The sequence below is a fragment of the Nonomuraea sp. H19 genome, from assembly GCF_052068215.1.
In the GTDB taxonomy this organism is placed as follows: domain Bacteria; phylum Actinomycetota; class Actinomycetes; order Streptosporangiales; family Streptosporangiaceae; genus Nonomuraea.
Genome location: NZ_JBQHCV010000002.1, coordinates 56601 through 114271 on the forward strand (window position 1 = coordinate 56601; position 57671 = coordinate 114271).

Annotated in this window: 49 protein-coding genes (2 of these 49 cut by a window edge); 31 read left to right on the forward strand and 18 right to left on the reverse strand. The window is 70.2% G+C overall.

Annotation, left to right across the window (positions count from 1 at the left end):
* Both ACTMTI_RS03825 and ACTMTI_RS03830 read right to left on the reverse strand, forming a co-directional pair.
* On the reverse strand, positions 1-421 hold the 5' portion of the coding sequence (locus ACTMTI_RS03825; protein ID WP_441118201.1) for a molybdopterin-dependent oxidoreductase. Its footprint begins 284 nt before the window's first position; only the first 421 of its 705 coding nucleotides appear in the window; it begins with the start codon at positions 419-421; its stop codon lies off the left edge, out of view.
* A complete protein-coding gene (locus ACTMTI_RS03830; RefSeq protein ID WP_441118202.1) occupies positions 414-3023 on the reverse strand; it encodes a BTAD domain-containing putative transcriptional regulator in 2610 nt (869 codons plus the stop codon). The genes ACTMTI_RS03825 and ACTMTI_RS03830 overlap by 8 nt, the downstream gene beginning before the upstream one ends.
* Positions 3024-3367: 344 nt before the next feature.
* Here ACTMTI_RS03830 and ACTMTI_RS03835 point away from each other — a divergent pair, with 344 nt between their 5' ends.
* On the forward strand, positions 3368-4120 hold the full coding sequence (locus ACTMTI_RS03835) for an AfsR/SARP family transcriptional regulator (protein ID WP_441118203.1): 753 nt from the start codon (positions 3368-3370) through the stop codon (positions 4118-4120).
* A gap of 84 nt (positions 4121-4204) precedes the next feature.
* Here the strand turns inward: ACTMTI_RS03835 and ACTMTI_RS03840 are convergent, their stop codons facing one another.
* A complete protein-coding gene (locus ACTMTI_RS03840) occupies positions 4205-6973 on the reverse strand; it encodes an ATP-binding protein (RefSeq protein ID WP_441118204.1) in 2769 nt (922 codons plus the stop codon).
* Positions 6974-7168: 195 nt separating this feature from the next.
* Here ACTMTI_RS03840 and ACTMTI_RS03845 point away from each other — a divergent pair, with 195 nt between their 5' ends.
* The 3 genes from ACTMTI_RS03845 (at position 7169) to ACTMTI_RS03855 (ending at position 8723) form a co-directional block, all read left to right on the forward strand.
* The gene (locus ACTMTI_RS03845) at positions 7169-7588 is read left to right on the forward strand and encodes a hemerythrin domain-containing protein (RefSeq protein ID WP_441118205.1); all 420 of its coding nucleotides are present in this window, start codon (positions 7169-7171) and stop codon (positions 7586-7588) included.
* Positions 7585-8007: a hypothetical protein gene (locus ACTMTI_RS03850; protein ID WP_441118206.1), complete on the forward strand. Its 423-nt coding sequence runs from the start codon at positions 7585-7587 to the stop codon at positions 8005-8007. Before ACTMTI_RS03845 ends, ACTMTI_RS03850 begins: the two co-directional genes overlap by 4 nt.
* Before the next feature lie 110 nt (positions 8008-8117).
* Positions 8118-8723: a TetR/AcrR family transcriptional regulator gene (locus ACTMTI_RS03855; protein WP_441118207.1), complete on the forward strand. Its 606-nt coding sequence runs from the start codon at positions 8118-8120 to the stop codon at positions 8721-8723.
* A 213-nt stretch (positions 8724-8936) separates the two neighbouring features.
* Here ACTMTI_RS03855 and ACTMTI_RS03860 read toward each other — a convergent pair whose 3' ends face one another.
* A complete protein-coding gene (locus ACTMTI_RS03860; protein WP_441118208.1) occupies positions 8937-9365 on the reverse strand; it encodes an organic hydroperoxide resistance protein in 429 nt (142 codons plus the stop codon).
* 214 nt (positions 9366-9579) lie between these two features.
* Between ACTMTI_RS03860 and ACTMTI_RS03865 the strand changes: the two genes are divergently transcribed.
* The gene (locus ACTMTI_RS03865) at positions 9580-10689 is read left to right on the forward strand and encodes an aldo/keto reductase (protein ID WP_441118209.1); all 1110 of its coding nucleotides are present in this window, start codon (positions 9580-9582) and stop codon (positions 10687-10689) included.
* Positions 10690-10866: 177 nt separating this feature from the next.
* Complete coding sequence (locus ACTMTI_RS03870; RefSeq protein WP_441118210.1) at positions 10867-11712, forward strand: hypothetical protein; 846 nt, start codon at positions 10867-10869, stop codon at positions 11710-11712.
* A 125-nt stretch (positions 11713-11837) separates the two neighbouring features.
* Here ACTMTI_RS03870 and ACTMTI_RS03875 read toward each other — a convergent pair whose 3' ends face one another.
* Positions 11838-12389: a TetR/AcrR family transcriptional regulator gene (locus ACTMTI_RS03875; RefSeq protein WP_441118211.1), complete on the reverse strand. Its 552-nt coding sequence runs from the start codon at positions 12387-12389 to the stop codon at positions 11838-11840.
* Between the two features lie 164 nt (positions 12390-12553).
* Between ACTMTI_RS03875 and ACTMTI_RS03880 the strand changes: the two genes are divergently transcribed.
* Entirely contained in the window at positions 12554-15310 is a 2757-nt protein-coding gene (locus ACTMTI_RS03880) for an AAA family ATPase (RefSeq protein ID WP_441118212.1), read from the forward strand.
* Between the two features lie 7 nt (positions 15311-15317).
* Here the strand turns inward: ACTMTI_RS03880 and ACTMTI_RS03885 are convergent, their stop codons facing one another.
* The gene (locus ACTMTI_RS03885) at positions 15318-16091 is read right to left on the reverse strand and encodes an alpha/beta hydrolase (RefSeq protein WP_441118213.1); all 774 of its coding nucleotides are present in this window, start codon (positions 16089-16091) and stop codon (positions 15318-15320) included.
* Between the two features lie 270 nt (positions 16092-16361).
* Between ACTMTI_RS03885 and ACTMTI_RS03890 the strand changes: the two genes are divergently transcribed.
* A complete protein-coding gene (locus ACTMTI_RS03890; protein WP_441118214.1) occupies positions 16362-17420 on the forward strand; it encodes an alpha/beta fold hydrolase in 1059 nt (352 codons plus the stop codon).
* Between the two features lie 92 nt (positions 17421-17512).
* Here the strand turns inward: ACTMTI_RS03890 and ACTMTI_RS03895 are convergent, their stop codons facing one another.
* Both ACTMTI_RS03895 and ACTMTI_RS03900 read right to left on the reverse strand, forming a co-directional pair.
* Positions 17513-18082, reverse strand: coding sequence for a hypothetical protein (locus ACTMTI_RS03895; protein ID WP_441118215.1), 570 nt, complete (start codon positions 18080-18082; stop codon positions 17513-17515).
* Between the two features lie 31 nt (positions 18083-18113).
* Positions 18114-19739: a DUF6351 family protein gene (locus ACTMTI_RS03900; protein WP_441118216.1), complete on the reverse strand. Its 1626-nt coding sequence runs from the start codon at positions 19737-19739 to the stop codon at positions 18114-18116.
* Positions 19740-20180: 441 nt separating this feature from the next.
* Between ACTMTI_RS03900 and ACTMTI_RS03905 the strand changes: the two genes are divergently transcribed.
* The 4 genes from ACTMTI_RS03905 to ACTMTI_RS03920 all read left to right on the forward strand — a co-directional run bounded on the left by ACTMTI_RS03905 (position 20181) and on the right by ACTMTI_RS03920 (position 23911).
* Positions 20181-21005: an alpha/beta fold hydrolase gene (locus ACTMTI_RS03905; protein ID WP_441118217.1), complete on the forward strand. Its 825-nt coding sequence runs from the start codon at positions 20181-20183 to the stop codon at positions 21003-21005.
* Positions 21006-21034: 29 nt separating this feature from the next.
* Entirely contained in the window at positions 21035-21481 is a 447-nt protein-coding gene (locus ACTMTI_RS03910) for a VOC family protein (protein WP_441118218.1), read from the forward strand.
* 41 nt (positions 21482-21522) lie between these two features.
* Positions 21523-22974 carry a dihydrolipoyl dehydrogenase family protein gene (locus ACTMTI_RS03915; protein ID WP_441118219.1) on the forward strand — a complete coding sequence of 484 codons (1452 nt, stop codon included), beginning with the start codon at positions 21523-21525 and terminating at the stop codon, positions 22972-22974.
* A 94-nt stretch (positions 22975-23068) separates the two neighbouring features.
* Positions 23069-23911: an oxidoreductase gene (locus tag ACTMTI_RS03920; RefSeq protein WP_441118220.1), complete on the forward strand. Its 843-nt coding sequence runs from the start codon at positions 23069-23071 to the stop codon at positions 23909-23911.
* Between the two features lie 308 nt (positions 23912-24219).
* Here ACTMTI_RS03920 and ACTMTI_RS03925 read toward each other — a convergent pair whose 3' ends face one another.
* Positions 24220-24570 carry a DoxX family protein gene (locus tag ACTMTI_RS03925; RefSeq protein ID WP_441118221.1) on the reverse strand — a complete coding sequence of 117 codons (351 nt, stop codon included), beginning with the start codon at positions 24568-24570 and terminating at the stop codon, positions 24220-24222.
* Positions 24571-24586: 16 nt separating this feature from the next.
* The gene (locus tag ACTMTI_RS03930; protein WP_441118222.1) at positions 24587-24892 is read right to left on the reverse strand and encodes a hypothetical protein; all 306 of its coding nucleotides are present in this window, start codon (positions 24890-24892) and stop codon (positions 24587-24589) included.
* Positions 24893-25286: 394 nt separating this feature from the next.
* Between ACTMTI_RS03930 and ACTMTI_RS03935 the strand changes: the two genes are divergently transcribed.
* The 4 genes from ACTMTI_RS03935 to ACTMTI_RS03950 are packed head-to-tail and all read left to right on the forward strand — an operon-like array spanning position 25287 to position 29928.
* Positions 25287-25799, forward strand: a complete 513-nt coding sequence (locus ACTMTI_RS03935; protein ID WP_441118223.1) for a 2Fe-2S iron-sulfur cluster-binding protein — start codon at positions 25287-25289, stop codon at positions 25797-25799.
* Positions 25796-26773: an FAD binding domain-containing protein gene (locus ACTMTI_RS03940; RefSeq protein ID WP_441118224.1), complete on the forward strand. Its 978-nt coding sequence runs from the start codon at positions 25796-25798 to the stop codon at positions 26771-26773. Before ACTMTI_RS03935 ends, ACTMTI_RS03940 begins: the two co-directional genes overlap by 4 nt.
* A complete protein-coding gene (locus tag ACTMTI_RS03945) occupies positions 26770-29067 on the forward strand; it encodes a xanthine dehydrogenase family protein molybdopterin-binding subunit (RefSeq protein ID WP_441118225.1) in 2298 nt (765 codons plus the stop codon). The genes ACTMTI_RS03940 and ACTMTI_RS03945 overlap by 4 nt, the downstream gene beginning before the upstream one ends.
* Positions 29068-29094: 27 nt before the next feature.
* Positions 29095-29928, forward strand: coding sequence for an alpha/beta fold hydrolase (locus ACTMTI_RS03950; RefSeq protein ID WP_441118226.1), 834 nt, complete (start codon positions 29095-29097; stop codon positions 29926-29928).
* Between the two features lie 112 nt (positions 29929-30040).
* On the opposite strand, the gene ACTMTI_RS03955 is transcribed toward ACTMTI_RS03950, so the two are convergent.
* The 3 genes from ACTMTI_RS03955 to ACTMTI_RS03965 all read right to left on the reverse strand — a co-directional run bounded on the left by ACTMTI_RS03955 (position 30041) and on the right by ACTMTI_RS03965 (position 33283).
* Positions 30041-32134 carry an MFS transporter gene (locus ACTMTI_RS03955; RefSeq protein WP_441118227.1) on the reverse strand — a complete coding sequence of 698 codons (2094 nt, stop codon included), beginning with the start codon at positions 32132-32134 and terminating at the stop codon, positions 30041-30043.
* 215 nt (positions 32135-32349) lie between these two features.
* Entirely contained in the window at positions 32350-32865 is a 516-nt protein-coding gene (locus tag ACTMTI_RS03960) for a hypothetical protein (protein ID WP_441118228.1), read from the reverse strand.
* Complete coding sequence (locus ACTMTI_RS03965; RefSeq protein WP_441118229.1) at positions 32855-33283, reverse strand: MarR family winged helix-turn-helix transcriptional regulator; 429 nt, start codon at positions 33281-33283, stop codon at positions 32855-32857. Before ACTMTI_RS03965 ends, ACTMTI_RS03960 begins: the two co-directional genes overlap by 11 nt.
* Before the next feature lie 201 nt (positions 33284-33484).
* On the opposite strand from ACTMTI_RS03965, the gene ACTMTI_RS03970 reads away from it, so the two are divergent.
* The 3 genes from ACTMTI_RS03970 to ACTMTI_RS03980 all read left to right on the forward strand — a co-directional run bounded on the left by ACTMTI_RS03970 (position 33485) and on the right by ACTMTI_RS03980 (position 35339).
* On the forward strand, positions 33485-33793 hold the full coding sequence (locus ACTMTI_RS03970) for a VOC family protein (RefSeq protein WP_441118230.1): 309 nt from the start codon (positions 33485-33487) through the stop codon (positions 33791-33793).
* A gap of 139 nt (positions 33794-33932) precedes the next feature.
* A complete protein-coding gene (locus tag ACTMTI_RS03975; RefSeq protein ID WP_441118231.1) occupies positions 33933-34217 on the forward strand; it encodes a hypothetical protein in 285 nt (94 codons plus the stop codon).
* Between the two features lie 387 nt (positions 34218-34604).
* Positions 34605-35339: a class I SAM-dependent methyltransferase gene (locus ACTMTI_RS03980; RefSeq protein ID WP_441118232.1), complete on the forward strand. Its 735-nt coding sequence runs from the start codon at positions 34605-34607 to the stop codon at positions 35337-35339.
* Between the two features lie 218 nt (positions 35340-35557).
* On the opposite strand, the gene ACTMTI_RS03985 is transcribed toward ACTMTI_RS03980, so the two are convergent.
* Positions 35558-39256: a S8 family peptidase gene (locus ACTMTI_RS03985; protein WP_441118233.1), complete on the reverse strand. Its 3699-nt coding sequence runs from the start codon at positions 39254-39256 to the stop codon at positions 35558-35560.
* 332 nt (positions 39257-39588) lie between these two features.
* Here ACTMTI_RS03985 and ACTMTI_RS03990 point away from each other — a divergent pair, with 332 nt between their 5' ends.
* Positions 39589-41571: an amino acid transporter gene (locus ACTMTI_RS03990; protein WP_441118234.1), complete on the forward strand. Its 1983-nt coding sequence runs from the start codon at positions 39589-39591 to the stop codon at positions 41569-41571.
* 12 nt (positions 41572-41583) lie between these two features.
* Here ACTMTI_RS03990 and ACTMTI_RS03995 read toward each other — a convergent pair whose 3' ends face one another.
* Together ACTMTI_RS03995 and ACTMTI_RS04000 are read right to left on the reverse strand one after the other, a co-directional pair.
* Positions 41584-42585 (reverse strand): magnesium and cobalt transport protein CorA, encoded by a 1002-nt coding sequence (locus ACTMTI_RS03995; protein ID WP_441118235.1) that lies wholly within the window; start codon positions 42583-42585, stop codon positions 41584-41586.
* A gap of 134 nt (positions 42586-42719) precedes the next feature.
* Positions 42720-43385, reverse strand: a complete 666-nt coding sequence (locus tag ACTMTI_RS04000) for a TetR/AcrR family transcriptional regulator (protein ID WP_441118236.1) — start codon at positions 43383-43385, stop codon at positions 42720-42722.
* Positions 43386-43498: 113 nt separating this feature from the next.
* On the opposite strand from ACTMTI_RS04000, the gene ACTMTI_RS04005 reads away from it, so the two are divergent.
* From ACTMTI_RS04005 to ACTMTI_RS04020, 4 genes are all read left to right on the forward strand, one after another.
* Positions 43499-44077, forward strand: coding sequence for a hypothetical protein (locus ACTMTI_RS04005; protein WP_441118237.1), 579 nt, complete (start codon positions 43499-43501; stop codon positions 44075-44077).
* 107 nt (positions 44078-44184) lie between these two features.
* Positions 44185-45483 carry a hypothetical protein gene (locus ACTMTI_RS04010; RefSeq protein ID WP_441118238.1) on the forward strand — a complete coding sequence of 433 codons (1299 nt, stop codon included), beginning with the start codon at positions 44185-44187 and terminating at the stop codon, positions 45481-45483.
* A gap of 322 nt (positions 45484-45805) precedes the next feature.
* Entirely contained in the window at positions 45806-47509 is a 1704-nt protein-coding gene (locus tag ACTMTI_RS04015; protein ID WP_441118239.1) for a glycosyl hydrolase family 28-related protein, read from the forward strand.
* Positions 47510-47766: 257 nt separating this feature from the next.
* Positions 47767-49251: a serine/threonine-protein kinase gene (locus tag ACTMTI_RS04020; protein ID WP_441118240.1), complete on the forward strand. Its 1485-nt coding sequence runs from the start codon at positions 47767-47769 to the stop codon at positions 49249-49251.
* Between the two features lie 102 nt (positions 49252-49353).
* Here ACTMTI_RS04020 and ACTMTI_RS04025 read toward each other — a convergent pair whose 3' ends face one another.
* On the reverse strand, positions 49354-50232 hold the full coding sequence (locus tag ACTMTI_RS04025) for an alpha/beta fold hydrolase (RefSeq protein ID WP_441118241.1): 879 nt from the start codon (positions 50230-50232) through the stop codon (positions 49354-49356).
* 117 nt (positions 50233-50349) lie between these two features.
* On the opposite strand from ACTMTI_RS04025, the gene ACTMTI_RS04030 reads away from it, so the two are divergent.
* Both ACTMTI_RS04030 and ACTMTI_RS04035 read left to right on the forward strand, forming a co-directional pair.
* Complete coding sequence (locus ACTMTI_RS04030; protein WP_441118242.1) at positions 50350-52368, forward strand: BTAD domain-containing putative transcriptional regulator; 2019 nt, start codon at positions 50350-50352, stop codon at positions 52366-52368.
* Positions 52369-52686: 318 nt separating this feature from the next.
* Entirely contained in the window at positions 52687-53046 is a 360-nt protein-coding gene (locus ACTMTI_RS04035; RefSeq protein ID WP_441118243.1) for a hypothetical protein, read from the forward strand.
* Positions 53047-53079: 33 nt separating this feature from the next.
* On the opposite strand, the gene ACTMTI_RS04040 is transcribed toward ACTMTI_RS04035, so the two are convergent.
* The gene (locus ACTMTI_RS04040) at positions 53080-53523 is read right to left on the reverse strand and encodes a MarR family winged helix-turn-helix transcriptional regulator (RefSeq protein ID WP_441118244.1); all 444 of its coding nucleotides are present in this window, start codon (positions 53521-53523) and stop codon (positions 53080-53082) included.
* A 101-nt stretch (positions 53524-53624) separates the two neighbouring features.
* On the opposite strand from ACTMTI_RS04040, the gene ACTMTI_RS04045 reads away from it, so the two are divergent.
* The 5 genes from ACTMTI_RS04045 to ACTMTI_RS04065 all read left to right on the forward strand — a co-directional run.
* Positions 53625-54725, forward strand: a complete 1101-nt coding sequence (locus ACTMTI_RS04045; RefSeq protein ID WP_441118245.1) for a substrate-binding domain-containing protein — start codon at positions 53625-53627, stop codon at positions 54723-54725.
* A gap of 91 nt (positions 54726-54816) precedes the next feature.
* On the forward strand, positions 54817-55098 hold the full coding sequence (locus tag ACTMTI_RS04050) for an FmdB family zinc ribbon protein (protein ID WP_441118246.1): 282 nt from the start codon (positions 54817-54819) through the stop codon (positions 55096-55098).
* A 26-nt stretch (positions 55099-55124) separates the two neighbouring features.
* Complete coding sequence (fmdA, locus tag ACTMTI_RS04055) at positions 55125-56372, forward strand: formamidase (protein WP_441118247.1); 1248 nt, start codon at positions 55125-55127, stop codon at positions 56370-56372.
* 43 nt (positions 56373-56415) lie between these two features.
* Positions 56416-57447, forward strand: coding sequence for an alpha/beta fold hydrolase (locus ACTMTI_RS04060; protein WP_441118248.1), 1032 nt, complete (start codon positions 56416-56418; stop codon positions 57445-57447).
* Positions 57448-57554: 107 nt separating this feature from the next.
* Positions 57555-57671, forward strand: partial view of a DUF1097 domain-containing protein gene (locus ACTMTI_RS04065; protein WP_441118249.1) — the 5' end (the start) only. 450 nt of this gene lie beyond the right edge of the window; only the first 117 of its 567 coding nucleotides appear in the window; it begins with the start codon at positions 57555-57557; its stop codon lies beyond the right edge, outside the window.

Below are 57671 nucleotides of genomic sequence, written 5' to 3' on the forward strand. Positions count from 1 at the left end.
GCACTCCTGCCAGGTCGAGGAGGTGCGAGAGCAGCACCCCCGCGAAGGGGACGTCCGGCACCCGCCAGCCGTCGGTGCACCGCGCCTCGCCGACGACCCGCGTCTGGGGCAGCGCACGCAGCTCGTCCAGCGTGTACGTCCCAGGGCGCTCGACCAGGCCGCCGATCTCCAGCCGGTAGTCGGCCGCGGTCTTCCTCGGCACCGAGGCCGCCACGCTGTAGTAGCGGAAGCCGCCCGGGTTGGGCAGCAGCCCGGTGAGCCCGGTGGGGTCGTTCTGGGTGGCGGCACCGAGGAATCGTTCCCAGCCGCTCTGCAAGAGAGGCGCGGCGGCGAGGCCGGCGGCGCCCGCGCCGAGCATCGAGAGCATCACCCGGCGCGCGATGGGCGGGCCGCTCTCCGCTGAATGTCGTTGATCAGTCACACCTGCGATTCGAGCAGCCGCGACCCCGCTCCTGCGAGGAATGGCCGGGGTCTGTAAGACTTCCGTCAGTCTTGCTGCAGTCGTCCACGCCGGACACGTCCTGGCGGAGGAACAGGCTCAGGTCCCGTTCCGCCCACAGCTCCTCCTCCAGATGGTGGTCTCGCCATTGCTCCGGCGGGTCGGCCAGCCAGTCGTGGCCGAAGATCGCGTACGGATGGTCCGCGCGCACGCACTCCAGCTCGTACTGGCCCAGGTACTCCAGCAACGGCCGCCACAACTGTCCGTTCACCACGACCAGGTACGAGGCCGCCAACCCCGGTTCGTGCAGCCAGCCGCGCATCATCCGCGCCTGGAACACATCCGTGATGGGAGACGGCTTGGCCTCGAAGTCCGGACAGATCAGATGCCGCGCGATCGCGATGTGCGCCCCCGGGGGCACCGCCATGCGCCGGCTCACGTCGTGCCAGATCTCCCCCACGACTGGGTCGGCCTCCGCTTCTTCCCTCTCCGGCGTCCGCAGGGTCAGCCAGCTCATGAAAGCCCGCAGGCGGTTGCTCTTGCGGCACCGGAGCAGGGAGAACGCCCCCGGCTGACGGCCCAGCCAGAACCGGACGGACGCGGCCGTGAACTCGCCGTGGCTCTCGCGCGCCATGGTGACGAGTTCATCGTGGTCGGCGGGGGTCGCCCCAGACGCCCGCACATCCTCCTCGCCCACCCTCGAGACGTACCGGCACACGACCCCGCCGCGCCGGCGCAGATGACTGATGGTCCGCATGACCGCCACGCACGCGTGCGGGTCGCGGGCGTCGCGCAGGAGCTCGTCCATGACGTAATGGCGAATCCGCCGGTGCATCCGCTCATAGCCGACGGGGTCCCGCCACCGCAGGTGATAGTCGAGGGCTTCGCGCAGCACACCGTTGACGTCCAGGCCGTGGGCGGCGGTTTCGACATACGGTTGTGCTCGGAGCCAGTCGAACAGTTCCGCCGCCTGGCCGCCCGGCACCACAGCGCTGAGGAGATCTTCGGTGGTGTGGCGGGCGTGCGCGCACACGTACAGCGCCCATCGGTGCATATCCGTCGGCACGCTACCGGCCAGGAGCGCGAGCACGTTGTCGACCACGTAGCGTACGGCGTCGCGGCGCGACGGCTGTCCCGTGGCCGACATGCTCCTGCCGACCTCTGCGGCGAGCGACAGGGCAAAGGGGTTGCCGGCGGCGAAGTCCACGATGGACTTCCGGAGGCCGGGGTCGACGCCGCGGGCTTCGACCAGCGCGGTGGACTCCTGGACGGTGAGGGCTTCGAGGTGCCGGATCACGATCGTCCCGGCCCAGGCCGGATCGGTGAGCCAGACGGCGCTCGGCCCGGTCCGGCCCGCCACCACGACGATCGCGCCGCCGGGCAGCTTGCGGAGGTATTCGTCGCGCAGCCACGGTTCGAGGTCTCCCAGCTTCTCGAAGGAGTCGATGAGGAGAACCGGGCCGGAGACGCCGGCGAGCTCTTCCGCGAATCGCTCGAGGCGTTCGCGCGCTTCCGCGGTCGCCGAGCCGTGGAGGTGCCATACCTGCCGGCCCGCGGCGGTCGCGTCGTCGGCGAGTTGACGCAGCAGCGTCGACTTGCCGATGCCGGCGGGTCCGCGGACGAAGACAAGACCCAGACGTTCGCCACGGCTCTTCAGCAGGTCCTGGAAGGCGGCGCGTTCCGTGCCCCTGCCGGCGAACTGCCCATCGGGAGGCCGCTCCGGCTTCGTGCCCGCTGGCAAAGTGGACTCCTGTGGGGAGCGTGCGGCGGGCCGCCCGGCCCATGGGGTGGGGGCGAATTCGTCGTCGTGGTCCGCGTCGGCCCGGAGGATCTTGTCGTGGATCGCCCGTAGCCGCGGTCCCGGGCTGACGCCCAGTTCCTTGCCCAGCAGGTCGTAGACCGTCCGGTAGATCTCGAGCGCCTCTGCCCGCCTGCCGCTGCGGTACAGGGCGAGGAGATAGATTTCGTACAACGGCTCTTCGAGTCGGTTCTGCTCGATGAGGAGCGGGACCTCGGCCACCACCTCGGCATGCTCGCCCAGCTCCAGGCGGAGCTGCAGCAACTCCTGGGTGGCGATCAGCTTCAGTCGTTCCAGCCGGAACCGCTCACGTTCGGCGGCCTCGCCTGGGACCCCCGCCAGCGCCGTGCCCGTCCAGAGGCCCAGCGCCTGCTCCATACGATTCGCGGCCACCGGGATCTGCCCACTCGCGCGCTCCTGCCTGGCGGTTTCGAGCAGGTCGGCGAACTCGGTGGCGTCCAGCGCGAACAGCGACGGGTCGAGCATGTAGCCCCCGGACTGGGAGCTGACCGCCGAGCCCAGTCCGTGCTCGGACAACAGCCGCCGGATACGGGAGATGTAGGTCCGTATGACGGCTTCGCCGGTGGCCGGTGCCCGCTCGCCCCACACGCCGTCGACCAGCTCACCGATCCGCACGAAGCTGCCGCTGTTGGCCAGTAGCAACATCAGGACGGCCTGTTGTTGCGGTGCGCCGAGATCCAGTCGGGTCTCACCGCAATGGAGGCCGGGCGGTCCCAGAACGGTGAACCTGCAGGGAGCCGAGACGACGTTCGGCTGTCCGATCACGATCGGGGGCGCTTTCCTTGCGGGAGTGCACGGCGGCCGACCCCTCGTACGGGCCTGCGGTAGGACATCCCAAGAAGGTAGGTTCGCCCGGACCGCTTTCGCGAGCGTCACGTGACGCTGTGTGTGTACGTCATTCCGGGGCGAGCATGGCCGGCGTCCCGGGACAGACATGCCGGAAAACGTACAGACCACCGATAAGCCCGACAATGCGTCAACAGTCCCGACGCGGCGTCAGTAGGGTCGGTCAGAGACGCCCGGGCACTGCTTCGGGGGCGTCGGTGACGGGTCGCGGCGCTACGCGAGAGGGTGGGGGAACCTCGATGGCCGGGGTGAGCTTTGGGTTGTTGGGTCCGATCAGGGTCTGGAGCGGTGGGGAAGATCTGGAGGTCGGGTCTCCGCAACAGCGGGGAGTGCTGGCCCTGCTGCTCCTGAGCGAGGGGCGTCAGGTCACGCTCGACGAGATCGTGAGCTCGTTGTGGGGCCGGGAGGCGCCGCGCAGCGCCGTCGTGAGCACCCGCACCTACGTCTCCCGTCTGCGCCGGGTGCTGACCGCCGGCGGTGCCGCCGGGCTGGGCACCGAGGCGGAGATCAGGTCGGCGGGCGGCGGCTACCAGCTGGTCGTGGACCCCGGCGCGGTCGACGTGACGGTGTTCCGGCAGACCACCGCCGCCGCACGGGAGGCCCGCGAGCGGGGGGAGGTCGCAGAGGCCTCCCGGCTGCTGCGCGGCGCCCTGGCGCTGTGGCGCGGACCGGCGTTAGAAGGGCTGAGCGGAACTTTCTTCGAGGGCCGCCGCGCCTGGCTGGAGCAGCTGCGCGCGTCAGCCGTGGAGGAGCGCTGGGCGCTCGACATCGCGCAGGGCGACTGTGGCGAGGCGATCGCCGAGCTCGTGCTTGCGACGGCGGCGGAGCCTTATCGCGAGCGGTTGTGGGAGTTGCTGATGTGGGCCCTCGACCGCGACGGCCGCCGCGTGGAGGCTCTGTCGGCCTATGACCGGATCGCCCGGTTGCTGGATGATGATCTGGGACTGGAGCCCGGTCCTGGCCTGCGCAGGATGTACGCCCGGATCAGGACGGCGGCCGACGCCTCAGTCGTCTGACCACTCCACGGGCCCCACCCGTCCGCCAAGGACGCCGTGGGCCGGATCAGGACCCCAGTCTGGCGGCGTGATCACCGACAGCTCTTATCGGGAAGAAGAGCTTTCTTCGAAGGTCTTGAGCATCCGCGCGAGATCGGCCCGAGAGCTCACCCCGAGCTTGGGGAAGATCCGGTGCAGGTGGGTGCTGACGGTCCGGGGAGAGAGGTACAGCCGTTGTCCGATCTCCCGGTTCGTCAGCCCCTCGGCGGCCAACTGCGCGATGTTCAGCTCTTGCGGAGTGAGCTTCTCGCGCGCGTCGGGGTCCCGGTTCGGGCTCGACTCCCCCGCACTGCGCAGCTCCCGTCGTGCGCGCTCGCCCCATGCGGCCATGCCGAGCGCGTCGAAGGTCTCCCTGGCCGTGCGCAGGTGCGTCCGGGATTCCACGGCCCGGCGCCGCCGCCGCAACCATTCGCCGAACGCCAGATGGAGGCGTCCGCGTTCGGCGGGCCACCCGGTCAGGTCCGCCCGCAGCGCGGCCGTGAACAGCTCCTCCGCCTCCCCGTTCGGGGCGAGCACAGCGCGCGCGTAGCGCAACCCGATGTGCAACGCCGGTGACGGCGTCGATGCGGCCAGCGGCTCTACGTCGCGCAGGATGTCCCGCATGGTGTCGATCCGCCCGGCACGCACGGCGGCCTCGGTGAGCTCTGCGAGGCAGTAAGCGCGCAGGGCCAGTTGGTAGGCGGGGTCCGCGGGATCGAGCATCCGGCTCAGGGCGGCGAACGCGTCGCCGAAGCGCTCCTCGCTCAAGGCCGCGAGCCCGCGCGCGAGCTGGACGGTGGCCAGGACGGGCCGGGCACCGGCGGGAAGTGCGACCCGTTCGGCCTCATCGGCGAGTGTTCTGGCCCGCCCGTGGTCGCCCCTCAGCGCGGCGATCTCGGCCTGGACGGCCGTGGCCAGCCCGTACATGAACGGCTGAGCGGTCTCCTGGGCGAGCTTGGCGGCCTCCGCCGCGACCGGCACGGCCGCGGCCAGGTCGCCGAGCCGGACCCGGCTCCACGCCTGAACGGCCAGCGCCCGGGGCAGCAGCCCGAGCCGGCCCTGGGCGCGCAGGCCGGGCGCGGCCGCCGCGGAGAAGCGGGCGGCCAGGTCGAACGCCCCGACCTGCAGAGCCGCGCTGCCCAGGTAGCGATCGATTTCGGGGGCGGCGCCGGCCACGCCGGCCCGTTTGCGCAGCAGGTCGAGCGCGATGCCGCCCCGCTCGAACGGCGCGACGTACGCGGCGACCGCGACCATGCGGGGGTCGTCGGCGGGAACGGGCAGCCGGTCGGCCACGCCCAGCAGCGAGCGGCGCGCGGCCGGACCCGGTTCGGACCAGAAGCAGCGCATTGCGGCGCCCCACAGGATCCGGACAGCCGGCTCCACCTCCCCGTCGGCGGCCACTGACGCGGCCAGCTCGGCCAGCTCTGACACGCGGGAGACGTCCTCGCGCACCCCGTCCTCGAAGCCGCTGAGCAACCAGGCGGCAGTGGCGCGCCGGCGCGGCGAGAGTTCGAGGGCGTGTGCGTCGCGCACCAGACGCTCGGCCGTGGCGCGGCTGCCGGATTCGACCGCGAGCTCGGCCGCTCTCAGCAACCTGTGCGCCTTCCGGTCCTGCCCCTCGCTCAGCCGGGCCGCCTGCTCCAGCGCCGCGATCGCGGCGGCGACCCCGCCCCGGTGCCGGGCCCGGCCGGCCGCGCGGTCCAGCTCGGCCGCCACGCCCTCGTCGGCTCCGGCCGTCGCGGCGGCCCGGTGCCAGGCCCGCCGGTCCGGCTGTTCGTGCAGCGTCTCTGCGAGAGCCAGGTGGGCCTGCCGGCGCTCGGCGAGCGTCGAAGCCGCCGCGATGGCCGACCGCATCAGGGGATGACGGAACGCCACCACGCCGATGGCGAGCTCGATCAACCGGACCTCGGCGGCCGGTGCGAGGATCTCCGGCTCGGCCGCCGATCCCAGGATCAGGCCCGTGGCCGCGAGCGTTTCGGAGACCGAATCGCTCTGGTTGAGCGCCGCGACCAGCAGGGCGGTGCGGGCCGGAGCCGGCAGGGCCGCTACCCGGGCGGTGAACGCGCGCTCAAGACGCTCGCTCAGCGACAGCACCGGACCCAGCCCGCCCAGGCGATCGCTCAGCGACAGCACCGGGCCGGGGCCGCCGTGGTGTCCCGTGGCCGCCGACAGCTCGGTCAGCGCCAACGGGTTCCCGGCGGCCTCCTCCAGCAGCCGCACCCGGAGCGCTGGGGTGAGGCCGGAGGCGATCGAGTCCAGGAGCTCGGCGGCGGCCTCGTCGGAGAGCCGGTCAACGGGCATCGGGAACAGGCCGGCATCCCGCACGTGCGAGCGCTCGCCTTCCCGGAGCGTCGCGACCATGACGATGGGCTCGGACTCGATCCGGCGCGCCACGAAGGCGAGGACGTCGGCGCTGGCGCGATCGAGCCAGTGCACGTCCTCGGCGACGACCAGCAACGGCCGGACGGCGGCTGACTCGGCCAGCAGGGTCAGCGTGGCCAGGCCGACGAGGTAGACGCTGGGTTCGGCCGCTTCGGCGAGGCCCAACGCGCTGCGCAGGGCGTCACGCTGCGGGGTCGGCAGCGCGTCCACGCCTGCCCGGACCGGATACAGCAGTTGGTGCAACCCGGCGTAAACGAGGTTCTGCTCGGCCTCCACGCCGATCGTCGTCAGCACGCGCAGGCCCGCGGCCGACGCCGCGGAGACGGCCTCCGCCACGAGCGCGGACTTCCCGATGCCGGCCTCCCCCCGAATGAGAACGCCGCTGCGGTCTTCGGGGGCGTCGACGAGCTCGGCGAGGGTCTTCAGCTCGACTTCCCGTCCGAAAAGCGGCATGGTGCGGCACTCCTACCTCGGTGTCCTCAGCGGTCTCCCCCAGCCGCGCGCGAGTCCTGCCGCGACCCTACCGAAAGCGCCCGGATACCACGTTTCACCGCGTATGCGGAACGTATATCGGGGCGTGCTGGTGGGCCGGGCCGCGTCAACCGTTCGTCGACGAAACCTCCTCCCGCTGCTTCTACGCTCCCCGGCATGTCGACCAACGCTGAGGCCGTAGCCGTCACTGAGACCCGCCTCATTCACGCATTCCACCGGCGCGCCACGACGTTGTTGTCCGAGTCCGCCCTCCGGCCTTCCGTCCCCCTCTCGGCCCTGGCCGAGCTGCGCGAGTTCCTCGTCAAGAACCTGCGCCACCATCACGAGACCGAGGACCACCAGCTGTGGCCGATGATCGCGGCGGCAGCGCCGGAGGCGGCGGCACAGTTGGCCGTCCTGAGTGAGGAGCACGACGAGCTCGACGCCGCACTCGACACCCTCGAGGCGGCGCCGAGCCGCGAGAACGGTGACCGCCCAGGGCTGCAGCGGGCAGCCGAAGCGGTCCGGGTCCTGGTTCACCGGCATCTCGCGACCAGGCGCACACAGGTCTCGGGCCGGTCGGTCCGGCCCCGGTGAGCGCGAGCGGCCCTGAGCTCCTCTTCGGCGGGTTCGCACGGCCGGCGCTGGCCCGGATCGCCCGCTGGGGCACCGGCTACATATGCCCGCTCCCACCTGAATACGCGGTGGCGCTGTTCGAACTCGTCAGACAGCAGTGGAAGGACGTGGGCCGGGCGGGCGAACCGCTGCTCGTCGGCCAGATCAACGTCGCGCTGGGCCCTGAGTCCACCGTGGCGGAGGCGCGGGCGTCACTGCTGCGCTATTACGCGTTCGCACCGGAGCTCGCCGCGCAGGCCCTGCAGGCGATGGCGACCACCGCCACGGAAATCCGGGAAACCGTCGACGCCTATCGGGACCTCGGAGCGCACGAGGTGATGCTCAGCTGCTGGTCCGACGACATCGAGCAGATCGACCGGCTGGCGGACCTGCTGACGTGACCTTCTCAGTCAGGGGGTGGCTGCTGCCGTTCGCCGCTCGCCGATGAGCGCCCCCGCTTGATGCGCACTCCAGCTACCATGGACCGGCAAGTCCAGTCTGGAGGGCGGTCATGCGCACTCTGACCCGCAAGGGGGCCGCGGCGCGGCAGCGCATTCTCGAGGGCGCGGCAGCGCACATCCGCGAGCACGGCGTGGCCAACATGACGCTCGACGACGTGCTGGCCAGGACGGCGACGAGCAAGAGCCAACTCTTCCACTACTTCCCGGACGGCCGGGAGGAGCTGCTGCTGGCCGTGGCCCGCTTCGAGGCCGACCGGGTGCTGGAGGACCAGCAGCCCCAGCTCGGCGACCTCACCTCCTGGCCCGCCTGGCAGTCGTGGCGCGACAAGGTCGTCGACCGCTACCGGCGGCAGGGCCGCCTGTGCCCGCTCAGCTCCGTCACGTCACAGCTGGGCAGCCGCACGCCCGGCGCGCAGGCCGTGGTCACCGAGCTGATGCACCGCTGGCAGGCCGAGATCGCCACCGGCGTGCGGCACATGCAGGACGCCGGTGAGATCGACCCGGGCCTGGACCCCGACCGCGCGGCGGCCGCCCTGCTCGCCGGCATCCAGGGCGGCGTACTGATCCAGATGTCCACCGGCCAGACCGACCATCTGGAAGCCGCCCTGGACATGGGCATCGCCCACCTGCGCGCCAGCAAGCTCGCGTCGCCTTGACGGAGGGCCCACCCTCCGTGAGCGGCGGACGCGAGCTGTCGCCCCGCCCGCCGTCCGGCCCAATCGTGCTCAGAACACCTGGGCGAAGCAGGCGAGGGCGACGGCCATCGCGAGCACGGCCAGCGACAACGCCTTCATGAGATTCGATATGCGCAACGGGATGCTCCCTTCCGTGGTGAAGCCCGCCGAGGCAGGACGCCGGACGGCGGCGTGTCAGGCGACGGCGGTCGCCCGGATGGTGACCGGGATGTTGCCGCGCGTGGCCTTGGAGTAGGGGCAGATCTGGTGAGCGGCCGCGCCGAGCTCCTCGGCGGTCTGCTGGTCCACGCCGCCCAGCTCGAGGTTGAGCACGGCGGCGAGGCCGAACCCGCCGTCGTCGCCATGGCGCAGGGTCACCTCGGCCGTGATGCTCGTGCTCGTGAGCGTCACCTTGCGCTGCGCCGCCGCCCTCCTGACCGCGCCGAGGAAGCAGGCGCCCCAGCCGGCGGCGAACAGCTGCTCGGGGTTCGTGGCTCCCCCTGCCCCGCCCAGCTCCTTGGGGATGGCGAGGGTGGTGTCGAGGAGACCGTCGTCGGCCGCGACGCGGCCTCCGTTGCGGCCCTCTCCTGTCACGGTGACGACCGCGGTGTAGCTGGCAGCCATGGCAGTTCCTTCCCGACGCGCATCTCTCATTCTGAACGGGCACCCATCATCGTCACCCGTCTAACTGGTGACGATGCTCGCAGCATCACCCGTCACCTGTCAAGGTGGTGACGATTAAGTATTTTTGGACTTGACAGTCCATTTTTGAATGCGCAAGCTGACGAGTGTTCGTCCCGACCTCCTCGAATCTGCTTGCGAACGGAGTGACACCCTCATGTCCCTGGACCACTACTACCTGCTGGGACGTTCCGGACTGCGCGTCAGCCGGCTGGCACTGGGCACGATGAATTACGGCACCGGCGGTTTCCACGCCGCGTACGGCAAGACCGAGGAGGAGGCCCGCCCAATCTTCCGTCGCTATCTCGAAGCGGGCGGGAACCTCATCGACACCGCGGATTTCTACACCGCCGGCGAGAGCGAGACCATCCTCGGCAGCCTCATCGCGGAAGCCAAGGTGCGCGACAGGGTGGTGCTCACCACCAAGTTCACCAACAGCGTCGCCCCTGGAGATCCGAACGCGGGGGGCAACGGCCGCAAGCACATGATCAGAGCGGTCGAGGCGTCACTGCGCCGCCTGCGCACCGACTACATCGACCTGTTCCTGCTGCACACCTGGGACCGGATCACTCCCGTCGAGGAGGTCATGCGGACCTTCGACGACCTCACCAGGGCCGGAAAGATCCGCTACGCGGGCCTGTCCGACGTACCCAGCTGGTACGCGGCGCGGGCCCAGACCCTTGCCGAGGCCCACTCCCTCGTACCGGTGGTCAGCCTGCAACTGCCCTACTCCCTCATCGACCGGGCCATCGAACTGGAGCACGTCGCCATGGGGCAGAGCCTGGGACTCGGCATCACCGCGTGGAGCCCGCTCGGCGGCGGCTTCCTCACCGGCAAGTACCGGAGTGCCGACCAGGGCTTGGCCGGAGACGGCCGGCTCAGCGGCGCAGGCTCCTCCGGGCGCTCGTGGACGGAGCGGGACTGGCGGCTGCTGGTGGCAGTCGAGAGCGTCGCCGGCAAACTCGGCGTGACGATGGCCCAGGTCTCGCTCAACTGGGTCGCCACCCAGCCCGGGGTCGCCTCGGCGATCGTCGGGGCGAGCAGCGCCGACCAGCTCGACGCCAACATGGCGGCCCTCGACTTCGAGCTGCCGGCCGAGCTGCGCGCCGAGCTCGACGAGGCGAGTTCCGTGCCGCCCCCGTCGGTCTACCAGATGTTCACGCCGGAGTATCAGAGCTGGCTGGTCAGTCCTGGCGTCAAGGTCGGGGACAAGCCGGCCGGGTACGCCCCCGCCGTACGGAACTGGGCACCCGAACGCAGCGCTTGACGGACTTCGCATGTTGTGCGTGCGTGGCCTGCCCGCACCGGCGCATGCCCGGCCACGGCGTATACGCGTCGTCAACGTTTCGCATGCAGGCGGCGCCTATGGTCGTTCGCCATGTCGAGTCACCCGATATCCCTCGAACCGCCGGAGACACCGGCACTTCCGGATCACCACGCCCCCGTGCCGCGGGAGGATGGTGGCGGTGTCCTGGAACTGCTCGAACGCATCGGATCCGTCGTCGTGCCGATCGCGGTGGCGCTCTATGCGGTCCTCTACATCGGCATCGCGCAGATGTACGCCGTCTTCGGCGTCAACCCGCAGCAGGTGGGCGTCGACCAGGCAGTCCTGCTCGGGCGTATGACGAGCACTCTGGTCCTGCTCCTGCTGGTCGCCATCCCGCTGCTCGGCGTCTTCGTCGGTCTGGGCTGGCTGGTCGACAGGGTGACCCGGGGTGCGGCGGGCAGGCTCATCCGGAGGATCAGGGAGCGGCCGTGGATCGCCGCAGCGCTGGCGGCACTGTGGTGCGGGGCCACGTACTGGGGGCTCTTCAACCTCTTCGGCGATTTGGACCTGTTCATCATGGTCGTCATCGCGGTGGGGCTCGGCGTGCTGGCCTTCCTGATCCCGTTCCGGCTGTTGCGTCGCAAGCCGGTCGGGCGCGCCGGGACGAAGGTGCTCGTCGGCGGCCTGACCGGGGTCGGCCTGGGCTTCCTGCTCATTCTGGGGCTCGTCGAGGGCGCGATCGACGTCCAGGAGAGCGGCCAGTCCAACGAACTGCTGAACGCCGTCGGCTTCCAGGATCAGTGGGCGGTGGTCAAAAGCGCTGAGGACGACAAGCCGCTCTACGACGGCCGCTGGATGATGCTGCTGGGCGAGAGCGACGGCACGTACGTCCTGTACGACTGCGACAAGCTGGAGACCCTCCGAAGGCCGATGGAGACCACCAACCTCGGTCAGATCGAGCTCGATCCCGCGCGTGAGGCGGGCTTCACCTGCGGCGGGCTGGCGCAGCAGAACACGCCGTAACAGGCATCCAAGGGAGAGCCGGACCCTCAACGTGGCCCGGTCATCGCACCGTACGCAAGGGGGCACATGAACACCGCCGTCAAGACCGCCTGTCGCGGGCCCTGCACGCCCACCACCGCGCAGGGTCAGCGCGCCTGCGGGGTGCCGGTGCCTCGCAGCAGTGTGTCGACCACGACGTCGGCGGCCTGTGCGGCGCTCAGCTCGGACAGGTCCTCGGCGGCGTGTTCCATCAGCGGCGGCAGGACCGTGGCCACCCAGCCGGGCGGCAGGTCGGAGCGCAGCAGGCCCTCGTCGGTGGCGCGCTGCAGGAAAGCGTCGACCTCGTCGATCAGACGGCGGCGGCGCTCGCCGATCGTCACCTCGCGGAGCATGCGGCTCGTTTCCACGGGCCATCTGCGGTTGACGGCGATGATGCCTTCGACGTAACGATGCAGCGCGACCGCGACCGGGGCCTCGCGTAGCCTGGCGGCCTCAATGGCCGCCTCGACCGCGTCGTAGCGTGCTCCGTAGACGGCGGCCATGAGGTCTTCGCGGGAGGCGAAGCGGCGGTAGACGGTGCGGCGGTCCACTCCTGCCGCAGCGGCGATGGCGGCGATGGTCGCCGAGGGGTCGTCGGCGAGCATGCGGGCGCCCGTGCTCAGGACGCGTTCCAGGTTGCGTGTCGCGTCTGCTCTCACCCGCTCAAAGATACTCCGTCCCGTAGCACATGAAGCAACTTAATGTCACACCAAATGGAAACTTACGTTCTCAAGCGCTACTCTTGTGAGGCAATTATAGGGGTCGGCGCTTCGCGGCCAAGGGCTCTGGCCTGATCGGCCATACCTGAAGGAGTGAGGGAAGCGTGGAGTCGCTCGTCTCGACAATGGTGGGCCGGGATGACGTCCAAGGGCAGCTGTCCGCGTTCATGACGGCCACCGGGGGGCAGGCCCTCATCCTCAGGGGCGAGACCGGGGTCGGCAAGAGCGCCCTGCTCGACCACGTGGCCGGCCTCGCGACCCCGGAGAACCACCGGGTGATCCGCACCGCCGGGGTCGAGGCTGAGGCGCAGCTGCCCTTCGCCGGCCTGCACCAGCTGCTGTACTCGCTGCTGCCCCGTTCGGCCGAGCTCGACGAAGGCCACCGTGCCGTCTTCGACGTCGTCTTCGGGCTGCGCGAGGGCACGGCGCCGTCGGTCATGTCCCTCGGCATCGCCGTCCTCGACCTGCTGTCTTTAGCGGCCTCGGAGAAACCGCTGCTGCTGTTGCTCGACGACGGTCAGTGGATGGACGCCTCCAGCGCCGAAGTGTGCGGGTTCGTGGGGCGCCGGCTCACCGGCAGCTCCGTGAAGATGCTCATCGCCGTACGGTCCGACGTCGGCTCGCGGTTCGACACGGCCGCGCTTCCCGAGCTCCCCGTGGCGGCCCTGTCGGAGGAGGCCGCCGGGCAACTGCTGGACATGCGTCATCCGCAGCTCGACACGCAGACCCGGCGCATCGTCATGGAGCACGCCATGGGCAACCCCCTGGCGATTTTGGAGCTACCCGCCTACCTGAGCGGCGGCCACACCGGCCGCACGGCCGAGGAACTCCTCGGATTCGGCAACATCCCGCTGTCGCGCCGTCTGCAGCATGTCTACGGCATCCGCATCGAACGCCTGGCCGGTCCCGTACGCGAGGAACTGTTGCGCGGCGCCCTCGACGGCGTCGGGGCAGGACCGGGCGGCAACCGCGCTCCCGGCGCCCGTTACCGCATGCGCGAGGCCGACGAAGCGGTCGCGGCCGGCCTTCTGGACACCGACCCCGCCACCGGCGACCTCGTCTTCCGGCACCCGCTGATCCGCACCACCGTCGTTCAGCTGGCGACTCCCAACCAGCGCCGCGCGGCACACGCCGAGCTCGCGCGGGTGCACCGCGACGACGTCGAGCGGCGCGCCCGCCACCTGGCGGCCTCGATCGTGGATCCCGACGAGGAGGTGGCAGCCGCGCTGGAGGCCGCGGCCGACTCGGCGACCCGGCGCGGCGGCGCGGTCGCGGCCGTGGCCTGGCTGACCCGCGCGGCGGAGCTGAGCGAGACTCCCGCCGACCGCTCCAGGCGGCTCGGCGACGCCGCCTTCATCGCCGGACATGCCGCGCTCCTGGACCAGGCGCAGAAACTCGTCCGCTCGGACCTGCTGCCGGGCGCGAGCGAGTCCCCCGCCACGGTCGTCACCTCCGCCTACGTGGCCCTGTACGAAGACGGCGACGTACGCTCCGCGCATCGCCACGTCGCGGCGGCGATCGAGAACCTGCGAAAAGACAGCGCGCACGAGCCCGCCGGAGCACTCACCCGGCTGGTGAACGTGCTGCTGGCCATCAGCCAGTACGCCGGCGACGCCGCGCTGTGGGACCGCACCGAGCAGCTCATGGACTCTCTGGGGGACCGAGTCGACACCCGCTCGGCGATCTACCGCGACGCGTGGAGCGACGTCGTCCGTCACGGCGCGGGCGTGCACGAGCGCGTCGAGCGCGCCTTCGCCGGCGTCTCGGAGCTGGAACCGTGGGACGTCTCGCGCCTGGCCGTCGCCGCCTACCACGTCGACACGCTGAGCCAGTACCGCCCCTTCCTGCAGCGGGCCGTCGACCGTGAGGTGGAGACCGGCGCCGTTGCCATCGGCATGACCATGCTGCACCTGATCATGCTCGACCAGCTGGCCGCCGGCGAGTGGGACGGCGCCGAACGTACGGGACAACGTGCGCTGGAGCTGACCACGTCCCACGGAAACGCGCTGTTCACCCACCACACCCGCGCTTACCTGGGGCTCCTGGCCGCCATGTGCGGCCAGGTCGAACGGGCCCGTGAGTTGCAGGCCGTCGTGGACGCCTGGGCCCGCCCGCGCGGCGTGGGATTCCTGACCCAGATCGCCGACGCCATCGGCACGGCGGCGGCCCTGAGCGAGGGCGACTACGAAGCCGCCTACCTGTACGCCATCGGCATCACGCCGCCGGGATCGTTCCAGCGCTGCGCCCATCAGGCCGCACGCACGCTGCTGGACCTGGTCGAGTCCGCCGTGCACACCGGGCGCCTGGAGCAGGCCCGCCGGCACGCCCAGGCCGCCTCCGACGCCGGCCTGCCCGGCGTCTCCCCCCGGCTGGCTCTCATCACGTACGGTGCCCTGGCGATGACGGCCGCCGACGAGAAGGAGGCCGAGGACATGTACGCCCGGGCCGAGGCCCACCCGGCCGGAGCCGGCTTCCCGTTCGAGCTGGCGCGCATCCGCCTGGCCCACGGCGTCCGGCTCAGGCACACCCAGGGGCCCAAGGCCGCACGGCCTGTCCTGGTCCGCGCCGCCGAGTCCTTCGAACGGCTCGGCGCAACAGGCTGGAGCGAACGTGCCCAGGCCGAGCTGCGCGCCTCGGGGGCGCCCGCCCGGGCCTCGCTGTCGTACCTGACCGCGCTGACCTGGCAGGAACGCCGCATCGCCGAGCTGGCCGCAAGCGGGCTGACGAACAAGGAGATCGGCGAGCGCATGCACCTGTCCCCGCGCACCGTCAGCTCCCATCTCTACCGCGTCTTCCCGAAGCTGGGCATCACCACGCGGGCCGCGCTGCGCGACGCTCTGGGCAAGGCCTTCGACGCGTGAGCCCTCATCACCACTTCGACGGGTCGGCGCGCACCCCTCGCTCGGCGAGCCAGACCAGCACGTAGTCGGCGACCGCCCGCCAGCCGCTGTCGACGACCAGCGAATGGGCCCGGTCCGGGAACTGCTTGAGGCTGCTGGTGGCCGTCGAGTCGCCGTACAACTTGTACACGGCCCGGGTGACGTGGTCGGGCACCAGCCGGTCCTCCTGCCCTGAGATCAGCAGCAGCGGGCCGCGGCCGGTGTTGCCGTGGTCCACGACCGCCCGCGGGTGCCGTACGGCGCCGCCGTGTCCCAGCTCGGCAAGCAGCCGGCGTGACCCGGGAACGACGTGGCGCTCGAACAGCTCGGCAGACTCCTGCTCGGTGACCGCGTTGGCGAACAGCCGCCGGAAGCTCCTGGCGTCCATCGACACCGGCCACGGCTCCCCGGGCGCCAGGGCGGTCGCGTGATCGACCGGGGCGGGGGCGATGGCGACCGCGGCACGGCCCGCGTTCGTGCCGAGGAGGTGCTGCGCGATGAGCCCGCCCACCGAATGGCCGACGATCACGGGCGGGGTGTCGAAGGAACGGACGATGCGCGCGTAGTGATCCGTGAGCGCGTCCAGCCCCAGCTCGTGGAGCCTCTCGGGATGCCGGCGGGCCTCGCCCACCGTGGCGGGTTCTCCCGGCCAGCCCGGCGCACAGACGGCGAACCCGAAACTGGAGAAGCGCTCGTTCCATGACTCCCACGACGACGCGTGGAGCCACGCGCCATGGATGAAGACGACGGGAGTGGGGTTCACGGATCCTCCGGAAAGGCTCAGGACCAGGTCTGATCAAGGATTGTCCGGATGAGCCTGGGCGGGAACAGTCGAATGACTGAATGTCCCCGTCCGCCTTGTGTCGCTGGTCCGGCGCGGTCTGCCGGGACGCCGCGCTCCGGGGGAGGGTTGCGTGGCCGGCACGGCTGCCGTTCGCCGTGTCTCACCGTCATCTGACTGATGTGTCGGATTCCCCTGCCCGAAACAGTAATAAATGCCGCATTCCCTGAGACACGACACGGAGGACTCCACATGATCGACAGGCGCACCTTCGGCAAGGCCGTCGGTTTGGCCACCGGCGCGACCGTCGCCTCGCTGGCGGGCTTGCAGGCCTTCCCGGCCGCCTCCGCCACAAGGCGCGGGGCGACCCCGACGTTGCCGGCGGTCACGCCCGGCACGCACACGTCCTTCGCTTCCCTGAAGCAGGTCAAGGCCGGGCTGCTGGACATCGGTTACGCCGAGGCGGGGCCGGCCCGCGGGCCCGTCGTCATCTGCCTGCACGGCTGGCCGTACGACATCCACAGCTTCGTCGACGTCGCTCCGCTGCTGGCCGCGCAGGGCTACCGGGTGATCGTGCCCTACCTGCGCGGTCACGGCACGACGCGGTTCCTGTCCGCGAAGACGTTCCGCAACGCCCAGCAGTCGGCGATCGCGCTCGACATCATCGCCCTGATGGACGCCCTCAAGATCGACAAGGCCGTGCTCGCCGGCTTCGACTGGGGGTCGAGGACCGCCGACATCATCGCGGCCCTGTGGCCGCAGCGGTGCAAGGCCCTGGTGTCGGTGAGCGGCTACCTCATCACGAACCTCGCGGCCAACCTCGAGCCGCTGCCGCCGAAGGCCGAATACGCCTGGTGGTACCAGTACTACTTCGCCACCGAGCGGGGCCGGAAGGCCATGGAGAACAAGGACAAGCGCCACGACCTGAACCGGCTCGTCTGGGACACCGTCTCCCCGACGTGGGACTTCGACGACGCCACCTTCGAGCGCACGGCCGCGGCCTTCGAGAACCCGGACTACGCCGCCATCGTGATCCACAACTACCGATGGCGGCTGAGCCTGGCCGACGGGGAGCGCCGTTACGACGGTCTGGAGAAGCGGCTCGCCGCACGGCCGGTCATCAAGGTGCCGGCCATCACCCTGGACGCCGAGCGCGACCCCTTCACGGCGCCGCCGGGCGACGGCTCGTCGTACCGCAACATGTTCACCGGCCCCTACGAACACCGCACCCTGGCGGGCATCGGCCACAACCTGCCGCAGGAAGCGCCCACGGCCTTCGCCCAGGCCGTCGTCGACGTGGACCACCTCTGACGAACGCGACGGCCGGCCCACTACCTGCGATACCAAGACAGCCTGCCGGATACGATCCGGCAGGCTGTCGTTGCGTTCGTGGCCGATTGCCGTCAGACGGTCTGCGTCCGCGGCCGGCGGGCACGCCAGGCCAGCAGCCCGGCCTGGATGAGGAAGAACACGCCGCCGCCGGTGGCATAGACCGACAGCACGTCGAGCGAGGCGTCGTCCCCCAGGGCCTGGATGTTGTAGAAGACGCCCACGAGGAACGACAGACCGCCGGCGATCAGTATCGGCCACTGCTGACCCAGCTCCGGGCCGCGCCGCAGCAGCCCGACCAGCACCTGCGCCGCACCGGAGACGACGGCCCAGGCACCGAACACGTGCAGCACCGCGGACACCCCGCCCGCCCCCGCCAGGCCGACGCCGACAGCGGCCAAGGCGCTGAGCAGCCCGTTGAACAGCGTCAGCCGACCCTCCGATCCGTCCGGGACCGCACGCAGCTCGATCAGCGACGACACCGCGTCGATCAGCGGGTAGACGACCAGCAAGGTGATCGCGAGGGCGTCGATGGGGTCGTGCGCGAAGGCGAACGCCGCGGCCCACGCCACGGCCAGGACTCCACGGCCCAGGTACAGCTTCAGCAGGAATGAAATTCCCGATGACGGAGTGTTCGTGTTCATGATGGGTGGCCTTCCGACGAGTGGGCTGTTGTCAGTTCCGGACGGGGCCGCAGTAGTAGCTGCCGGCGTCCGCCGGGTCGCCGTGGCCGGCGTAGCGGGAGACGGACGGGTACAGGCACAACTCGCGCGTCACCGTCTTGCCGGAGGAGTCCGTAAGAGCGGCGCTCAGCGTCTGCGGAGCCTTGCCCTGTTCGACCCAGGCCGTCAGGGCGCCGAGGGCGTCGGTGGGCGCGGGGCCGGTGCTCGTGGGGCCGGCGCAGTGGGCGACGCCCGGCGCCAGGAACAGCCGGTAGAAGTCGTCGACCCGGCGCGCACCACCCATGGCCAGCTCCACCCTCCGGCGGTAGTCCACGGTGCCCTGGGCGGGAATCAGCTGGTCGGCCTGGCCGTGCCAGGTGAGCAGCTTGCCGCCGGCCCTGCGGAACGCCGACAGGTTGGGGTCGTCGGTGCCGATGATCGTGTCGTACTCGGCCTGGGACTGCTCGAACAGCTTGGCGAACTCGGCGTAGGTGATGGTCGAGAGGTCGTAGGAGGGCTGCCGCTTCAGGAACGTCGCGACCCAGCTGGCCGGTACGGGGAACGGCCAGCCCACACGGTTCCCGTCCGCGTCGATGCGGGTGCCGGCGAGATCGAAGCCGGCTCCGATCGGGATGCCGGACCACAGCTTCTTGCCTGACGGGGTGCGGGGGCCGTCCCAGATCTTGCGTACGACGGCCGCGTCGGCCGCGGTGATGATCTCCTGCTCGCCGTCGCATTCGACGCTCTTGCCGATGAGTTTCCGCGGATCGAAGGTGCACGTGGCGGGGTCGCCGATCAGCCCGTCGGGAGCGCCGTCGAGCGGGTCGCAGGCCTTGACGGCGGCCTCGTTGAAGGCGTTGAGCTCACAAGGGGAGGGGAAGGTGTTCTCCTCGTTCATCACGACCTGCGGCCACAGGGTCGCGACCTCGAACTCGTCCCAGTTGATCGCCGGAGCGGTGGCCAGGATGCCGTCGAAGTCGCCGGGGTGGCGCTGGGCCTCCATGTAGCCCTGACGGCCGCCGGTCGAGCAGCCGTTCCAGTACGAGTAGGAGACGGGCCTGCCGTAGACCTCGTTGACGACCTGCTTGCCCACGACCGCCATCTCGTGCTGGGACCGGTCCGCGAAGTTCGTCAGCAGCGCCGTGTTGACCTCGCCGTCGCTGTTCAGGGCCCAGCCGGTGTCCAGGTACGTGCCGACGCCGGCGTCGGTGGTCGCGGCGGCGTAGCCGCTCTTGATCGCGCCGGCCAGGCCCGCCCCGTAGTCGCCGGCGGCGAAGGCGCTGCCGCCCACCGCCTGGAAACGGCCGGTCCAGCCCGTCTCGGGCAGCCAGACCCGCACCTTGGCGTGGTCGCCGACTCCTGGGTGGGTGAGCGTGACCGTGACATCGCAGTAGGCCGGCACGTCCGGGATCTCGACCACGTCGGTGAACGGTGGCACCGGAGGGATGGTCAGGGTGTCCTCCTCCCGGCTCACCGCCGTCACGGACTCCACCGCGGTGCCTGCCGGGGCGTTCACGAAGATGGACGAGCACGTGAACGGGACGGCGGCGGAGCTCACGGCGCCGGCCGAAGCCGCGGCCGGCAGGCACGCCGCCGCCAGCGGCACTGCGGCCGCGAAACTGATCAGAAGGCGTTTCATGACGTTCCTCTCGCTGAAGTACTGGGTCGTCAGCTGCTGGGGTGCGTCTCACTGTCGTTCGCGGCCGGCGCCGGGCACATCAGTCAGTTGACGGTCAGCACCGGCGAGCCGCTCCGGGCGCCGGTCACACACGCTGCGGCGCAGGTCAGCGGGCCGCATACGGGGACATGCGCGCAGCTCGCGGCCCACGGCCGGGCGGCGCCGCCCGTGCTCACGTCACAGACTGATGAGTTGAATGGCTTAACGTGCTGAGGCGCGCACACGACCGCCACGCAAGGCCAGGTAGCCCGCCGACCAGCCCCGTTGTGCTGCCGAACGACGGTCCGGCCGGCTCCTCGTGACTGACCGTCAAGTGACCGATGTGACCGCGGTCCTTCCCGGACGACAGTGATGACGCCAGATTCACCACCTTCGTCTGAAGCCTTCTGAAAGGGGAATTTCGTGGTCACCAGCAAAGGTGTACGCAGCCGGGGGCTCATGGTGAGCACCCTGTCGACGGTCGCGATCGGTCTCCTCGCCACCGCCGCCACGCCCGCCCTCGCGGCGGACAAGCCCGCCAAGCCGACCATCGTGCTGGAGCACGGCGCCTTCGCCGACGCCTCCAGCTGGAACGCGGTGATCGAAGAGCTGCGCGCGGACGGCTACCCCGTCGTCGCCGTGGCCAACCCGCTGCGTGGACCGGCCAACGACGCGGCCGCGCTCCGCAGCGTCCTCGACCACGTCGCCGGACCCAAGATCCTCGTCGGGCACTCCTACGGCGGCTCGGTCATCAGCGTCGCGGGCGCGAACGACCCCCAGGTCAAGGCCCTCGTGTACGTCGCCGCCTTCCTGCCCGCCGCCGGCGAGACCGCCCTGGAGCTGACGAACAAGTACCCCGGCTCCACCCTCCCCGGCACCCTCGACCCGACCCCCTTCACCCTCCCCGACGGCACCACCGGAACCGACCTGTACATCAAGCCCGGCAAGTTCCACCACCAGTTCGCCGCCGACGTACCGGCCGGCACCGCGGCCCTCATGGCCGCCACCCAGCGGCCCATCGCCCAGTCCGCCCTGGAGGAGAAGACCGAGGCCGCCGCCTGGAAGGACAAGCCCACCTGGGCCATCATCACGACCCAGGACCTCAACATCCCCGCCGCGGTCCAGCGCTACATGGCCAAGCGCGCCCACGCGCACTCCGTCGAAGTACGCGCCTCCCACTCCGTCGCCGTCTCCCAGCCCAAGACCGTGGCCGACGTCATCGAGAAGGCCGCACGCACCACCCGATAGCTCCACGACGCGAAAGAAAGATCACGACCATGGACATGAAGCTCGAAGTCGTCGTCCTGCCCGTATCCGACGCCGACCGCGCCAAGGACTTCTACACCCGGCAGCTGGGCTTCCGGCTCGACGCGGATTTCCCCATCAAGGACGGTTACCGGATCATTCAGGTCACTCCCCCCGGCTCCGCCTGCTCGATCATCTTCGGCGACGGCCTCACCGACGCCGCACCCGGCACGGTCCAGGGACTGCACCTGATCGTGTCCGACATCGAGCAGGCCCACAAGGAACTGGCCGGCCGCGGCGTGGACGTCACCGGCCCGTTCCACGACGCCACCGGCGCCTTCCACCAGGCCGGCGAGACCGGCCGCGTCATGGACCTGCACCCGCAGCGTGCCAGCTACGGCTCCTTCGCCTCGTTCGCCGACCCCGACGGCAACCGCTGGTTTCTACAGGAGATCACCGAACGGCTGCCCGGCCGCTGACCAACGGCATCCCCGAGACACGGCCACACGATGGAGGACCAGTGACCACCGAAGACGCCCGTACCTATGACGTGGTCGTGATCGGGGCCGGTCCGGTCGGCGAGAACGTCGCCGACCGGACCACCGCCGCCGGCCTGAGCACCGTCATCGTGGAAAGCGAACTCGTCGGCGGCGAATGCTCCTACTGGGCGTGCGAACCGAGCAAAGCCCTGCTGCGGCCCGCGCTCCTGCGTGCCGACGCCGGCCGGGTGCCCGGTCTGGACCCGGCCGCCGCCGGACCGCTGGACACCGCCGCCGTACTGGCGCATCGCGACCGCATGGCCGCCCACTGGAACGACGACGGCCAGGTCGAATGGCTCAAAACGGCCGGCATCGACCTCCAACGCGGCCACGGCCGCCTCGACGGGCCACGACGCGTGGCCGTGACCACCCCCGACGGCGGCACCGTCCACCTGCGGGCCAGGCACGCCGTGGCCGTGTGCACCGGCAGCAGCGCCGCCCTCCCCGACCTGCCCAGGCTCGCCGCCCTGCGCCCTTGGACCAGCCGCGAAGCCACCAGCGCCCCGCAGCCGCCCGGACGACTCGTCATCGTCGGCGCGGGCGTCGTGGCCACTGAGATGGCCACCGCCTGGCAGGCCCTCGGCACCGAGGTCACCCTCCTCGCCCGCGGCACTCGCCTGCTGCCGCAGCTGGAACCCTTCGCCGGCGAACTCGTCGCCGACCGCCTGCGCGAAGCGGGCACCGACCTGCGGTTCGGCGTGTCCGTCGGCACCGCTGCCCGTACGGGCGGCGAGGTCCGCATCACCCTCTCCGACGGCGGCCGGCTCACCGCGGACGAGATCCTCTTCGCCATCGGCCGCGCACCCCGCACCGGCGACATCGGCCTCGAGACCGTCGGCCTGACCCCCGGGGACTGGCTCACCACCGACGACACCCTCACCGTCACCGCCGCCCCCGGCGACTGGCTCTACGCCGCGGGCGACGTCAACCGGCGGGCCCTGCTCACCCACCAGGGCAAGTACCAGGCCCGCATCGCCGGCGCCGTCATCGCCGCACGAGCCGGCGGCACCCCGCTCGACACCGGACGCTGGAGCCCCCACAGCAGCACCGCCGACACCGCAGCCGTGCCTCAGGTTGTCTTCACCGACCCCGAGATCGCCAGTGTCGGTCTCACCACCGTCGAAGCCCGGCGCACCGGCCGCCGCGTCGACGTCGTCGACTACGATCTCGGCCACGTCGCCGGCGCCATCCAGCACCATCCGGACTACCGCGGCAGAGCCCGCGCGCTCATCGACCCCGATCGCCGCACCGTCGTCGGCGTCACCTTCGCCGGACCAGGCGTCGCCGAGCTCCTCCACTCCGCCACCGTGGCGATCACCGGCGAAACACCCATCGAACGCCTCTGGCACGCCGTACCGCCCTTCCCCACCATCAGCGAGGTGTGGCTGCGGCTGCTCGAGACGTACCGGGACCAGCACAGCCAAGGTTTGTAGCACATGAAAAGATTCATGTCACATCAACGAGAATATTGAGCCTATAATTGCCACATCGATGAGACAGTTCGATATCGATCGCAAAGGAACACCCATGGCCAAGACATGGCTCATCACCGGAGCATCACGCGGTTTCGGACGTCGCCTCGCCGAAGCCGTCCTCGCAGGAGGCGACCAGGTCATCGCCACCGCACGCAACCCCAAGCAACTCGACGACCTGGTGGCCCGCCACGGCGACCGGATACGAGCGGTCGCACTCGACGTCACCGACGCTGCCGCAGCCTCCCGAGCGGTCAAGGAGGCCACCGACACCTTCGGTAGCCTCGACGTGGTCGTCAACAACGCCGGCTACGGCAACAGCGCGCCGATCGAAGAGATGGCCGAAGACGACTTCCGCGCCCAGATCGAAACCAACCTCTTCGGCGTCGTGAACGTCACAAGGGCCGCCCTGCCCGTCCTGCGCACCCAGCGATCAGGAGTCTTCGTACAGTTCTCCTCCATCGGAGGACGCGTCGGCGGCACCCCCGGAATGGGCGCCTACCAGACCGCGAAGTTCGCCGTCGAAGGCTTCTCCGAAGTCCTCGCCAACGAAGTCGCACCCTTCGGCATCAAGGTCATCATCGTCGAGCCGGGCGCGTTCCGCACCGACTGGCAAGGCTCCTCCATGGAGATCCACCCCGTCGGGCCCGACTACGAGCAGACCGTGGGCGCCATCCACCGCTACCGACGCGACACCGACGGCACCCAGCCCGGTGACCCGGCCCGCGCCGCCAAGATCATCATCGACGTCGTCCGCGACGACGACCCACCCCGACGACTCCTCCTTGGCAGCGACGCCGTCGCCTCCGCCCAGAAAGCCGCCGAGATCCGCGCCGCGGAAACCGAGAAATGGGCCGACGTGAGCCGCTCGGCCGACTACCCCACCGACGAACGCTAGCCACCATATGTCAGCGGTGACGGCTGTGTCGTACGGTCACCCACAGGGCTTCTCGGCGATCGGTTCATCGTCGGAGGTGGCGGGATTCGTGAACGATGATCGGCTGGATGCTCTTCTCCACCGGCTGGGCGAAGAGCTTGGCGAGCACCTGGACGATCGCCTTGGCCGGCTGCCCGAGGCTGCCGGTGCCGCTGTCGGTGAAACCGGGATGGTGCAGGAGGTAGCGGGTGCGCCCGTGCGGGTGGTTGGCGGCGTACGCGACGCCCAGCAGATCGGTCGCTCAACCCGAGCGTGCTGGATCCACGCGGCTACTGCACGGCGGCCAGGGCGAAGGATCCGATGGCCAGCGCCAGGTAGCTTCCCGGAAAGGCGATGTTGTGAAAGACGCGGGCCCGAACGTGGGCCACGATGGCGCCGATGAAGAACAGCACGAGCCCGGCAGCGGCGGCGAGGCCGACGAGCCGCACGCCCAGAAGTCCCAGCAGGAGCCCGACGGCGCCCGCGGTTTTCAGCCATCCGAGCAGGGGGATCCAGGACGGAGACAGGCCCACCTCTGCCGAGTTGGCCAGGACGAATCTCGCCCCGGCGAAGTCGGCGAGGGCGATCCCCGCCGTGGCCACGATCGTGACGACCGTGACTATGACGTAGGCAGCGAACATTCCGGCTGACCTCCGTTCAGCCGAGCATGCGGTAGTCGCCGAGAACGTCGAAAGGCCGGGGCGTCGGGGCCGGTCCTACCGCCCACTTGGCCACGGTCGCCTGGAGTTGGCGTGCCTCGGCGATGCCGGGCAGCGGGTTCTCCACGCCATCGGCAAGCTCCAACAGAGCGACGAACTCACAGCTGCCGGCCCTGCGCAGGTAGGCGTACCGGATGCCATCCGGCCGCTGTGCGTCCACGGCGGCGAAGGCCTTTTCGATCGCCTCGACCACCTCGGCGACGCCCTCGTCCGCCACCTGGTACGAGATCATGAAGACAGACATGACTGCTCCCGGAAATAGTGTGTGAGGGATTGGCGAGCCTGTTGCCCGCTCATGGCATCAAGCCTCTCCGAGAGCCCAGCTCGCGTCCAATACCTGCATCTATAACCCGGCGGCATGGATGTCGATACGCGCGCGGCTATTGCGGTACGTCGCCGCCGTGGCGGAGGAAGGGAACCTGACCCGCGCGCGTGGACGGGCCGGCCGCCGGCCCCCGCACGCCGCGCGGCGGGGTCTGCACGACCTGGATCCCAGCCGTCTCGCCGCGAACGCAAAGGGCCCGACCGCCATCGAGCCGACGTCGTCGGCTTCATCACCTGCGAGCGCCCCTCTATACACCCTTGGGGTATGGTGGCCGATAAGTCGTACACGAATGTACGAGATGTCGGAGGCTTAGATGAGCGGCCATATTCCGGTCCACCTACACGTGAACGGGCGAGCGTACGAACTGCTCCTGGACCCCCGCGTCACCCTGCTCGACTGCCTGCGCGAACACCTGGCCCTGACCGGCCCGAAGAAGGGCTGCGACCAGGGCGCCTGCGGGGCCTGCACGGTTCTCGCCGACGGCGAGCGGATCAACGCGTGCCTGACGCCCGCCGTCCAGTGCGACGGCATGGAAATCCTCACCGTCGAGGCCATGGCAGGCCATGAGCTGGGCGCCGAGGTGCAGGCCGCGTTTCTGGCGCATGACGGGTTCCAGTGCGGTTACTGCACCTCTGGGCAGATCTGTTCGATCGTCGCCATGCTGGCCGAACACCTCGACGGCCGGCCGAGCGCGGTGACCGAGGACCTGGCCGGGCCTGCGGCGCTCACCGACGCCGAGATCAGGGAGCGGATGGCGGGCAATCTGTGCAGGTGCGGTGCCTACAACGGCATCGTGGCCGCCATCAGGGAGGTGGCCGGGGCATGAGGGAGTTCGCCTACGTACGAGCGGCGGACGTGGCGGAGGCGGTCGAGCTGGCGGGCCCCCAGGTGAGATACCTGGCCGGTGGGACGAACCTGTTCGACCTCATGCGCGAGGAGGTGGAGCGACCCGAGCGGGTCGTCGACATCTCACGCCTGCCGCTGTCGGCCATCGAGGACCTGCCGGACGGCGGGCTGCGCCTGGGCGCGCTGGCCCGCAACGCGCAGGTCGCCGCCGACGACCGGGTCCGCCGCCGCTACCCCGTGCTCGGGAGAGCCCTCCTCCAGAGCGCCTCGCCGCAGCTGCGCAACCGGGCGACGGTCGGCGGCAACCTGCTGCAGCGGACACGCTGCCGCTACTTCTACGACCTCGGCGCCGCCTGCAACAAGCGGGAGCCCGGCGCGGGGTGCGACGCGCTCGGCGGGTTCAACCGCACGCACGCCATCCTGGGCGCGAGCCCGAGCTGCGTCGCGGTGCACCCCTCCGACATGTGCGTAGCCCTGGCGGCCCTCGACGCCACCGTCAATCTCACCGGCCCCGATGGCGAACGGAGCGTCCCGGTCACAGAGTTCCACCTCTTGCCGGGCGAGACACCACAGGCCGAGACCGTGCTGAGGGCCGGCGAGCTGGTCACGAGCGTGGATCTGCCGACGGAGCAGCGCTGGCGCGGGGACTACGTCAAGGTCCGCGATCGCGCCAGCTTCGCGTTCGCGCTGGTGAGCGCGGCCGTATTGGTGCGCGTCGAGCACGGCAGGACCGCGGCGGTCCGCATCGCGCTCGGCGGGGTGGCGCACAAGCCGTGGCGCGCGTACGCGGCCGAGGAACTGCTCATCGGAGCGGCGGCGGACGAGGCGGTGTTCGGCCGGGCCGCCGAAGAGGCGGTCGCCGGGGCGCGCCCGCTGGAGCACAACGCGTTCAAGGCCGAGCTGGCCCGGCGGCTGGTCCGGCGCACTCTCATCGAACTGGCAGGTCGCTCATGAACGTCGCCGCACGCGGTTTCAGCCTCGCCACGCGAGCCATGGGAAAGGTGGCCAGGCTCCTGCCGGACGGCCGCCACGATCCGCTGTCCGGCCAGAGCGGCGAGGTCGGCCGCGACGTGGACCGGCTGGATGGGCCGGCGAAGGTGTCCGGCCGCGTCCGGTACACCGCCGACCGCCTCCCTGCGCGGCTCGCCTACGCCGTCGCCGTGCCCAGCACGATCGCCAAGGGCCGCATCACCGCCGTCGACTCCGCCCGAGCGCTCGCGGCGCCCGGCGTGGTTGTGGTGATGACGCATGAGAACGCGCCGCCGATGAAGCCCACCGGCGCGTACGCCACACTCAAAGGCCCGGTGGCCGCCGCCGCCATGAGCCTGCCGATCATGAACACGGACCGGGTTTTCTGGCACGGCCAGCCGGTCGCGGTCGTCGTGGCCGAGACGCAGGAGCAGGCCGAGCACGCGGCCCGGCTGGTCGAGGTGTGCTACGCCCCGGAGCCCGCCGTTCTGACGATGACGGACGAGACCGCCCACACCCCGGCCCACTCGGTGCTGGAGGAGTCGAAGACCGTGGTCGGCGACCCGCACGCCGCCCTGGCCGGCGCGGCGGCCACCGTGCAGGGCGTCTACACCACGCCGCCCGAATACCACAACGCGCTGGAACTCCACGCCACCGTTGCCACCTGGGACGGCGACGACCTCACCGTGCACGACACCTCCCAATACCCCTACGGGCTCAAGGAGATGCTCGCGAAGAAGTTCGGCCTGCCGCTGGAGCGGGTGCACGTGCTGGCGCCGTACATCGGCGGCGGGTTCGGCGGCAAGACCACCGCCTGGCCGCACGTGGCACTCACCGTGGCCGCCGCCAAACTGGCGGGCCGCCCGGTCAAGCTCGTGCTGTCCCGCGCGCACACGTTCCACATGACCGGCGGCCGGGCGCCCACCAGGAGCAGCATCACGCTGGCCGTCGACACCGACGGGCGGCTGACCGCCATCGTGCACGACGCCCTGTCCACCTGCACAACCGACGAGTTCGCCGAGGCGGCCATCGCGTCCTCCCGCCACCTGTACGCCTGCCCCAACATCGCCGCCCACCAGCGAGTGACGCGGGTGGATCGCATCCAGAACGCCTTCTTCCGCGGACCCGGCGTGACCCCGGGATCGTTCGCGATGGAGTCGGCCATGGACGAGCTCGCCTGGGATCTCGGCATGGACCCGCTGGAGCTCCGCCTGCGCAACGAACCCGGCCGCGACCCGATCTCCGGCCACCGCTTCACCAGCCGCCACCTGCGCGAGGCGTACATGCTCGGCGCCGAAGCGTTCCGCTGGAGCGAACGCGCGCCGACGCAGCGATGCACCCCGGACGGGCGCTGGCTCGTGGGACAGGGCATGGCCGCCGCGATCAACCCCGACGCCGTGCTCATCGCGGCCGTCCGGCTCCGGCTCTGCGCCGACGGCACCATAACCATCCACAGCAGCACGAACGAGCTGGGCGCCGGAACCTCGACCGCCCAGGTCCAGGCCGCGGCCCAGCGCTTCGGCGTGCCGATGGAAAAGATCCGCTTCTTGCAGGGCGACTCGGACGTGGCCAAGACCCGCATCCCCGGCGCCTCGGCGGCCACCACCACCCTCGCCTCGGCCATCTGGAACGCCCGCGACCGCCTGATCCGCGAGTTGCTCACGCTCGCCAAAGCCACCGGCTCCCCGCTCGCAGGGCGCCGCCCGGTCGAGGTGGAAACACGAGATGAGGGACTCTTCACCAGGGACGGCCAAGGGGAGACGTACCGCCGAATCCTGGAGCGGGCCGGACGCGACCACGTCGAGGTGACCGGCAAGTCGGCGGTGCCGTACCAGACCGTCAAACGGACCACCAGCACCTACGGCGCGCACTTCGCGGAGGTGCGGGTCGACGAGGACACCGGCGAGGTACGCGTCTCGCGCTGGGCCGGCGCGTTCGACGGCGGCCGCATCGTCTCGCCGAAGCAGGCCGCCAGCCAGATGCGCGGCGGGATCATCCAGGGCATCGGCATGGCGCTGATGGAGGAGACACTGCTCGACGAGCGTTCCGGCCGGATCGTCAACGCCAGCCTGGCCGAATACCACATCCCCACCCACGCCGATGTGCCGGACATCGAGGTCCACTTCGTGAACCTGCCCGACCCGCAGACGCCGCTCGGCGCCAAGGGCATCGGCGAGCTGGGCATCGTGGGCGTGGCCGCCGCCATCGCCAACGCCGTCTATCACGCCACCGGCAAACGCATCCGAGACCTGCCCATCACTCCGGACAAGCTGCTTTAGGACGGTGATCGTACGGACGACCTCTTCATGGACACGCCCGTCGCCAGGTTCCGTTACCACCGGGCCGGAAGCGGCTCTCCGGTGCTGCTCCTGCCCGGCAGCGGAGGCTGGCGGCTGTCCTTCCACACCATGATCGGGGTGCTTTCCACCCACCACACCGTCTACGCCCTCGACCCGCCCGGGCAGGGCGGCACCGTTGTCGTGGACCCGGAATCCAGGCACGACACGGACGCGATCGCCCACGCCATCGCGGCTTTCCTCGACGCCGCCGGACTGTCAGAGGTGGCTGTCGTCGGCCACTCGTGGGGCGGCGGCTTCGCGCTGCGCCTGGCCGAGCTGCATCCCACGAGAGTTCGCCGCCTGGCGCTGCTCGCACCGGCCGGGCTCGACGTCCCTGACGTGTGGGAGTTCCGGCTCCTGAGGCGGCCGGTCATCGGCGAGCTCGCCGTCCGCCTCATGTCCGCCGCCTCCGTACGGCACATGCTGCGCAAATCCTTCGCCCACCGCGACCGGATCCCCTACGCCCTGGCACGCGGAGTGGCCGCGGAGATGCGGGCACCGCGGAACCGGAGCACCCTTCTGCGGGTGGAGCGATCCGTGCGATGGGCAGCCACCGAACGGGATCTCCACCTGGTCAAGGCACCGGTCCTGCTGCTGTGGGGCGAGCGGGACCGTTACCTGCCGGCCAGTCTCCTCCCGCGTTTCACCGCGCGACTCGCCACGATCGAGGCCCACGTCCTTTCTCGCTGTGGTCACTCTCTCCACGACGACTGCCCGGATGAGACGTACCGCCGGCTGATCCCCTTCTTGGAGGCTGACGAGCCCACGCCCACCACGGGCCGGCCGCACTACGCGACATAGGAGGCACTGGCGGGAACGACGCCGCTGCCCGCGTCCGGCTGCGGGTGGAGTGCAGACCAGCCCGAGCAGGCAGACGCTCGGTCTGGTCGTCGTCCGGCGCTCGATCGGCGTCCTACATCACCTGCCATCGGCAGATCTTCTTGGAGACCACGCTCGCCCCGATGCGCTCGTAGAAACGCTGCGCCGCTACGTTGGACTCCGCGACCTCCCAGCGGATCACCTTGCCCTCAGCGGTTTCGGAGACGGCCCTCATCAACTGCTCCCCGACCCCGTGGCCACGCTCTCCATCGCAGACGTAGAGATCGTCCAGCGCGAGATAATCCGTGCCCGCCCAGAAGCTGATCCTCTGGAACCAGGAGACGTAACCGATCGCCTGTCCTCCTCTCTCGGCGATCAAGTAGGCGATCTCCGGGCGCGTGAGCAACTCTTTGAGGCGATCGACGCTCACGGTGATCGCGGATCCCTGATGCTGATGGTCGGCGAGTTCACTCATCAAGCGATGAATGGTGAATGCGTCATCGGCCGTCGCGCGACGGATCGATATCATGGCGAATCCTCTCGTTTCATGATGGCTCTGGATTTTCAACGCTCCTATGCCGGCGGCCGGATCCGGCCCCGACCATGCACGGGCGTCGGCGTCATGGTCAGCCGGCAGGTTGCTCCCCCTCTGAGCCGGTTGGCCGGTAGGAGGAACGTGGCGAAGCCTGAGCAACGCCAGGACCGCTGCACCGCCGGCGATGACCGCGGCGATGATGGCGGCCACGTTCAGTCCGCTGGTGAAGGCCTCACGTGCCGGTGCGAGCACCGCCGCGCCCAACTCGGCCGGCAGTCCCTGTGCTGCCGAGACGGCGCCGTCGATGCTGTCGCGGCCGGCCGTGAGGGCCTGTGGTGGCAGGCCGCCGGGCAGTTCGTCGCTGATCTGGGTGCGGTAGACGGCTGCGCCGATGCTGCCGATGATCGCGATGCCGAGTGAGATGCCCAGGTCGCTGCAGGTGGTGGCGAGGCCCGAGGCGGCGCCGGCCTTCTGCGGGGGTACCGAGCCGACGACCAGGTTGGTGGTCAGCGCCATGGACGGCGCGACGGCCGGATACAGCACCATGAACCCCGCGACCAGCAGTGGCAGCCCGCCGGCGCTGTCGACCTGGGTGAGCATCAGGTAGCCGATCACCTGGACGACCAGCCCGGCCGCGATCAGGTGTCCGGGGCGGATGCGCCGCACCAGGACCGGCGAGAGCGTGGAGACGACCACCAGCAGGGCCGCCCCGGGCAGCACCCACAGGCCCGCCTGCAGCGGCGAGAGCCCTTCGACCAGTTGCAGGTACTGGGTGACCAGCAGGTAGACGCCGCCGAGGGCGGTGGCGGCGAGCAGGAAGACGCCCAGCGCACCGCTGACGGTGCGGTTGGCGAACAGCCGCACGTCAAGGAGGGGCTCCGACAGGCGCAGCTGACGGACGACGAACCAGGCGCCGAACGCCAGCCCGATCGCGATGCCGGCCAGCGCCGCAGGAAGGGCGTCGGCCTTGGCCAGTTCCTTGACGCCGAAGACGATCGGCAGCAGGGTCGCCAGTGACAGCGCCACGCTGAACAGGTCGAGGCGGCCGGCGGCCGGGTTGCGGTTGTGGGGCAGCAGCAGCGGGGCGCCGATCGCCACCACCACCATGACCGGCACCGCGACCAGGAAGGCCGCGCGCCAGGAGAACGCCTCCAGCAGCGCCCCGCCGAGTACCGGGCCGAGGGCGGTGCCGACGGAGATACCGCCCGCCCACACGCCGACGGCGACGCCGCGCTGCCTGGCGTCGGCGAACGTGGCGAAGATCAGCCCGAGGGTGGCGGGCATCTGGGTGGCCGCCGCGATGCCGAGCACGGCCCGCCACAGGATCATCAGGCCGGGGTCGGAGGTGTTGGCGGCGATCAACGAGACGACGGCGAACACGGCGGCGCCCGCTATCAGCAGCCGGCGGTGGCCGATCCGGTCGCCCAGGGTGCCCATGGTGACCAGCAGGCCGGCCATCAGGAAGCCGTAGATGTCGATGATCCACAGGGTTTGGGTGTTGCTCGGCTGCAGGTCCGCGGCCAGCTGGGGGATGGCCAGGAACAAGATGGTGAGCATCATGAACAGCAACATGGCCGGCAGGACCAGGACGCCCAGGCCGAGCCACTCCTTTAAGCCGGCGCGCTGACCGGAGTCGATGTCCGCAGTCGTCACGAGTGGGTCCTTTCGGTTTTCGGGCTGGGCGGCCCGAGCCGCCCTGAGGGCTGTTGCGTGGATGGCCTGGTGCGCGGACGGTTCCGCGCACCAGGCCAGGCATCGTGAGACCGTACGGTGGTTAGGTATATCGCGGTGAGGAATGAACCGTACCCCGGCAAGGTATAAGCGGCGCGTGTGGGTCCGGCGGGAAAGCGCGAGTTCGAGCGGGTGGGTCAGCCGTGTTCGGCGTGCTGCCCGTGGTCGGTGACCTGGGCGTCGAACCAGGAGTGCAGCGCCTTGACCAGGGACGGGTCGGAGGTGGTGTAGGTGATCTGGGCGCCGGCGGGCATCTCGGTGTAGCGGATGTCGATGCGGCTGTGGCCTTGTTCGAGGTCGTGCAGGCCCGGCATGTCGGTGCCGTGGATGGAGGCGGGGTCGCCGTAGTCGCCCCTGCTGAAGCCCGCGGCCTCCTCGGTCAGGTGCTCGCGAATCAGATTGACCTGCTGAGCGTCGGCCGGGTCGTCCGCGGTGACCGTCTGCACGCCGCCGGTGGCGGACTTGGCGAAGCGGTGCGTGGTGCGCTCCAGATCGAACGGCATCACCTGCCGGCTCTTGGCCGCGATCTCGGACTGCCTGGCGGCCAGCGCCTGCTGCTCGTTCTGGCCGACGAGCACGTACGCGAGCGCGGCGACGACGACGGCCGCGAGTGCGGCGACGAGCACCGGGACGCGTCGATCCTTAAGTTTCATCTATTGCCTCCGTGAGGATGTTCAGGGCACGCAGCACGTCGGCGCGTTCGCCCGGGGGGACACGGTCCAAAACGGCGGAGAATCGGGCTTTTCTGGCCGTGGCCAGTTGGGCTGCGGCGTTCACCCCTGTGGGGGTGAGCTGGACGAGCACGCCCCGCCCGTCCCCCGGGGCCGGGGTGCGCTCGGCCCAGCCGCGGTTGATGAGCTGCGTGACCAAGCGGCTGGTGGTGCTCTTTTCCAGGCGCAGCCGGTGCGCCAGGTCGTTCTGCCGCAGAGCGCCATCCCTGGCCAGCTCGCCCAGGGCATGGGCCTCCGACACCGGGATGGGCCGCCCGCAGGGGGTCTGGTCCGGCTGATGGAGACCGAAAGCCCGGACGAAGCGTGCCACGGCTTCCTGGAGTTCACGATCATCCGCCATAGTTCGACCATACAACTAGATGGTTGAGTCGTGCAACCAAATATCGGAGGGCCCATCTCATGGCGGGCGGCCCGGCCAATGCGGTTCCCCCTCTTGCGAAGCCATGCCATGATAACGACAACGATTTTCATCTCCGCGAGGAGAGGTCCGGGGCACCCCCTCCGGCCAAGCCATCACTACGAAATCGAGAAAGGAGATCATGTGGAAATCGACCATGTAGTACTGGCCGCACGGAACCGGGAGCAGGCAGAGCGGACCTTGAGCGAACACGGGCTCGCAGTCGCGCGGGGACGGGTGATACCAGGCTTCGGCGTGTCGAATCTGGTCGTGCCGCTGGGGCGGTCGTCTCTCGAGATCCACTATCCGAACGGCGAAGTCCCGGACCCGGCTCTCCCGCCGATCGCGGCGGCTCAGCGGAAGGCCCTGCACAGACATCCGGAGCCGTTGGTGCCGGTCGCATGGCTGGTCGGATTCGACGACGGCGCCTCGGTCACGCTGGGCGTCCGCTAACCCCGATAAGGAGAATAAGAGGCGCCCCCGACCGTCAATGCCGCGACAGGCAGGACTGCGAGGCCCGGATCACCGCCTGCTTCCTCGACAGCCGTCAGAGGCGTGCCGCCTCGCCTGACGGCTTTCAGTGGTCGTCCCAATGTCCTTCGTGCGAGGCGTGGCGGTGTCCGTCGTGCACGTAGTCGACGTGGTCGTCGTGCGGGACGGCCACGTGCCCGCACTCGGGCCCGTGCTGGTGGTCATGGCCCTCGTGCGTGGTGTGCGATTTCGGCTCGCACTCGTCCACATGTTCCTCGTGGATGCGGTGCAGGCAACCGTCGTGGACATAGTCGACGTGGTCGTCATGCGGGACGGCCACATGTCCGCAACCAGGCCCGTGATCGTGCGAGTGCTCGGCGTGCCGGCGGTGTTCGGCAGTCACTGACATGTCCAGACTCCCTGTCGGTTCGTCACCGAAGATCCCTCATAGGGGCTGTTCTGCCACATTTCAGGCTACGCCTAAACCACGATATGGGTCATCCGCCTATCCCTAACGCAGTGAAGAGCTGCGTTGCCCGGCCCGCGCAGCCGCTCAGGCCATGCCATCAACCCTTCGTCGATGGAGCCGGAGGCCTGCACCTGAGCGTGCTTGCACCCCCTCGGGCTGACTGCGCATACGCTAATGTCGGCAATGATTTTCATTTCATACTGATGGAGGCCCTGTGCCCATTCCTGTCCCCCTGGCCGCGGGCCTGCACGGCAGCGCCCGCGCCATCAAGACCGCCCGGGAGATGGCCCTGCTCCCCTGCTCGTTCCGCGGGCGGGCAAGCTCATGACGGATCAGTATGAGCGCTCCGCCGAGTTCGTGGATGCGATGCTCGCTGCCCACTGGACGGTCTTGGCTCCCGCGCTCACCGAGGCGCTGCGCGGGATGCCCGGGCCGGTCGTGGACGTCGGGGCGGGGGGCGGGCACGGCACCCGGGTGATCGCGCGGGCCGTACCCGAGGCGGAGATCTTCGCCATCGAGCCGTCACCCGCGCTGCGCGCCGTCCTGATGGCCCGTACCTACGAGAGCCCGGACCTTCGCGACCGGGTCACCGTGCTGCCCAGCGGCCTGCTCCAGGCCGCGATGCCGCCCCGGCTCGGTGCCATGGTCGCCGTGAACGTCATCGGCCACTTCGGTCCCGCCGACCGCCACGCGATCTGGCAACTGCTCGGCGAACGGCTCTTGCCCGGCGGGCGGGCCGTGCTCAACCTGCAGCCTCCGGCCGAACCCACGGTCGTGCCGCAGACCCGCTTCTCCGAGCTGCACATCGGGCGCCGGCGCTACGAGGGCTGGGGCCGCGCCGAGCCCAGCGGTCCCGGCCAGGTCACCTGGCACATGACCTACCGCACCGTCCAGGACGGCGAGCCGGCCGAGGAGGTGGAGGTCTCCTACGCCTGGTGGGTGCTCGGCCAGGACCAGCTCAAGGCCGAGCTCACCGAGAACGGGCTGCAGGCCGCCCCCACCGGCCCCGCCGACCTGGGGCTATGGCTCATCACCAGGGCGGGCGACGTCACCGCCTGAACGCGGGCGGCGTCGGCCGCCGCCTCTTCGGCGAGGGGAGACTGCACGGTGAACACGGCACGGCGGGGTCCGATGCTGGAAGCCGCCGGCATCCGAGCGACCAGCCGGCGGCTGCCCGTCCTCGACGTCCTGGCGGACCACCGACTGCCCGTCGGGGGTGGTGTCCCGACGGCGCGTGTGCCGCGGGATGGGCGCCAGTGGCTCCCACCCCGCGGACCTCATCGGCCGGTCAGGCCATAGGCGCGGATGATGGTCTGCTCAACGGTGTTGCCCGCCGCGTCACGCCCCTGCACGCGGAGCGAGACGTAGCCTGTCCCACCATGGCTCGGGTGGTAGGGCCGCACGCTGTATGAGCCGTTCGCACCGGAGACGTCGGCCGGTTTCCAGGTGGTCCCGTCATCTACCGAGGTCCATACCTTGGCCTGCGCGATCCGTGGACCCTGCGGATCGGTCTGGCGCAGCGAGATCCTGAAGGAGTACGGCCGGGCACGCGGGGCCCGGTTGTACAGGTCGAGATCGAGAGCGTAGTCCACGACGACGAGCGGGAGCATGCGCTGCTCGTCGTAGGCGGGCTTCTCGGTGCTGAACGTCCACGTGGTGCTCGTCTTCGTCGACAGCGCCCACGACGCGGGGTTGCGGGCCTGGACCAGTTCCGCCCGGTAGGTGGCCCGTTCCGGCTGCGCCGGGACGTACACGCCGTTCAAGCCGAAGTCCTCGGCGATCAGTTGGCCGTTGCGATAGACGCGTGCCTGGTATTCGCTTTCGTCCACCCCCAAGCTGTGATCCGTATAGTTCGTGGCGTGGTTGGCGTCTCCGTCGAGTGAGGGGGCGATGGTGAAGAACAGGCCGTCGCCGTCCCAATACGCGCCGGTGCAGTTGCAGATGGGATGGCCGTTGCCGCGGGTCGTGCCAGGGTGCAGCACGGCGCCGAAGAAGGTCTGGCTGAGCTCCTGGCCTGGCCGGTAGACCCGGTCGACCTCGTACATGTAAGAGGGGTCGGTGAAGTAGTCGCCTTCCGCGGCGTCATGCTGCCAGCGCGTGTCGCCGGCGGAGACCCACTCCTCCCTGACGAAGGGCGCCGGGAACTGATCGGAGCTGTCCACGGACAGCGGGAAGTCCCACGGGCGGAAGAAGAAGCGGGTGGAGGTGTAGGTGTCGTTCCCCGTGCCGGACGCGGTGTAGCGGCTGATCGTCTTGGCCGCGTTGGTGCGGTCGACTGTGAAGTGGAGATTTTCGGGGATGCCGCCCTGCATCGGGATGAGCACGTCGTAGGAGTACGGACTGTACGTCGTGCCCCGCAGCTCGAGCCGTAGCGTCCCGGTCCTGGCGCGTTCGAGCAGGCGTTCTCCTTCCTCCTGGCTGGTGGAGAAGGCGGGCAGCGCGGCGTCCGGGACCGTCTGCGCCAGCTGCCCGGGGCGGTCGTTGTAGATCAGCGCGACCGCCGCCCCGGCCTTCTCGGCGCCCGCGATCTGGTCGGCGTACTCCATGCCGTCGGTGCGTTTGATGAGGGCGATCGCGCCCTTGGTCTTCCTGCCGGGGAAGTCCTGGGGCCGGCCGGATCCGGCGTCCACGACCCTGAGGAGATGCCTGCCGTCGAAGGCGGCGTGCTCGCCCAAGCCCATGACCCACATCGGGATCGAACGTCCTGCTTCGGTGGCGCGGATCCTCGGAGCCAGCAGGTCGACCTGGGTGAAGAACTCGAAGAACCCCTCGGTGACCTTGGGCGTCGGGGTGGCGTAAACCCGCTCGGTAGAGCCGAGGGGCGCGAGCATGCGGGTCAGGGTGCGACCGCCTGCCTCACGCCGGTAGCCCAGCACGGCATCCTGCACCGTGCTCTCCCGCGGCGTGGAGATCGTGATCTCCTTGGCCTGGCGGGCATCCAGCGTCACGGTGGCGTCCTGGGTGACGCTGAGCTCGGGGTTGCCCAGTGCGGACACCTCGAGCACCCACTTACCCGAGGCGTCCATCGTCGAGACCATCGCCATGAGGCTGTAGCGGCCCGGCGGGACATGGAAGACCGGCTCCGGGTCGTCGGCCAGCCGTACCTCCTTGGAGTAGCGGGCGTCGATGCCCCACAGGGTCACCGACCCCGACACGGCCGGCTTGCCGTCCCTGCCGAGCACGGGGACGCGCAGGTCGTACATCTCCTGCTCCTTGGCGGCGCCGATGGCGGTGCGCAGCTCGGTGCCGTCGCCCGCGGTCGCCCTCACCCACCCCCCGAAGGTTCCCGGGGCGCCGCCCGCCGGGGTGTAGGTGACCTTCACCTCCGCCGACCCCTGTGCCGGCACCTCGAGAGACGACGCCGACAGAGCGAAGGGTCCGGCGATCTTTTCCAGCGCCAGCGTGAGGGTCACGGGCTGGGCGCCGGTGTTGGTGTACGTGAGCGTCTTCTCGACCGGCTGCTGGGCCGGGTCGTGCGGCCACGGCAGGAATCCGAAATCCACCACCCCGTGTGACACCTGCACGCTCTGCCGGTGCGCCCGTTCCACATCGAGGCGGCCGGCGCCCTGCTCGTAGATCGAGTTCGCGACGTTGGGCCGGGCGGTGCTCACCAGGGCCGCCTTGATGCGCTCGCCGCTCCAGTCCGGGTGCTGCTGTTTGAGCAGCGCCGCGGCGCCGGCGACGTGCGGGCTGGCCATGGAGGTTCCCCTGGACCTGCGGTAAGGGTTCCACGGGAGGCTCTGGTCGCGGGGATGCGGGTTGGCCGCGTCGATGTCCACGCCCGGTGCCGTGATCTCGGGTTTGATCGCGTAATCGCCCAGCCTGGGGCCACGGCTGGAGAAGTCGGCCAGCGCGTCGGCGCCGTCCACGGCGCCCACGCTCAGCGCGGAGGAGGCGGAGGCGGGCGAGGTGACGGTCTGGCTCCTGCCGCTGTTGCCCGCCGCGATGACGAACAGCGTGCCGGAGGCCGACAGCCGATTCACGGCCTGCGCCAAGGGGTCGGTTCCGTCGGTCGGGTCCCCGCCCAGGCTCATGTTCACGATGTCGGCGCCCTCGGCGACCGCCCACTCCATCCCGGCGATGATGTCCGACTCGGTGCCGTCTCCGTCATGGTTGAGCACTTTGCCGATGAACAGGTCAGCTCCCGGTGCCACGCCCTTGTGCGTGTCGCCGTTCCCGGCGATCGTCGAGGCGACGTGCGTGCCGTGGAAGTGATCGTCGTAGACGTCCGGGTCCTCGGTGAAGTTCTTGCTCTTCTTCACCCGTCCGGCCAGATCCGGATGGGTGTCGTCGATGCCGGTGTCCAGGACCGCGACCTGCACACCCGTGCCGTTGAAGCCGGAGGCCCAGACCTGCGGCGCCCCGATCTGCGGCACGCTCTGGTCCAGGACCGCGCTGACCTTGCCGTCCAGCCAGATCCCCGACAGGCCGCCGTCGAGCTTGGCGGTGCCCTCGCGGACGACCGAGTCCCAGAAATCATCGGCCTTGTTCTTGTCCACTTCCAGAGCGGCGCCGTTGACGCTGGGCAGGCTCTGCTCCTTGACCGCGCCGTCGGGCTCGTCCGCCGTGGCCGCCTTGACGCTCTTGCCGTACGTCACCAGGACGGGCAGGCTCTGCCGCGACGCGTCGTCGTAGCGGGATGAGGCGAGTTCGGTGAGGTTGAACAGCTCCTCGTCCAGCACCCCGGCGGTCAGGTACGGCTCGGCCTTGGCGGGAATCGCGTAGACCGCACCGTCCTGCTCGGTGACCTGCCAGCTGTCGGTGTCGTTGTCGACCACCGCGCCCTGCCGGCCGTCGGTGAAGGTGGTCAACCGCACGACGTCGCCGGTGACCAGAGTGATCGTGCGCGTCGAGGCCGGTGCGGCCTGGCTGCTCGCGGGCGCCGCCGGGTCCTCTGCGGCCGCGGGGCTGACGAGCACGGCGGCGAGCGTGATGCCCGCCAGCGCTAATTGAGCCGCTCTCGCGACTGGCTTCACGGATGTTCCTCTCCATGGATGACTGCAAAGCCGTCCAAACTCCCCCACCCCGGACAGCAGGGATCATCCTGGATGAAACGATAACGATATTCAAATCGCCGCGTAAAGGGATCAACTCCGTGCGGTGCCGATCACGCAGCTTTCGTTGGGGATCTTGTTGTCTTGGAGATCCGCAGCGGCCTTGTCCCCTCCAAGGGCATCCGATCTCCTAGCGCCCGAGGGCGACGAGCGGCGCATGGGCGAGGTCGGCCTGAAGCAGCCAAGTTCCGCCTTCTAGTGTGGGCGGTTACCGCGGCATACGGCGGGGCGGATGACGGGAAAGAGGCAGGCGGATGAGCGGCACAGGTGAACTGGCTGTTCCCGAGGTGGTCGACAGCCCGACCCGGCCGGCGGAGCCGCGCAGTGGGCCGGCGCGGTGGCTGCTCAAGCATCGCGTGCAGCCGGTCGGGCCGGAGACCGCTGAAGGGCACGCCCAGCCGCAGGCGTGGTGGAAGGTGATGTGCCTGACCGGGGTGGACTACTTCTCAACGCTGGCCTACCTGCCGGGGATCGCCGCCCTGGCCGCCGGGGCGCTGTCGCCGCTGGCCACGCTGCTCATCGTGGCGCTGACGCTGCTGGGCATGCTGCCGATGTACCGCAGGGTCGCCAAGGAGAGCCCGCACGGCCAGGGATCGGTGGCGATGCTGGAGAACCTGTTGCCGTTCTGGCGGGGCAAGCTGTTCGTGCTGGTGCTTCTGGGGTTCGTGGCCACCTCCTGGATCATCACGATCACCTTGTCAGCGGCCGACGCCAGTGTGCACATCGTGGAGAACCCGTACTTCCCGAGCTTTCTGCACGGCCACGAGGTCGCCCTTACTGCGGTGTTGCTGCTCGTGCTCGGCGGGGTGTTCTTGCTCGGTTTCACCGAGGCGGTCAGCGTGGCCATCCCGCTGGTGGCGATCTTTCTCATCTTGAACGCGATTGTCGTCGGGGCCGGCCTCAGCCAGGCATTTGGCACTCCCGAGGCGATTCCGGCGTGGACCAGCGCGCTGGGCGAGGGCGGGCAAGGGTTCGGTGGTCTCGTCGGGCCGGCGATCTTGGCGTTCCCCTTGCTGGTGCTGGGGCTGTCGGGGTTCGAGACCGGGGTCAGCATGATGCCACTGGTGGCGGCTACCGGCGGCACCTCCGAGCAGCGGCTGGCCTCCCGGGTACGCAACACCCGCAAGCTGCTGACGGCCGCCGCGCTGATCATGAGCGTTTACCTGATCGCCACCAGCTTCGTCACCACCGTGCTCATCCCGGCCGCGGAGTTCCAGCCGGGCGGGCAGGCCAACGGCCGCGCGATGGCGTATCTGGCGCACGAGGAGTTGGGCGAGGCGTTCGGCACCGCCTACGACATCAGCACCATCCTGATCCTGTGGTTCGCCGGGGCCTCGGCGATGGCCGGCCTGATCAACATCGTGCCGCGTTACCTGCCCGGTTACGGCATGGCGCCCGAGTGGGGCCGGGCGGTCCGCCCGGTCGTGCTGGTCTACACGCTCATCTGCGTCGTCCTGACCATCGCCTTCGACGCCGACGTCGATGCCCAGGCCGGCGCGTACGCCACCGGCATCCTGGCGATGATGGTCTCCGGCGCGGTCGCGGTGACGATCTCCGCGGTACGCAAGCGGCAGCGCCCGGCCGCCATCGGTTTCACCGTGCTCACGTTGGTGCTGGTGTACGCGCTGGTGGAGAACATCCGCGAAAAGCCCGACGGCATCACCATCTCGGCGTTCTTCATCGTCGGCATCATCGCCATCTCCCTGGTCTCGCGTATTTCCCGCACCACAGAGCTACGTGCGGACCGCATCGAGTTCGACGCCGCCGCCCGCCGGTTCGTCACTGACTCGCTGGCCCACGACGGCGCACTCAACCTCATTGCCAACCGTCGCCAGACCGGCGATGCGGCCGAATACACCGCCAAGGAAGCTGAGCAGCGCGGCATGAACCCGGTCCCCGGCGCGGCCGACGTGCTGTTCTTGGAGATCGACGTCATCGACCCGTCCGGCTTCAGCGACGTCCTGCGGGTCCGTGGCGTCCACGTGAACGGCCACCGGGTGCTCCGCGCCGAGAGCCCGGCCGCCCCCAACGCCATCGCCGCCATCCTTCTCGCCCTGCGGAACGCCACCGGCGTGCGGCCTCACTGCTACTTCGAATGGTCCGAAGGCGCCCCGCTCACCCACTTGCTGCGGTATCTATTGCTGGGACGCGGGGACACCCCTCCAGTGGTACGCGAGATCATCCGCCAGAGCGAGCCCGACCCCGCCCGCCGCCCCGGCATCCACGTCGGCGGCTGATCCGCGGGGGTTTCACAGCCACCCACTCCTGCGTAGCAGCCGGTAGACGATGATCACGGCGATGACCATGACACCCAGGCTGAGGGGATAGCCGATCAGCCAGTGCAGTTCGGGCATGTAGTCGAAGTTCATGCCGTAGATACCAGCGATCATGGTAGGCACCGCGATGAGGGCCGCCCACGAGGAGATCTTGCGCATGTCGGCGTTCTGCTGCATCGCCACCTTGTTCTGCTCACGGCCCACCAGGGCCAGGTGGGCGCTCAAGGCGCTGGTGAGCAGTTCGTTGTGCTCATCGACGCGGGCGTCCACCCGCAACAGGTGGTCCAGGACGTCGCGAAACTGCTCCCGGGCACCGGTGCACAACTCCACCCGGCCTTTGACGATCTCTTCCAGGACCGGGATCAGCGGATCTTGGGCGGTGCGGAACTCCAGCACCTCGCGTTTGAGGGAGTAGATGCCTTCGGTGACGTCGGCCTGCTCGTCACTGAAGACCCGGTGTTCCAGCGCGATGAGGTCGCCTTCGACCTCATGGGAGATACGGGAGTAGGTGTCGACGACCTGGTCGCAGATCGCGTACAGCACGCCGGCGGGCCCGGCAGCCAGCAGGTCGGGATCGGATTCGATGCGCCGGCGCACCCCGGTCAGCGGGTTGGCCTGGCCGTGGCGGACGCTGATGACAAAGTCGCTGGTCAGGAACAGGTTGATCTCGCCGACCTCGATGTCGGAGGTCTCATCCACGTACAGCAGCGGCTTGAGCACCACGAACAGGGTGTCGTCATAGCGCTCCAGCTTGGGGCGCTGGTGAGCGTGGATGGCGTCCTCCACCGCTAACGGATGCAGCTTCACCTCGTCGGTGATCAGGTCGAACTCTTCCTGGGTGGGCTCGTGCAGGCCGATCCACAAGAAGCAGTCGCCCCTGGCCCGCGCGGCGCTGAAGGCGTCGCTGATGTCGCCGCTGATGGTCTCCCGCACGCCGTTGCAGTAGATCGCCTGGTCCACAATCACATCAAGCATTGTCGCTTATCGAACAACTCGCCCATCTCCACTCGGGCAGGCCGGCAGACCGATGCGGTTGGTCTCGACGTACCGGCCTGGGTGCCCGAGCGACTGGAAGAGTCCAGAACGCCATCCAGGAGTGAGCGTTCCCCTCACCGCGCGCCCAGCCGGGCCTCGAGGCCGTCGAGGACCGCCTGGAGGCCGAATTCGAAGCTCTGGTCGGGCTCGTCGTCGCCGGGCGCCTCAGCGCGGGCCCGCAGGCGCGGGAACAGTGACGCGATCTCGGTGATCCGCTCGACGACCTCCCGCACCTGCTCCTCCGGGTCGCCACCGGAGCGGCGGACCTTTCGTCGCCAGGCGGCGTCGGAGGCCTCGCCGAGGGCCTGACCGAGGGCGAAGACGAAGACCGCGTTCATCGCCCAGTCCACCCGCCTGCCGCTGAACCCGGCCGCCTCATAGACCCCGATGAGGTGGTTGTCGTGGCGCGCCTTGCCCGGGCCGTAGATGAGGTGGGTACTCATGGCCGTCACCAGCCAGGGGTGCCTGAGGACCATCGCGTGGAGGTTGCGCGCCATGACGGCGGCCGCCTCCCGCCAGCCCACCTGGACGGGGTCAGGCAGCTCGATCTCGCCCCACAACTCGTCGGCGGCCAGCACGAGGAGCTCGTCCTTGCTCTTGACGTGCCAGTAGACCGCCGTGGCGGCGGCGCCCAGCCACGTGCCAAGGCGCCGCATGTTCAGCCCTTCAACGCCCTCGGCGTCCAGGACCTCGATGGCGGCCCGGACGATCTGGTCCCTGGTCAACGTGTCACGAGGCATGCGCCAAGGATAGGGGGTTTTGAACTAAGTTCAGAAAGCACTTGCACTTAGTACAAGTCCCGAATTACCGTCGTCTCGCACAAAGTTCAAGCGGCTAACCGGAAGGCCCCTCCATGAAGACCGTGATCCGCGGCAAGCGTCCCCGCAGTGTCGTCCTGGCCGCGGCAGTGCAGTTACTGACCGCCGTCCCGTTCGTGCTCGGAACCTACGTCGTCCTCGCGTACGGCGCCGCCGCTCAGGCGGTGGCCGAGGCCGAGGTCGCCCGGCAGGGCCTCCCACCCTCTGTCCTGGCAGAGCACGGCATCAGCTTCGGCAACAACACGGCGGAGCTGCCGTTCGCCATCGCGATCGTCCTCATCCTGGGGGCCCTGGCCCTGCTCAACCTGAACGGCAAGCGCCTCGGCCGCATCCTGTCCTGGGTCTTGCAGCCGGTCCTCTTCCTCGCCGGCGCCGTCATCGTCCCCGGTCAGGTGTTCGTCGCCCCGCTGCTGGAGTCTGTGTTCATGAACTCGGGCGATCCGGCGCTCGCGCGCATTGACGTGCCGGCCCTGGTGGGCGCGGCCACGCAGGTCATGCCGGGCTGGCTGCTCTACGCGAACGTCGGCAAGCTCACGCTGACGACCCTCGGCTCGGTTCTCGTCGTCGTGCTCCTCGCGCTGCCCTCGGCGCGGGCGCACGTCCGCGGCCGGTGAGCCGGCACCGTACCGACGGCCGAATCGCGAGATATCAACTCTTGTCCCAGTGCTAGATCACGGAGACACTGCGGACGAGATGTCACTGGAGACAGGTAGGAGGCGCCGTGAGATGGCGTGCCGTGATCGTCGCGCTTCTGATGACGCTCGTCATGGGGGCGGCCGAAGCCCCCAAGGACTCCTACGAGATATGGCTGGTCGACCAGTCCGACACGAACGGCCTCGCCCACGGCGGCACCGTGTACGTGTACGACGGCGACGACGTCACCAAGCGTCTTTCCGACGCCCGACCGACCGGCGTGATCGACCTCGGCGGCGCCACGTCGTCCCTGTGCCTGGCGAACACCGGCCGGAACCCGGTCAGGCCCCACATGATCGTGTTCAACAAGGCCGACACCCACGCGGCGCTCGCCTTCGTCGCGAGCGGCCACGTGGTGATCTTCGACGCCGCCTCACGGCGGCCGCTCGCCTGTCTCCTCACTGAGACAGGGGCGGGCGGCGCCCGGCAGGCGCACGCTCTCTGGCCCACCGAGGACGACCGGCACCTCATCATCGCCAACCAGAACGGCAAGAAGCTGGAGCGGATCCGCACCGACTACGCCGCCGGCGCGTTCACCCAGGAACCCGCCGCGACACTCGACCTGGCGGGCTGCACCACTCCGAGCGGCGCGCCGTGCCAGTCCCCAGGAATCCGCCCTGACAACGCTCCGATCTGCCCGTTCATCGCCTCCGACAACGGCCCGGTCTTCGTCAGCCTGCGCGGCGGCGGCATGCTCGTCGTGGACTGGCGGACCACGCCGATGACCATCGTGGGAGAGTACGACGAGGATCACGTGCCCGCGAACGGCTGCGGCTTCATCGAGGCTCAGGGCGCCGTCTTCGGCGACGGGGGCGGCGGCACCCCCGCCAACCCCGACCAGTTCAGCGTTTTCCGGGTGCCACGGAGCGGCTACTCCGCCTCGAACCCGCCGAACACGCCTCCCGTGGAGCGGCTCTACGACGACGACTCGCCGGAGCGTGACGCCCACGGCACCGCGGTCAGCGCCCGGGACCGCCACGTCTGGGTGGGCGACCGCGACGGCAACGTGGTGGAGGTCTTCGACGGCCGCACCGGCGCCCGTGTCAACACGGTGCCACTGACTTCGCCGTTCAGCGCCGACCCGACGGTGGACCTGTTCGCCGGGTCCCCTGACCGCGCATGGGTGTTCGCGTCGACCCGCGGTCCGAACCCGCTCTCCGGCGATCCGCACTCCTCACACGGCACCGACCCCGGCATGCTGGTCGTCCGCATGACGGACGAGGGCCGCGCCGGTCAGGTCCGGGGCCTGATCCCCATCTCCAACGTCGACGCGGCGGGCGCCGAACGCGCCGACGCGCACGGCATCCGGGTACGGCGCGTGCCCTGACCCCGTCGCACGCGCCCGCTTCCCCGCAACGTCCATGACGCCACGTCGGCGAGCCCGCCTGTACGGCTATGAAGTTCCGCAGAACCATCCGATGTATGGGGTGGCCGGTGCCATGTTTCCCGCGTGTGTCGTTCCAATTAACACATGGGTTGACAGGGCTCATCGTTCCATGGGATCACTGTCAAAAGGTCCTATCTTTACACCCCCCCCGCATACCGCCTCGACCCTGTGACCCTCAAGGCGGACGCCGGCCCCAGCGCCTGAGAGAGGCCGGGCCCGGTGAAGGCATCCGGTCACCGCACTACTGACTCCGAGGAGCACCATGCGTCAGGACCCTGCCAACCCGAGCCGACGAAGGCTCATCGGCGGCGCGGCGGCGGCCGTCGCCGCACCCGCGCTCGCGAGCGGAGCCGCGGCGGGGCTCGCCGCACCCGCCCGCGCCTCGGACACCGGCACCACGAGCCGACCGGCGGACGCGTCGGCCGCCCTGCTGGACCAGTGGGCGCAGGCGCCCGGATCCCACCCACTGATACCCGACATATCCCGTGCGGGTTATCGCCTCGGCGCCAGGCTGCCGCGGCCGGGCGTGGTGACCCGCGTGACCGACCACGGCGCCCGCGCGGACGGGACGACGGACTGTGCCCCGGCGTTCAACGCGGCGCTGCGTGCCGCCGGGGAACGGGGCGGCGGCGTGGTGCTGGTGCCACGCGGCACCTACTTGCTGTTGTCGCCGGTCTTCATGCACTGGTCCAACGTCGTCCTGCGCGGCGCCGGGCGCGACGCCACCGTGCTGCACTTCCGCCGGACGCTGGACGACGGTTACCGGCCGGCCCGGCAGTCGAACGGGAACAGCCGCTGGTCGTGGACCGGCGGGCAGATCTGGTTCATGGCGGCCGAGCGCCGGGCCCGGTCCGAGGCGGAGGACTTCGCCGGCACAGAGGGCTGGCTGCTGGGTGACACCCTGGCGCAGGTCGGTGCCGCCTCCCGCGGCCAGCGGACGCTCGTGGTCTCCGACACCAGTGGGCTGCGCGAGGGCGACATGGTGATGCTCGAGTGCGACAACCCGCCGGACGCGAGCCTGCTGAAGCATCTGGCCGGGGAGATTCCCGGCGCGCTGTCCTACGACTGGCCGCGCCGGGCACCGCAACTCGTCACCGGCTCCGGCGGCCAGTACGTACAGTACGCCTCCCTTCAGTGGCCCGTCCGGATCGAGGCGATCCTCGGCGACCGTCTGGTCGCCTTGGCCCAGCCGCTCAAGTACGACCTCCGTCCCAGCTGGCCGGCGCGCCTGCGGGCGATCGGCCCGACCGTCCACGACAGCGGCGTCGAGCAGCTGACCATCCGCAACGAGGTGGTCGCGATGACCGCGCACAACAAACACCCTGGCTCGAACGGGGTGTGCTTCCAGGCCGTGCACGACTGCTGGGCGAGCGAGGTACGCGTGGAGAACTGCGACCTCGGCTTCGGCTTCACCTACGCCAAGTCGATCACCCTGTCTCGAGTCGTCATCGGCGGACGGGCCGCTCACCACAGCTTCGCCTGCCGAATGCAGTCGCACGACAACCTCGTCGACGACTTCGAGATCGAGGCGTTCACCGTCCCGGTGCCCTCCGGCGCGGTCCACCACGGCCTCAACCTGGAGGGCCTGTCGTCGGACAACGTCTGGCGGCGCGGCCGGATGGCCGAGGGCACCTTCGACACCCACCGGGCGCTGCCGTTCGAGAACGCCCGGACCGACATCACCCTGGTGAACAACGGCCGCGTCGGCGGCTCGGCCGCGTCCGGCCCGCTGTTCGGGGCACGGATCGCGCACTGGAACGTCCGGATCACCGGCGGCAGCGCGTACGCCGTGAAGATCGCGGATGTTGCGCCCCGGAGCGTGACCGTCGCCGTGCAAGGTGCCGCCGGCACCGCCAGCGAGCTTCCCCCGGATTTCACCGGCGACCTCGAGAACCTCCTCGTCGAGCAGGGCTCGCCGCCCCGCGTCACCGACCTGTACGCCGCCCAGCGCGACCGCGCGGATTGACCGGCGCAGAAGCGCTGCCTCTTGGCCGGGGCGCTGTCGCGCACTGGCCGCCATCGGCTGACGGCCCGGACCGCGGCGACGGAGGCGCTCGCTGCCGTAGGCTCCTCGGTAGGCGAGTGCCCCCTGCCGGTGCGATGCCACCACGCTCTCGCCGATCTTCGCTTACGGTGCATGTCGGGGACATGCCGCGGACGGCTCCAGGGCCGTGAGCACGGAGCGTCGGCAGGCTGAGGGAATACGGGAGGATGACGTCGGGGATGAGCACTCAGACTCAAGAGCATCTGGGCCCTTACCGGCTGGTCAGGAAGATCGGTGAGGGTGGCATGGGGATCGTCCACCTCGGTGTCGACGGCGCGGGCCGCGAGGTCGCCGTCAAGGTGCTGCACCCGCACGTGGCCGCCGACCTCAAGGCCCGCGACCGGCTGTTCCGCGAGGTGGAGACGATGCGGCGGGTGCTCAGCCCGTACGTGGCCGAGGTGATCGACGCCGATCTGGTGGGCGGCCGGCCATATGTGGTGACCAGGTTCGTGCCGGGCCGCACGCTGGAGGAGACCGTGCTGGCCGAGGGCGCCTTGGAGGCGCGCGAGGTCATCAGGCTCGCCCAGGGGTTGTGCCAGGCGCTGGTGGCCATTCACGCGGCCGGGGTGATTCACCGGGACTTCAAGCCGTCCAACGTCATGATGGTCGATGGGGAACCGCTGGTCATCGACTTCGGTATCGCGCATCTGGTGAACGCGACCAGACTGACGCAGTCGGGGATGTTCGTGGGGACGCCGGGCTATCTGGCGCCGGAGATCATCCGTAACTCGCAGATCACCCAGGCGGCCGACGTGCATGCGCTGGCCTCGACGGTGTTCTTCGCCGCGACCGGGCTACCGCCGTTCGGGACGGGGACGTTCGAGACGGTCTGCTTCAACATCATGGAGGGACTGGCGCAGATCGACCGGGCGCCGGCGTGGTTACGCGGCTGGTTGTCGCGGGCGCTGCAGGTGGATGCGGCCGCCCGGCCCAGCGCGCAGGAGTTGCTGCGGATGGCCAGGGCGCTCGACCCTGCCGGGAAGCCCGGCCCGCCGAGCGGCACCAAGAGGCCGGACGACCGCACGCTGACCATGGACGTCATCTCCGACCTGCTGCCACCGGTCGAATACGGCCAGCGGCATCAGGAGAAGCCGCCGCCTTACGTGCCCGCGACGCTCTCGGCCCGGCCGATCCCGCGCACCGACCGGCAAGTGGCGGGCTACCCGCCGCCCCCGCCCTCACCCCCGCCGTACACGCCACCCGCCGACCCTCAGCCGTTCTGGCTCAGCAGGCGGTTCGTCGGGGTGCTCCTGCTCGTCACTCTGGTGGCACTGACCGTCGTCATGCCGGTCATCGTGGGCACCGCGGCCGTCGCGCTCTCACTGGCGCTGCGCATCGGCGAATACCACTTCGGAGACGAGCAGCGGACGCTGTTCAAGGCCGTGCTCGTGACTTTTGGCCACCTGCTGCTGGCGCTGGCGTTCGGCATCCTCGCCGCGGCCTTTTTGCACTGGGCCAGCAAGATGAGCACCAGCGCCGCGGAGTCCTTCGCCGCGGGGGCCTTCACGCTCGGGCTGTTCGTCCTGCCCGGCGCGGGGGCGGTGCGCCAGGCGGCCATGCGTACGCTCGCCCGCGGCCTGCCCGGCCGCCGTGCGGCCACGGTGGCGGTCGCCGTGATGGGACCGGTCGCGCTGGTGTCGCTGATAGCGGCCCTTGTGGCCTGAGCTCCTCCCTCCGCACCGGATGGCCGCCCGGCGGACGGGGTGCGGTGGCACGAAGGTACGCGACCGCCCTCGCCAGCGTGGCCGTGGCGGCTGCGGCGCGCTTCAGCGGGTGAGGAGCTCTCGAAGGGCTTCGACAACGTCGGCGGGCGCTTCCTCGGCCATGAAATGGCCGCAGGTGACGGTGACGTGCCGCAGGTCCGGTGCCCAGGTGCGCCACAGGGCAGCCGCGTCGAAGCCGAGGGCGGCGCCCCAGTCCTGCTGGAGCACGGTGACCGGCATCGCCGGCCGGTTGCCGGCCTGTCGATCGGCCTGGTCGTGGTCGACGTCGATGCCGGCGGAGGCGCGGTAGTCGGCCACGATCGACGGCACCGCGCCGCGGCAGGCCTCCAGGTAGGCGGCGCGGATGTCCGCGGGGATCGCCCGCGGGTCGTTGGCCCAGAGGTCGAGGAAGTGGCCGAAGAAGGCGTCCGGGCTCGCCCCGATCAGCTGCTCCGGCAGGCCCGGGGGCTGGGCCATCAGGTAGAGGTGGAAGCCGATGGCGGCGCTCCTGCCGCGCATCACCTCCCACATGTCCAGAGTCGGCAGCACGTCGAGGCAGGCCAGGTGAGTGATCGTCGCCGGGTGGTCGAGTCCGGCGCGGAAGGCGACCAGGGCGCCTCGGTCGTGTCCGGCCAGCGCGAAGCGCTCATGCCCCAGCGCGCGGGCCAGGGCGACGATGTCGGCGGCCATGGTGCGCTTCGCGTACGTGGCGCCGCCGGCCTCGGCGGGTTTGTCACTGGCGCCGTAGCCGCGCAGGTCGGGGCAGATCACGGTGTGGTCGGCCGCCAGGTCGGTGGCGACGTGCCGCCACATCAGGTGGGTCTGCGGGAAGCCGTGCAGGAGCACGATCGGGCTGCCCGCGCCTCCGACGGCCGCGTTCAGGGACACGCCGTCGGCGACGGGGATGCGCTCGTAGGTGAAGCCGGCGATGGCAGGCGCCATGGTCTCGCCTTTCTCCGTAGGGAACCGGGTGCTTGAGAAGCCTGCCGGGCGCGAATGAGCATCCAGTGAGCGCGCTACCGTGAGCAGGGGCGACGCCCCGGGAAGGGCGGTCAGGGGGTGCAGGTCGGGTTCGGGGTGCTGGGGCCGGTGGCGGCCTGGGACGCTGCCGGCGGCGCGATCGCGTTGAAGGGCCCGCGGCACCGCGCCGTGCTGGCCCGGCTGATCATCGCCCGCCGCCGCGTCGTCCCGGTCACCCGCCTGGTCGAGGACCTGTGGGAGGATCCGCCGCCAGGCGCCGTGGGCGCGGTGCGTACCTTCGTGGCCGCGTTGCGCCGCGCGCTCGAGCCCGAGCGCCCGCCCCGCACTCCTGCCCGGCTGCTGGTCACCGAGGGGCCGGGGTACGCGTTGCGCCCGCAGCCCGGCGCGGTGGACGCCTGGCGTTTCGAGCAGGCGGTGACCGGTGCCGCCACCCTGCCGCCGGCGGATGTGCTGGAGCGGCTGGAGGAGGCGCTGGGGTGGTGGCGCGGGCCCGCGTACGCCGAGTTCGCCGACGAGGCCTGGGCGCGGGCGGACCGCTCCCGCCTCTCCGAGCTGCGGCTGCACGCCCTGGAGCGCCAGGCCGCAGCCCGGCTGGCGCTGGGCCTGGCCGCCGCGGCGGTGCCGGGCCTGGACGCGCACGTGGCCGAGCACCCTTGGCGTGAGGAAGCCTGGCGGCTGCTGGCCCTCGCGCTCTATCGCACCGGCCGTCAGGGCGACGCGCTGGCCGTCCTGCGCCGGGCGCGTACGCTCCTCGTCGAGCAACTGGGAGTGGACCCGGGACCGGCACTGCGCCGCCTGGAGAGCGACATCCTCCACCACGCTCCCCACCTCGACCCCGGCGCCGCCCCGGCGGAGGAGCCGGGTGCCACCGAGGACCGCTCCGCCGCCGTCCCGTCCGTGGCGGCGGAGCGGGTGTGGGCGCAGGCGGCCGCCGCCTACGACCGTACTGTGGCCTCCGGCGCCAGGGCCCGGCTGGAGTCGACGGTAGACCTGCTGCGCAGCCTCGCGGTGACCGGAGCCGGCGGCCTGCAGGCGGCCCGCGAGCAGCGCGTGGCCGCCATCGCGGCGGCCGAAGAGCTGGGCGACGCGGAGCTGACCGCCCGCATGATCGGCGCCTACGACGTGCCGGCGATCTGGACCCGGGTCGACGACCCGGGGCAGGCCACGCGGGTCGTGGCGGCGGCCGAGCGTAGCCTGGCCGGCCTCCCGCCGGGCACGCATCCGGCGGTGCAGGCCCGCCTGCTGGCCACGATCGCCCTGGAGTCACGGGGCACCCGCTCAGCGCGTGGACCCCAGGCCGCCCGGCAGGGCGAGGAGATCGCCCGCGGCCTGAACGACCCCGCCCTGCTGGCGTTCGCTCTCAACGGCGTGTTCATGCAGACCTTCCACCGCGCGGGTCTGGCGCCGCGCCGGGACGAGATCGGCGCCGAGCTGGTGGCCCTGTCCGCGCGGCACGACCTGACCACGTACGAGGTCCTCGGACACCTCATCCGCCTCCAGGCCCGCAGCGCGCTCGCGGACTTCGCCGGGGCCGACGCGCACGCGGCCGCGGCCGACCGCCTGGCCGAGCGCCACGAGCTGCCGCTGGTGAGCGTTTTCACCGAGTGGTACCGGGCGCTGCGGCTCGCCGCGGCCGAGCACGCACCGGCCGAGGCCGAGGCGGCCTACCGGGCCGCCGCCACCCGATTGGGCGGCGCCGGCATGCCCGGGCTGGAACGCGGCCTGCTCCCGCTCGCCCTGCTGTGCCTGCGTCTGCGGCACGGGCGGCCCGCCAAGGCCGACGAGCGCACCGACTGGGGACCGTACGAGCCATGGACACGCCCCCTGGTGCTGCTGGCCCAAGACCGCCGCAGCGAGGTCACGGCAGCGCTGCACCGGCTCCCGGACCCGCCCCGCGACCTGCTGTTCGAGGCCGTGTGGTGCCTCGCCGCGCGAGCGGCGATCGCCGTCGGCGACGAAGAGACGATGGCGCGCGCCCACAGCGAGCTCGCCCCCGCGGCGGCGGAGCTGGCCGGGGCGGGCAGCGGCCTGCTCACCCTGGGCCCGGTCGCCGAGCACCTCGACGACCTCGCCACCGCTCTCGGGCGCCCTCGGTGAGCAGGCCGACCAGGCTGCTGTCGATGGGGTAGGAGGAGTGGGACCGGGACCGGTCCCAGGCCGGCGTTGTTAGGTTGCGGGGACCTCAGCGACGGGAGGCAGAAGCTCATGAACCCAGCACGAGGACCGGGACGCCCCGCCCTTTGGACAGTGCTCGGGCCTGCGGTGGCGGTGCTGCTCACAGCCTGCGCCGCCGACAAACCGGACACACCGGCTGCGACCACGGCACGTGCCGCTGCCTCCGCCCCCGCATCCGTGTCCCCGTCCCCGTCCCCGTCCGCGACGACGCCGGCGACCACCCCGACCAGCGCCGGCCCCGTGACGCGGAAGCCCAAGGACGGGAAGCGCCTGGCGGCCTGCTCGGACGCCGCGTGCGAGGTCGAGGTCGAGCGTGGCGATGTCATCCGGCTCAACACCCGTGCCATGCGCAAGGCCGGCTTCGGCGACCTGACGGTGCGGAGCATCCGCAAGAAGGAGGTGGTCTTCGACCTGGCCTCCGGCACCTGGACCTACACCCAGCCGGGGCCGAAGGGGGCGGCCAACCTCAACGGCGTCTCGCTGACCTTGGTGCGCATCGACGGCGAACGCGCCGTGATCCGCCTCGGAAAGCCCATCAAGGGCGAGCTCACGATCCGGTTGGGGCCTGACGGCATGACGATGATGACAACGGGTGAGTGAGCCGGGCGGGGCCGGGCGGCCCTGAGAGCCGGGTCATTGGCCGCCCAGGCGGCCGGACACACGGGTCAGCAGGGCTCTCAGCAGGGCGACCTCCTCGCCGCCGATGGCGTCGACGATGTCGTTGTACTGGCGTTCCACCGTGGCGGTCCACTGCTCGAGTGCCTGGCGTCCCCGGTCCGTCGCGAACACCAGCACGCGCCGGCGGTCCGCGTCGTCCACCCGGCGATGGACGAGGGTCAACGACACCATGCGATCGATGATCTTGGTGAGGGTGGGAGGCGGCAGCATCGCGAACTCGGCTATCTCGATCATCGGATGACCGTTGCCATCGCCCAGGAGTGACAGCACGCGCCATTCCTCGATGGTGGCGTTGTCCTCCTTCAGCGCCGTACCGAGTCTCTGCACGACGCTCCGCTCGACGAGCGTGAGAAGCCGGGCGAGGTCGAGGTCGCGGTGTACGGTCGCCGGGGTCGTCAATTTCCCTGCCAAGAGATCGTCGTGGTGGCCATCCTTCCCACGGTACCATTCCGTACCGCTGTGAAATATTCCGGTAATAAGTAATCGCTAGTGTTACCTCTATGACCGAGAAGGCGCGCCTGTGGGCCGGCTCTCCGGGGGGACCCGGGAGCCGCGACACGCTGGACGTCGCCCTCGTGATACCCCTCCAGGGGCCGGCCGGCATCTTCGGGCCGTCCTGCCAATGCTGTGCGCAACTGGCGGCCGAAGAGGTCAACGCCGAGTCCGGGGTGCTGGGCAAGGAGCTGCGGCTGGTGCTCGTCGACGGCGGGGCGCCGCCCGCGCAGGTGGCGAACGAGATCGACGCGCTGATCTCCACGGGAGTCATCGACGCCGTGGCCGGTTGGCACATCTCCGCGGTACGCGAGGTCGTCGCGCCGCGCATCGCCGGGCGGGTGCCGTACGTCTACACGGCGCTGTACGAAGGCGGCGAGCGGTCCCCTGGGGTGTTTCTCACCGGAGAGACGCCGAATCGTCAGCTGCGGCCGACGCTGGAATGGTTCGCGAGCGAGCTGGGAATCCGGCGATGGACGATCGTGGGCGACGATTACGTCTGGCCGCGATCTTCGGCTCGCGCCGCCCGCCGCTACCTCGCCGAACTGGACGGCGTCGTGTGCGACGAGATCTACGTGCCGCTGGGCACCGAGAACTTCGAGGAGACCCTGCGCCGGGTCGCGATCAGCGGGTGCGAAGCCGTCCTCATGCTGCTGATCGGCAACGACGCCGTCGCCTTCAACCGCGCGTTCAGCCGCGCGGGGCTGGATCGAGACCACATCCGGTTCAGTTCGCTGATAGAAGAGAACGTTCTCCTCGCCACGGGGCCGGAGAACACGCGGGGCCTGATGACCTCGGCGGGATACTTCGAGGACCTGCCGACCGCGTCCGGGCTCGACTTCGCCGCCGCCTACGGGCGCAGGTTCGGACTGCAGGCGCCGGTGCTCAACAGCCTGGGCGAGTCCTGCTACGAAGGCGTGCGCATGCTCACCGAACTGCTGCGCCGGGCGGGCGCGGTCGACGTGGAGCGGATCCAGGCGATGGCCGAGGGGCTGGAGTACGAAAGCCCGCGCGGCACCGTCCAGGTACGGGACCGCCACCTGAATCAGCGGGTGTTCCTCGCGGCCGCCGACGGCCTGCAGTGGGACGTGCTCCAGCAACTCCCTTAGCGCCCAGGGTTTACCCGCATGCAACATTGAGCGCGGCCGGATTTTACTTCCTGCAAAAATACTTCCAAAACCAAGCTTTTGGAGGTCGCCCATGGCTGCGTACCAGTACCACTGTGCGGGATGCGGGCCCTTCGACGTGAGGCGTCCGCTCGGGGAGGCCCGGCCTGAGGAGCCGTGCGAGGCGTGCGGCCACCACTCCCGGCGCGTCTACACCTCCCCGATGCTGACCCGCACACCCACCGCGCTGGCCCGGGCCCTGCATGCCCAGGAGGCGAGCGCGCACGAACCGCGCGTCGTCAGCGAGGTGCCCGCATCCCGCCGAGGACCCGCAGTGTCCACCAACCCCCGACACGCCCTTCTGCCGAAGCCCTGATCGGCGAACCAGTTTGGAGGCAGCACATGCCGGAAGTCGTCTTCAGCGTCGACCAGACCCTGTCCATGCGCGACCAGAAGATCCCGGGCCACAACCGCTGGCACCCGGACATCCCGCCGGCCGCCACCGTGTCGCCGGGTTCGGAGTTCCGTCTCGAATGCAGGGACTGGACCGACAACCAGATCGGAAACAACGACTCGGCCAATGACGTCCGCGACGTCGACCTCACCCACGCGCACATGCTGAGCGGTCCGATCGCGGTGGAAGGGGCGGAGCCGGGAGACCTGCTCATCGTGGACATCCTCGATCTGGGCCCGATCCCGCAGCCGACGAGCGACGGATCAGGCTCGGGCTGGGGGTACACCGGCGTCTTCTCCCGCGACAACGGCGGCGGGTTCCTCACCGATCAATTCCCGGACTCGTACAAGGCCATCTGGGACTTCCACGGGCAGATGGCCACCTCGCGGCACATCCCCGGGGTCCGGTACACCGGGATCACCCATCCCGGGCTCATGGGCACCGCCCCGTCCGCCGGATTGCTGGCCCGCTGGAACGCCCGGGAACAGGCCCTCATCGACACCGATCCGTACCGGGTGCCGGCGCTGGCGCTGCCGCCGCTGGCGGACAACGCGCTGGCCGGCCCGCTCACCGGCGAGGACGCGGCCAGGGTCGCCCGCGAGGGTGCCCGCACGGTGCCGGCCCGGGAGAACGGCGGCAACCACGACATCAAGAACTTCACCCGCGGCTCCCGGGTCTTCTATCCCGTGCACGTGCCCGGCGGCCTGCTGTCCGCCGGTGACCTGCACTTCAGCCAGGGCGACGGGGAGATCACCTTCTGCGGCGCCATCGAGATGGGCGGGTTCCTGGACCTCCACGTCGACCTGATCAAGGGCGGCATGGAGAAGTACGGCGTGACCACGAACCCGATCTTCATGCCCGGCAACGTCGAGCCCCGCTACAGCGAGTTCCTCTCGTTCGTCGGCATCTCCGTGGACCACTCCACCGACACCAACCACTACCTCGACGCCACCATGGCGTACCGCAACGCCTGTCTGAACGCCGTCGAGTACCTCAAGACCTTCGGCTACAGCGGCGAGCAGGCCTACCTCCTGCTCGGCTCGGCACCGATCGAGGGCCGGCTCAGCGGCGTGGTGGACATCCCCAACGCGTGCAGCACGCTCTACCTGCCCACCGCGATCTTCGACTTCGACATCCGCCCCACGGCCGAGGGCCCGCACAAGGCGGACCGCGGCCGGTGCGCGGTCACCTCCTGACCTCTCCCCGTTCACCTGTCTTCAGAAAGAGCGAGGCCCACCCATGAACGACCATCAGACCTTCGACCTGGGCAACTTCACCACCCAGCACGGTGCCACCCTCCGCGGCGCCCACCTGGCCTACAAGACGTACGGCGAGCTCAACGAGGACAAGAGCAACGTCATCGTCTACCCCACCTGGTACTCCGGGCGGCACTGGGACAACGAGTGGCTCATCGGGGAGGGCATGGCACTCGACCCGGGCCAGTACTTCATCATCGTTCCGAACATGCTCGGCAACGGCTTGTCCACCTCGCCGAGCAACACCCCCGCCCCCTACGACCGGGCGCGCTTCCCGAAGCTCACGGTCTACGACCAGGTCGCGGCGCAGCACCGGCTGGTGACCGAGGTGTTCGGCATCGAGCGGGTGGCCCTGGTGACGGGCTGGTCCATGGGCGCCGGGCAGACCTACCAGTGGGCGGTGAGCCACCCGGAGATGGTCGAGCGGATCGCCCCGTTCTGCGGCTCACCGCGTACCAGCATCCACAACATCGTCTTCCTGGAAGGCGTCAAGGCGGCCCTGATGGCCGACTCCGTCTTCGCCGGCGGCTGGTACGGCGAGCAACTACCGACCACCGGCCTGCGCGCCCTGGCCAGGGTCTACGCCGGGTGGGGATTCTCGCAGGCCTTCTACTGGGAGAAGGTGTACGAGGATCTCGGCTACACCTCCCTGGAGGATTTCCTCGTCGGCTTCTGGGAGGGCTTCTTCCTCGACGGCCGGGACCCGAACAACCTGCTGACCATGCTCTGGACCTGGCAGAACGGAGATGTCGGCCGCACCCCCGGCTTCGACGGCGACACCGAGGCCGCCCTCGCCTCCATCAAGGCGACCTCGATCGTGATGCCCGCGGAGAAGGACCTCTACTTCCCGCCGGAGGACGAGGCCTGGGCGGTCGGCCACATGGCCAACGCCGAACTCCGCGTGATCCCGGGCATCTGGGGCCACTTCGCCGGCCACGGCAGCAATCCGAAGGACACCGCGTTCATCGACGTGGCCCTGCGTGAGCTGCTGGCCAAGCCGGGCGGCCTGGACTAGGCATCCGGCATCGCGCACCAGCCGGCGGCCGGCACCGGCCGCCGGCACCGCTACCCCGATCCAAGACTTCTCCTGCACCAGCAAGCCCGCCGCATTGGAGCCCAGTCATGCGCATCCGCCTGCCTCATGAGGTCAGCGCCTCAATCGTCGCTTTCGCCACCGTCTTCCTCGCCGTGAGCCCGCTCAACCTGCCGACCTGGGCCATCTTCATCACCTGGGCCGGC

Excerpts from the sequence above, each read along its gene's own strand:
- ACTMTI_RS04045 (WP_441118245.1), top strand. The coding sequence starts at position 53,625 with ATGACCGAGAAGGCGCGCCTGTGGGCCGGCTCTCCGGGGGGACCCGGG.
- ACTMTI_RS03860 (WP_441118208.1), bottom strand. The coding sequence starts at position 9,365 with ATGGCTGCCAGCTACACCGCGGTCGTCACCGTGACAGGAGAGGGCCGC.
- ACTMTI_RS03890 (WP_441118214.1), top strand. The coding sequence starts at position 16,362 with ATGATCGACAGGCGCACCTTCGGCAAGGCCGTCGGTTTGGCCACCGGC.
- ACTMTI_RS04015 (WP_441118239.1), top strand. The coding sequence starts at position 45,806 with ATGCGTCAGGACCCTGCCAACCCGAGCCGACGAAGGCTCATCGGCGGC.
- ACTMTI_RS04025 (WP_441118241.1), bottom strand. The coding sequence starts at position 50,232 with ATGGCGCCTGCCATCGCCGGCTTCACCTACGAGCGCATCCCCGTCGCC.
- ACTMTI_RS03940 (WP_441118224.1), top strand. The coding sequence starts at position 25,796 with ATGAGGGAGTTCGCCTACGTACGAGCGGCGGACGTGGCGGAGGCGGTC.
- ACTMTI_RS03930 (WP_441118222.1), bottom strand. The coding sequence starts at position 24,892 with ATGTCTGTCTTCATGATCTCGTACCAGGTGGCGGACGAGGGCGTCGCC.
- ACTMTI_RS04050 (WP_441118246.1), top strand. The coding sequence starts at position 54,817 with ATGGCTGCGTACCAGTACCACTGTGCGGGATGCGGGCCCTTCGACGTG.
- ACTMTI_RS03990 (WP_441118234.1), top strand. The coding sequence starts at position 39,589 with ATGAGCGGCACAGGTGAACTGGCTGTTCCCGAGGTGGTCGACAGCCCG.
- ACTMTI_RS03845 (WP_441118205.1), top strand. The coding sequence starts at position 7,169 with ATGTCGACCAACGCTGAGGCCGTAGCCGTCACTGAGACCCGCCTCATT.
- ACTMTI_RS03895 (WP_441118215.1), bottom strand. The coding sequence starts at position 18,082 with ATGAACACGAACACTCCGTCATCGGGAATTTCATTCCTGCTGAAGCTG.
- ACTMTI_RS03980 (WP_441118232.1), top strand. The coding sequence starts at position 34,605 with ATGACGGATCAGTATGAGCGCTCCGCCGAGTTCGTGGATGCGATGCTC.
- ACTMTI_RS03935 (WP_441118223.1), top strand. The coding sequence starts at position 25,287 with ATGAGCGGCCATATTCCGGTCCACCTACACGTGAACGGGCGAGCGTAC.
- ACTMTI_RS04000 (WP_441118236.1), bottom strand. The coding sequence starts at position 43,385 with ATGCCTCGTGACACGTTGACCAGGGACCAGATCGTCCGGGCCGCCATC.
- ACTMTI_RS03960 (WP_441118228.1), bottom strand. The coding sequence starts at position 32,865 with ATGAAACTTAAGGATCGACGCGTCCCGGTGCTCGTCGCCGCACTCGCG.
- ACTMTI_RS03965 (WP_441118229.1), bottom strand. The coding sequence starts at position 33,283 with ATGGCGGATGATCGTGAACTCCAGGAAGCCGTGGCACGCTTCGTCCGG.
- ACTMTI_RS03950 (WP_441118226.1), top strand. The coding sequence starts at position 29,095 with ATGGACACGCCCGTCGCCAGGTTCCGTTACCACCGGGCCGGAAGCGGC.
- ACTMTI_RS03855 (WP_441118207.1), top strand. The coding sequence starts at position 8,118 with ATGCGCACTCTGACCCGCAAGGGGGCCGCGGCGCGGCAGCGCATTCTC.
- ACTMTI_RS04060 (WP_441118248.1), top strand. The coding sequence starts at position 56,416 with ATGAACGACCATCAGACCTTCGACCTGGGCAACTTCACCACCCAGCAC.
- ACTMTI_RS03975 (WP_441118231.1), top strand. The coding sequence starts at position 33,933 with ATGTCCTTCGTGCGAGGCGTGGCGGTGTCCGTCGTGCACGTAGTCGAC.
- ACTMTI_RS04005 (WP_441118237.1), top strand. The coding sequence starts at position 43,499 with ATGAAGACCGTGATCCGCGGCAAGCGTCCCCGCAGTGTCGTCCTGGCC.
- ACTMTI_RS03925 (WP_441118221.1), bottom strand. The coding sequence starts at position 24,570 with ATGTTCGCTGCCTACGTCATAGTCACGGTCGTCACGATCGTGGCCACG.
- ACTMTI_RS04020 (WP_441118240.1), top strand. The coding sequence starts at position 47,767 with ATGAGCACTCAGACTCAAGAGCATCTGGGCCCTTACCGGCTGGTCAGG.
- ACTMTI_RS03920 (WP_441118220.1), top strand. The coding sequence starts at position 23,069 with ATGGCCAAGACATGGCTCATCACCGGAGCATCACGCGGTTTCGGACGT.
- ACTMTI_RS03900 (WP_441118216.1), bottom strand. The coding sequence starts at position 19,739 with ATGAAACGCCTTCTGATCAGTTTCGCGGCCGCAGTGCCGCTGGCGGCG.
- ACTMTI_RS03840 (WP_441118204.1), bottom strand. The coding sequence starts at position 6,973 with ATGCCGCTTTTCGGACGGGAAGTCGAGCTGAAGACCCTCGCCGAGCTC.
- ACTMTI_RS03910 (WP_441118218.1), top strand. The coding sequence starts at position 21,035 with ATGGACATGAAGCTCGAAGTCGTCGTCCTGCCCGTATCCGACGCCGAC.
- ACTMTI_RS03865 (WP_441118209.1), top strand. The coding sequence starts at position 9,580 with ATGTCCCTGGACCACTACTACCTGCTGGGACGTTCCGGACTGCGCGTC.
- ACTMTI_RS03945 (WP_441118225.1), top strand. The coding sequence starts at position 26,770 with ATGAACGTCGCCGCACGCGGTTTCAGCCTCGCCACGCGAGCCATGGGA.
- fmdA (WP_441118247.1), top strand. The coding sequence starts at position 55,125 with ATGCCGGAAGTCGTCTTCAGCGTCGACCAGACCCTGTCCATGCGCGAC.
- ACTMTI_RS03995 (WP_441118235.1), bottom strand. The coding sequence starts at position 42,585 with ATGCTTGATGTGATTGTGGACCAGGCGATCTACTGCAACGGCGTGCGG.